43 protein-coding genes, 2 rRNA genes and 1 pseudogene are annotated in these 53,037 nt (G+C 66.5%); 15 read left to right on the top strand and 31 right to left on the bottom strand.

The window, feature by feature from the left end; translation table 11 throughout:
- Nucleotides 1–423: 423 nt before the first annotated feature.
- The 5 genes from HWX31_RS34480 to HWX31_RS34460 all read right to left on the bottom strand — a co-directional run bounded on the left by HWX31_RS34480 (nucleotide 424) and on the right by HWX31_RS34460 (nucleotide 6,027).
- Complete coding sequence (locus HWX31_RS34480; protein ID WP_045564256.1) at nucleotides 424–972, bottom strand: hypothetical protein; 549 nt, start codon at nucleotides 970–972, stop codon at nucleotides 424–426.
- A 296-nt stretch (nucleotides 973–1,268) separates the two neighbouring features.
- Nucleotides 1,269–2,720 carry an MFS transporter gene (locus tag HWX31_RS34475; protein WP_174965012.1) on the bottom strand — a complete coding sequence of 484 codons (1,452 nt, stop codon included), beginning with the start codon at nucleotides 2,718–2,720 and terminating at the stop codon, nucleotides 1,269–1,271.
- Nucleotides 2,721–2,811: 91 nt separating this feature from the next.
- Nucleotides 2,812–3,831, bottom strand: a complete 1,020-nt coding sequence (locus tag HWX31_RS34470; protein ID WP_059610962.1) for a cyclase family protein — start codon at nucleotides 3,829–3,831, stop codon at nucleotides 2,812–2,814.
- Nucleotides 3,832–3,904: 73 nt separating this feature from the next.
- Nucleotides 3,905–5,185: a CaiB/BaiF CoA transferase family protein gene (locus tag HWX31_RS34465; protein WP_174965013.1), complete on the bottom strand. Its 1,281-nt coding sequence runs from the start codon at nucleotides 5,183–5,185 to the stop codon at nucleotides 3,905–3,907.
- Nucleotides 5,186–5,262: 77 nt separating this feature from the next.
- A complete protein-coding gene (locus tag HWX31_RS34460; protein ID WP_059612380.1) occupies nucleotides 5,263–6,027 on the bottom strand; it encodes an IclR family transcriptional regulator in 765 nt (254 codons plus the stop codon).
- A gap of 244 nt (nucleotides 6,028–6,271) precedes the next feature.
- Between HWX31_RS34460 and HWX31_RS34455 the strand changes: the two genes are divergently transcribed.
- From HWX31_RS34455 to HWX31_RS34445, 3 genes are all read left to right on the top strand, one after another.
- Complete coding sequence (locus HWX31_RS34455; protein WP_174965014.1) at nucleotides 6,272–7,174, top strand: HpcH/HpaI aldolase/citrate lyase family protein; 903 nt, start codon at nucleotides 6,272–6,274, stop codon at nucleotides 7,172–7,174.
- 204 nt (nucleotides 7,175–7,378) lie between these two features.
- A complete protein-coding gene (locus HWX31_RS34450; protein WP_174965015.1) occupies nucleotides 7,379–8,461 on the top strand; it encodes a porin in 1,083 nt (360 codons plus the stop codon).
- A 45-nt stretch (nucleotides 8,462–8,506) separates the two neighbouring features.
- A complete protein-coding gene (locus HWX31_RS34445) occupies nucleotides 8,507–9,979 on the top strand; it encodes an MmgE/PrpD family protein (protein ID WP_174965016.1) in 1,473 nt (490 codons plus the stop codon).
- Between the two features lie 28 nt (nucleotides 9,980–10,007).
- Here the strand turns inward: HWX31_RS34445 and HWX31_RS34440 are convergent, their stop codons facing one another.
- The 10 genes from HWX31_RS34440 to HWX31_RS34395 all read right to left on the bottom strand — a co-directional run bounded on the left by HWX31_RS34440 (nucleotide 10,008) and on the right by HWX31_RS34395 (nucleotide 21,771).
- Nucleotides 10,008–10,937, bottom strand: a complete 930-nt coding sequence (locus HWX31_RS34440; protein ID WP_174965017.1) for a LysR family transcriptional regulator — start codon at nucleotides 10,935–10,937, stop codon at nucleotides 10,008–10,010.
- Between the two features lie 287 nt (nucleotides 10,938–11,224).
- The gene (locus tag HWX31_RS34435) at nucleotides 11,225–12,244 is read right to left on the bottom strand and encodes a cyclase family protein (RefSeq protein WP_174965018.1); all 1,020 of its coding nucleotides are present in this window, start codon (nucleotides 12,242–12,244) and stop codon (nucleotides 11,225–11,227) included.
- On the bottom strand, nucleotides 12,241–13,731 hold the full coding sequence (locus tag HWX31_RS34430) for an MmgE/PrpD family protein (protein ID WP_174965019.1): 1,491 nt from the start codon (nucleotides 13,729–13,731) through the stop codon (nucleotides 12,241–12,243). Before HWX31_RS34430 ends, HWX31_RS34435 begins: the two co-directional genes overlap by 4 nt.
- Nucleotides 13,728–14,600, bottom strand: a complete 873-nt coding sequence (locus tag HWX31_RS34425; protein ID WP_174965020.1) for an HpcH/HpaI aldolase/citrate lyase family protein — start codon at nucleotides 14,598–14,600, stop codon at nucleotides 13,728–13,730. Before HWX31_RS34425 ends, HWX31_RS34430 begins: the two co-directional genes overlap by 4 nt.
- The gene (locus HWX31_RS34420) at nucleotides 14,597–15,847 is read right to left on the bottom strand and encodes a CaiB/BaiF CoA transferase family protein (RefSeq protein WP_174965021.1); all 1,251 of its coding nucleotides are present in this window, start codon (nucleotides 15,845–15,847) and stop codon (nucleotides 14,597–14,599) included. Before HWX31_RS34420 ends, HWX31_RS34425 begins: the two co-directional genes overlap by 4 nt.
- Nucleotides 15,848–15,937: 90 nt before the next feature.
- A complete protein-coding gene (locus HWX31_RS34415) occupies nucleotides 15,938–17,101 on the bottom strand; it encodes a quinone oxidoreductase family protein (RefSeq protein WP_174965022.1) in 1,164 nt (387 codons plus the stop codon).
- Nucleotides 17,102–17,159: 58 nt separating this feature from the next.
- The gene (locus tag HWX31_RS34410) at nucleotides 17,160–17,747 is read right to left on the bottom strand and encodes a hydrolase (RefSeq protein WP_076477328.1); all 588 of its coding nucleotides are present in this window, start codon (nucleotides 17,745–17,747) and stop codon (nucleotides 17,160–17,162) included.
- 9 nt (nucleotides 17,748–17,756) lie between these two features.
- Nucleotides 17,757–19,259 (bottom strand): MFS transporter, encoded by a 1,503-nt coding sequence (locus tag HWX31_RS34405; RefSeq protein WP_174965023.1) that lies wholly within the window; start codon nucleotides 19,257–19,259, stop codon nucleotides 17,757–17,759.
- Nucleotides 19,260–19,638: 379 nt separating this feature from the next.
- Nucleotides 19,639–20,859 carry a threonine--tRNA ligase gene (gene thrS, locus HWX31_RS34400; RefSeq protein ID WP_174965024.1) on the bottom strand — a complete coding sequence of 407 codons (1,221 nt, stop codon included), beginning with the start codon at nucleotides 20,857–20,859 and terminating at the stop codon, nucleotides 19,639–19,641.
- A gap of 231 nt (nucleotides 20,860–21,090) precedes the next feature.
- A complete protein-coding gene (locus HWX31_RS34395) occupies nucleotides 21,091–21,771 on the bottom strand; it encodes a hypothetical protein (protein WP_174965025.1) in 681 nt (226 codons plus the stop codon).
- Nucleotides 21,772–21,995: 224 nt separating this feature from the next.
- On the opposite strand from HWX31_RS34395, the gene HWX31_RS34390 reads away from it, so the two are divergent.
- From HWX31_RS34390 to HWX31_RS34370, 5 genes and pseudogenes are all read left to right on the top strand, one after another.
- Nucleotides 21,996–22,685 (top strand): response regulator, encoded by a 690-nt coding sequence (locus HWX31_RS34390; RefSeq protein WP_174965026.1) that lies wholly within the window; start codon nucleotides 21,996–21,998, stop codon nucleotides 22,683–22,685.
- A complete protein-coding gene (locus HWX31_RS34385) occupies nucleotides 22,682–23,755 on the top strand; it encodes an ATP-binding protein (protein ID WP_174965027.1) in 1,074 nt (357 codons plus the stop codon). The genes HWX31_RS34390 and HWX31_RS34385 overlap by 4 nt, the downstream gene beginning before the upstream one ends.
- Nucleotides 23,756–23,811: 56 nt before the next feature.
- Nucleotides 23,812–23,973, top strand: a pseudogene (locus HWX31_RS34380) (lipoprotein-releasing system transmembrane subunit LolC); the annotation flags it as partial.
- Between the two features lie 159 nt (nucleotides 23,974–24,132).
- Nucleotides 24,133–24,459 carry a thioredoxin family protein gene (locus HWX31_RS34375; RefSeq protein WP_174965028.1) on the top strand — a complete coding sequence of 109 codons (327 nt, stop codon included), beginning with the start codon at nucleotides 24,133–24,135 and terminating at the stop codon, nucleotides 24,457–24,459.
- Between the two features lie 21 nt (nucleotides 24,460–24,480).
- Nucleotides 24,481–24,900 (top strand): secondary thiamine-phosphate synthase enzyme YjbQ, encoded by a 420-nt coding sequence (locus tag HWX31_RS34370; RefSeq protein WP_174965029.1) that lies wholly within the window; start codon nucleotides 24,481–24,483, stop codon nucleotides 24,898–24,900.
- A 68-nt stretch (nucleotides 24,901–24,968) separates the two neighbouring features.
- Here the strand turns inward: HWX31_RS34370 and HWX31_RS34365 are convergent, their stop codons facing one another.
- From HWX31_RS34365 to HWX31_RS34335, 7 genes are all read right to left on the bottom strand, one after another.
- Nucleotides 24,969–26,171 (bottom strand): hypothetical protein, encoded by a 1,203-nt coding sequence (locus HWX31_RS34365; protein WP_174965030.1) that lies wholly within the window; start codon nucleotides 26,169–26,171, stop codon nucleotides 24,969–24,971.
- Between the two features lie 161 nt (nucleotides 26,172–26,332).
- The gene (locus HWX31_RS34360) at nucleotides 26,333–28,228 is read right to left on the bottom strand and encodes a G1 family glutamic endopeptidase (RefSeq protein ID WP_174965031.1); all 1,896 of its coding nucleotides are present in this window, start codon (nucleotides 28,226–28,228) and stop codon (nucleotides 26,333–26,335) included.
- 58 nt (nucleotides 28,229–28,286) lie between these two features.
- Nucleotides 28,287–30,014 (bottom strand): S53 family peptidase, encoded by a 1,728-nt coding sequence (locus HWX31_RS34355; RefSeq protein ID WP_174965032.1) that lies wholly within the window; start codon nucleotides 30,012–30,014, stop codon nucleotides 28,287–28,289.
- Between the two features lie 88 nt (nucleotides 30,015–30,102).
- Entirely contained in the window at nucleotides 30,103–31,164 is a 1,062-nt protein-coding gene (locus HWX31_RS34350) for an extracellular catalytic domain type 2 short-chain-length polyhydroxyalkanoate depolymerase (RefSeq protein ID WP_232427175.1), read from the bottom strand.
- A 621-nt stretch (nucleotides 31,165–31,785) separates the two neighbouring features.
- Nucleotides 31,786–33,231 carry a DEAD/DEAH box helicase gene (locus HWX31_RS34345; RefSeq protein ID WP_174965033.1) on the bottom strand — a complete coding sequence of 482 codons (1,446 nt, stop codon included), beginning with the start codon at nucleotides 33,229–33,231 and terminating at the stop codon, nucleotides 31,786–31,788.
- A gap of 181 nt (nucleotides 33,232–33,412) precedes the next feature.
- Nucleotides 33,413–33,934, bottom strand: a complete 522-nt coding sequence (locus HWX31_RS34340) for a hypothetical protein (RefSeq protein ID WP_174965034.1) — start codon at nucleotides 33,932–33,934, stop codon at nucleotides 33,413–33,415.
- An 87-nt stretch (nucleotides 33,935–34,021) separates the two neighbouring features.
- Nucleotides 34,022–34,735: a hypothetical protein gene (locus tag HWX31_RS34335; protein WP_174965035.1), complete on the bottom strand. Its 714-nt coding sequence runs from the start codon at nucleotides 34,733–34,735 to the stop codon at nucleotides 34,022–34,024.
- A gap of 362 nt (nucleotides 34,736–35,097) precedes the next feature.
- Between HWX31_RS34335 and trpS the strand changes: the two genes are divergently transcribed.
- Nucleotides 35,098–36,114 (top strand): tryptophan--tRNA ligase, encoded by a 1,017-nt coding sequence (gene trpS, locus HWX31_RS34330; protein WP_174965036.1) that lies wholly within the window; start codon nucleotides 35,098–35,100, stop codon nucleotides 36,112–36,114.
- A gap of 46 nt (nucleotides 36,115–36,160) precedes the next feature.
- Here the strand turns inward: trpS and HWX31_RS34325 are convergent, their stop codons facing one another.
- The 6 genes from HWX31_RS34325 to HWX31_RS34300 all read right to left on the bottom strand — a co-directional run bounded on the left by HWX31_RS34325 (nucleotide 36,161) and on the right by HWX31_RS34300 (nucleotide 43,587).
- A complete protein-coding gene (locus tag HWX31_RS34325) occupies nucleotides 36,161–37,279 on the bottom strand; it encodes an alpha/beta fold hydrolase (RefSeq protein ID WP_174965037.1) in 1,119 nt (372 codons plus the stop codon).
- Nucleotides 37,280–37,331: 52 nt separating this feature from the next.
- Entirely contained in the window at nucleotides 37,332–38,363 is a 1,032-nt protein-coding gene (locus tag HWX31_RS34320; RefSeq protein WP_174965038.1) for an AraC family transcriptional regulator, read from the bottom strand.
- An 89-nt stretch (nucleotides 38,364–38,452) separates the two neighbouring features.
- Entirely contained in the window at nucleotides 38,453–39,649 is a 1,197-nt protein-coding gene (locus HWX31_RS34315; protein WP_174965039.1) for a porin, read from the bottom strand.
- 131 nt (nucleotides 39,650–39,780) lie between these two features.
- A complete protein-coding gene (locus HWX31_RS34310; protein WP_174965040.1) occupies nucleotides 39,781–40,977 on the bottom strand; it encodes an MFS transporter in 1,197 nt (398 codons plus the stop codon).
- Nucleotides 40,978–41,033: 56 nt separating this feature from the next.
- Nucleotides 41,034–42,320, bottom strand: a complete 1,287-nt coding sequence (locus HWX31_RS34305) for a D-arabinono-1,4-lactone oxidase (protein ID WP_174965041.1) — start codon at nucleotides 42,318–42,320, stop codon at nucleotides 41,034–41,036.
- Nucleotides 42,321–42,360: 40 nt separating this feature from the next.
- On the bottom strand, nucleotides 42,361–43,587 hold the full coding sequence (locus tag HWX31_RS34300; RefSeq protein WP_174965042.1) for an amino acid deaminase/aldolase: 1,227 nt from the start codon (nucleotides 43,585–43,587) through the stop codon (nucleotides 42,361–42,363).
- Between the two features lie 429 nt (nucleotides 43,588–44,016).
- Between HWX31_RS34300 and plcR the strand changes: the two genes are divergently transcribed.
- The 5 genes from plcR to HWX31_RS34275 all read left to right on the top strand — a co-directional run bounded on the left by plcR (nucleotide 44,017) and on the right by HWX31_RS34275 (nucleotide 51,290).
- Nucleotides 44,017–44,736 carry a phospholipase C accessory protein PlcR gene (gene plcR / locus HWX31_RS34295; RefSeq protein WP_174965049.1) on the top strand — a complete coding sequence of 240 codons (720 nt, stop codon included), beginning with the start codon at nucleotides 44,017–44,019 and terminating at the stop codon, nucleotides 44,734–44,736.
- Between the two features lie 66 nt (nucleotides 44,737–44,802).
- A complete protein-coding gene (locus HWX31_RS34290; RefSeq protein ID WP_174965043.1) occupies nucleotides 44,803–46,179 on the top strand; it encodes a pectin acetylesterase-family hydrolase in 1,377 nt (458 codons plus the stop codon).
- A gap of 121 nt (nucleotides 46,180–46,300) precedes the next feature.
- Nucleotides 46,301–48,460: a glycoside hydrolase family 15 protein gene (locus HWX31_RS34285; protein ID WP_174965044.1), complete on the top strand. Its 2,160-nt coding sequence runs from the start codon at nucleotides 46,301–46,303 to the stop codon at nucleotides 48,458–48,460.
- A 264-nt stretch (nucleotides 48,461–48,724) separates the two neighbouring features.
- Entirely contained in the window at nucleotides 48,725–49,015 is a 291-nt protein-coding gene (locus HWX31_RS34280; RefSeq protein WP_174965045.1) for a hypothetical protein, read from the top strand.
- A gap of 574 nt (nucleotides 49,016–49,589) precedes the next feature.
- Nucleotides 49,590–51,290 carry a M4 family metallopeptidase gene (locus tag HWX31_RS34275; protein ID WP_174965046.1) on the top strand — a complete coding sequence of 567 codons (1,701 nt, stop codon included), beginning with the start codon at nucleotides 49,590–49,592 and terminating at the stop codon, nucleotides 51,288–51,290.
- Between the two features lie 59 nt (nucleotides 51,291–51,349).
- Here HWX31_RS34275 and HWX31_RS34270 read toward each other — a convergent pair whose 3' ends face one another.
- Nucleotides 51,350–51,757 carry a PucR family transcriptional regulator gene (locus HWX31_RS34270; RefSeq protein WP_244143927.1) on the bottom strand — a complete coding sequence of 136 codons (408 nt, stop codon included), beginning with the start codon at nucleotides 51,755–51,757 and terminating at the stop codon, nucleotides 51,350–51,352.
- On the opposite strand from HWX31_RS34270, the gene HWX31_RS34265 reads away from it, so the two are divergent.
- Nucleotides 51,756–52,556, top strand: coding sequence for a response regulator transcription factor (locus HWX31_RS34265; protein WP_244143926.1), 801 nt, complete (start codon nucleotides 51,756–51,758; stop codon nucleotides 52,554–52,556). The genes HWX31_RS34270 and HWX31_RS34265 overlap by 2 nt on opposite strands.
- A 120-nt stretch (nucleotides 52,557–52,676) precedes the next feature.
- Here the strand turns inward: HWX31_RS34265 and rrf are convergent.
- Both rrf and HWX31_RS34255 read right to left on the bottom strand, forming a co-directional pair.
- A 5S ribosomal RNA gene (rrf, locus tag HWX31_RS34260) occupies nucleotides 52,677–52,789 on the bottom strand.
- 155 nt (nucleotides 52,790–52,944) lie between these two features.
- Nucleotides 52,945–53,037, bottom strand: a 23S ribosomal RNA gene (locus HWX31_RS34255); the annotation flags it as partial.

The raw sequence follows: 53,037 nt of genomic DNA, 5'->3' as shown, positions 1-53,037 counted from the left end.
TCTCAGCATTCGATTTTTTTGCGGAAGCTGAATGGATAACGGATGGCCGAACGCACGTCCAGCAAACGGCAACGGTCCGCAACAATGTTCGTGAACGAACTCGCGTGGGACCGCGAAAACCTGCGGCGGTTGTTTAGTACAAGCGCCTTTCTTGTACCTGGAAGCGCGTACAGAAAGAACCGTCTGTCGTTTGCGCAAGCAACTGGCGAACTTCGATGAGAAAAGGAGTTCGGAGAGGTCGAGGTTATGGAAGCTCGACCACATTCGGCAGCCGAAAGGCATCCTGAATTTCGTACGTGAAGCGCCGTCGCTTCCGATGCGCGATGCGCACTACACGCATTCACGCCCCAACGCACCTCTCACAAAGCAAAACGGCCCGGCCCTGCATCGAAGCAGAACCGGGCCGTGTCGAGCCGAAGCCGATTACTGCGCGGTGCCCTGCGCCGAAACCGAGCCCTTCACACCGACCGATGCGCCGCCTTGCGCCGCGGTCGCCGCGCTGTCGAGCGCTTCGCCGGCCTTCGCCTTCGCGTTGCCCGCGACGTCGCCCGCCGTCGTCATCGCGCCTTCCGCATGATGCTTCGCCGAGCCCGCGACATGCTTCACGTGCGCCTTCGCCGAATGCGCGGCCGACGTGGCGGCGTCCTTCGCCGAGCCGGCTGCCGAACCCACTGCGTGGGTCGCGCCGCCGACCGCGCCTTTGACCGTATCGCCGGCCGCTTCGCCGACGCCGCCGACGGTCTTGCCGACGCCGTTGAGCGCGCCGCCGACGAGGTTGCCCGCGCCCGAACCCGCTGCGTTCGCGCCGGCGCCTGCCTGCGCGTTCGCGCCGACGCCGAGCACCGGCGTCTGCACCTGCAGGCCGGCACCAGCCGAACCCTGCGCGCCCGTCTGGGCCGTCTGTGCGAAAGCAGCCGAGGTAGCCATTGCCGTCAGCGCAGCGCCGAGCAGAACCGTACGAAGCTTGTTCATGTTTCTTCTCCCCAAGGACATCGTTGATGCGGCCGCATACGTGCGGACCGTCACGTTCCTCGCCGCACCATGCGGCAGGTGGGAGCTACTGTAGCGGGCCTCGACGGCGCTGCGAGCGGATTTCGCCAACCTGTTACTCACGTTGCAAATGCTAACGAATGGCTCACAGTGTTTAACAGTCGTCAGGTTCATGCCGCCGGTCGCACGCGCTGGCAGCGAGTCCACGGCCGGCCGCTGAATCCTGTCGCGAGACTGCGCGGGCACCCGAGACGAACGGCCCGCGCAGCCTCCACCACTCACGACCGCCGCGTCGGCAGCACGTCCAGCCGCGCATCCTCGGCCTCGCCCGCCGCCGCATCCGTGCCGCCGTCCGAAATCTCGTCGAGCGCCCGGTTGTTGGTCCGCGGCCCGAACGCGCCGATCGACAGCATCACGATCAGCATGCTGCCGCCGATCAGCACGAACACCGCGGACACCCCGGCGCGTTCGAGCAGCAGCGCGACGATGAAACTGCTCGCGATTCCCGTCAGGCGGCCGATCGAATGCACGAAGCCGAGCGCGCGCCCGCGGATCTCGGTCGGAAACACTTCCGATTGATACGCCGTGCCGTTGCTCGCGAGCACCGTGTTGGACAACGTGACGAGCAGGCCGAACGCGATCACGAACGGCGCCTGCGCCGACATCGCGAACGCGGTGCCGAACAACGCGACACCGAACGCCGACGCGACGATCAGCCATTTGCGCTCGATCCGGTCGGCGAGCAGGCCGGCGACGAACGGCGACACCGGATACGCGAACGCGATCACGAACGCATACCAGAGGCTCTTCGTGACGCTCGCGCCCTGCGCGGCGAGCAGCGTCGGCAGCCACTGGCTGAAGCCGAAGAAGCCGATGCTCAGGAATGCATTGAATGCGATCAGCATCGTCGTACGGCCGCGATGCCGCGCATCCCACATCGACGGCGCGCGCTGCGCGGGTTGCGCCGCGACGGTCGGCAGCCGGACCGCCGGAAGCGGCCGGCCGGATTCCCGCTCGACCGCCTGTTCGAGCCGCTGCAGCACGGCTTCGGCCTCGGCCTCGCGGCCGGTGCGGGCGAGCCAGCGCGGCGACTCCGGCAAGCGCGACTGCAGCCACCAGACGACGACCGCGCCGCTGCCGCCGAGCAGCACGACCCAGCGCCACCCTGAAATGCCGAGCGGATCGCGCGGCACCCACAGCCACGACACGAGCGCGAGCACCGGCATCGCGAGATAGCCGACCGCGAAGCACACGGCGAACGCGCGGCCGCGCACCGCCTTCGGCACCAGCTCGGTCAGGAACGCGCCGATCGTGATCAGCTCCGCGCCGATGCCGCAGCCCGCGATGAAGCGGCACACGAGTATGCCGAGCGCATGCGTCTGCAAGCACATCGCAAGGCTCGCCGCCGTATAGAGCAGCAGCGCGCCGGTAAACAGCGCGCGCCGCCCGAAGCGGTCCGCGAGGCGCGACACGAACATCTCGCCGACGAACAGCCCGGCGAACGTCGCCGCGCCGAGCGCGCCCTGGTCCGACATGCCGAGCACGCCGTGCGAGCCCGCGTGAAAGATGCCGTCGCGGATCAGCCCCGGCGGCAGGTAGGTCATCTGGAACAGGTCGTAGACCTCGAAAAACCCGCCGACGCTCAGGAACAGCACGAGCATCCAGATGCTGGCCGTCGCGGGCAGGCGGTCGATGCGCGCGGCAATCGACGCCGCATGGGAATGGGACATGGCGACTCCTCGATGATCCGCCCGCGCGGCCTGCGCGAAGCGGCGAAGCGGCAGACCCGGCGCCGGCGCGGGGTGCGCGCGGCGCCGGCGTTCATACGGTGGCGACCGGATTGACCGGCGACCCGACGAGCCCGCGCAGATGCAGCGGCGGCGCGGTCAGCAGGAAGCGGTTGCGCCGGTGCGCGCGCAGCCAGTCGGCGAGCGGCGTCAGGTGCCACAGCTCGCCGAGATGAATGCCGAGCTTGAACAGGCACAGCTCGTGCAGCGGCATCAGCGCGCCGGGCCGCTCGCGCGCCCGCGCATCGCGCGGGCGCTCCTCGACCGCGTGATTGTCCGCCGCGAGCGCGGCGAGCCCCGATGCGTCGATCCATTCGAGCAGGCGCGGATCGTCGCCGTCGAGCACGCAGCATACGTCCGGCGCGCCGGGCTCGCCGCGCGCGTCGGCGTCGAGCAGGCGATCGGCGAAGCCCGTATGCACGCACACGATGTCGCCGCGCTCGACGATCACGTCGTCCGCGCGCAGCACCGCCATCCATTCCGCGTAACCGATCTTGCGCCGCTCGTCGCCGAAGTGGCGGCGCAGGTCGACCAGCACGCCGCGCCCCTGCACGCCGGTTTGCGCCATCACCTCGATGCCGAGCGCGCGCGCGCCGCCGCGCGGCGCGCCCGCTTCGGGCACCTGGATGTGCTCGTCCATCCGGTAGCCGTTGTAGAACACGCGGGCCCGCTCGCCGTCGCCCGCCGGATCGAACAGCGAGCCGACGTGCGACAGCGCGTCCCATTGCGTCGAGAACTGCGAGTGCATGCAGAACGAATCGTCGCAGACCACGTCGGTTGCGTTGGCAACCTGTTCGTCCGCCCGATAGCCGAAGTACGGCCGGTCGCCGAGCAGCGCCGGCATGATCGCCGGCGGCCGGCGCCGCGCGTTCAGCCCGCCGCCGCGCGGCACGTCGAGCGGCAGGCTCAGCGAGAACACGCGGCCTTCGCGCACCTCCGCGACGCCGCGCAGCACCGCGTCGGCCGTCAGCCAGTTCAAGCGCCCTTTCTGATCGTCCGGGCCGAAATCCCCCCAGTTCGAGCCGGGCGGCCGATGGGTCCAGCGTGGCTTCATGGTGTCTCCTCCATGCAATGTCCAGGACACGGCGGCCGTCCTTCGCGGCCGCGTCGCAGGTCGCGCGTCGCGCCTACCGCGCGCGGATCACGCCCAGCCCGGCGAGCCGCTCGTATTCGCGCTCGCCGAGCAGCGGCAGCAGGATCTCGCGATTGTTCTCGCCGAGCGCGGGCGCCGGCCGGCGGAACGTGCCGGGCGTGGCCGACAGGCGCGGCGTGATGTTGTGCATCGGCAGGCTGCCGACGTCGTCGTCCGGCAGCTCGACGAGCGCCTCGCGCTCGATCACGTAGTGATCCTGAACGATCTGCGCAATGTCCTGGATCGGCCCGACCGTCACGCCCGCATCCTCGAAGAACGCGAGATTGGCGTCGAGATCGCGTGCGGCGATGAATTCGCCGACGATCGCATCGAGCGCCTCCGCGTGCTGCACGCGCTGCACGTTGGTCGCGTAGCGCGGATCGTCGATCAGGTCCGCGCGGCCGATCGCGCGGAACAGCCGCTCGGCCATCGCCTGCGTCGAGCTCGACAGGCACAGCCACTTGCCGTCGCGGGTGCGATACGCGTTGCGCGGCGCGGTGTTCGACGAGCGGCTGCCGGTGCGCGCCTTGATCTCGCCGGTCATCACGTAGTTCGCGGCGGCCGGGCCGAGGATGGACAGCAGCGGCTCGAACAGCGACACGTCGATCACCTGCCCCGCCGCGCCGTGCGCGTCGCGCGCATGCAGCGCGACCAGCACGGCGATCGCGCCGGACAGCCCGGCCGTCATGTCGCCGAGGAACATCGGCGGCAGCACCGGCTCGCGATCGGCGAAGCCGTTGATCGCCGCGAACCCCGCATACCCTTCCGCGAGCGTGCCGAAGCCCGGCTTGTGGCGGTACGGCCCCGTCTGCCCCCAGCCGGAGATCCGCGCGATCACCAGCTCCGGCCGGATCGCGAGCAGGTCGTCCGGGCCGAGCCCCATCTTCTCGGCGACGCCGGGCTTGAAGCTCTCGACGAACACGTCCGCGTCGCGCACCAGCCGGCGGACGATGTCGATCCCCTCGGGCGCGCGCAGGTCGACGCATACGCTGCGCTTGTTGCGCCCGTATACCTTCCAGTTCGTGCTGATCCCGCCCGCGCCCACCGCGCGCAGCGTATCGCCACGCTCGTTCTCGACCTTCACGACGTCCGCGCCGAAATCGGCGAGCTGCACGCTCAGCATGTTGCCCGCCATCAGGCGCGACAGGTCGACGACGCGCACGCCCGCGAGCGGCCCCTGCGCGCCGGCGTCGAACGGTTTCGGATGGATCGGGCCGGTGGACGCGCGACGGCGCGCGCCGGCCGCGTGAGCGGCCTGCGGGTCGGGAACGAACATGCTTGTCTCCTGGTTGGTGTGTGTGCGTCGTTCGATCGGAAATGCGGGGAAAGCGCGCGCTCGGCCGCGCGCCGGCGCTACTCGAGCAGCGCGCCGAGCTGGTCGGCCGCGCGGAACGCCGCGCCCGCGGCGGGCAGATCGCCGCCCAGCGCATGCGTCAGCTCGGCGGCGGCCGCCTGCACGCGCGGCAGGTAGTCGGCCAATACCTTCTTGTTGAAGCGATAGCGCGGCACGCCGAGCGAGATCGCGCCGCTCAGCACGCGGCCGACGCCGAACGCCGGGCACGCGATCGCCGCGCTTTCCGGGTCGCGCTCGGCGATCGACACCGCGTAGCCCTGCTCGGCCGCCTTCTCGTAGTCGCCGCCGCGCGTGCCGCTGAACGCGAGCAGCACGCGCCCGGCCGCGCCGACGTCGAGCGGGAAGCGGTCGCCCTCGCGCAGGTGCGTGCGCACCGAGCGCTGCGCCTGGATGCGGAACAGGCACACGCGCTGGTCGCCTTCGCGCACGTAGAACGCGGCCGTCTCGCCGGTTTCCGCCGACAGCTTCGACAGGATCGGCATCACGTACTCTCGCAGCTGGAACGACTCGCGATACATCATCCCGAGCTGGAACACGGCCGGCCCCAGCACGTAGCGCCCGTCCGGCAGGCGCTTGATGAAGCGGAACTGCTCGAGCGATTCGAACATCCGCAACAGCGTGCTCATGTTGAGCCCCGTCTCCTCGCTGACCTGCGCGAGCATCAGCCCGCCGGGCGCGTTGCCGAACGCCAGCAGCGCGGTCAGCGCGCGGTTGACCGCGGCCACGCCGCCCTCTGCCGGATTACCTGTCTCCACCTTGCTCATGTCCACCTCGTGCGATGCCGGGCGATACGTGCCACGTCGATGCCGCGTTGCGGCGGCCGGCATCTGAAAAAATGAAAGTCACTTTCATTATACGCAGAACATCGATGACATCAACATGAATCCGCGCAGCTTCGTTTGTTCATCATCCTGCAATGTTCCTTGATACTAGGCGTTAACGATAATCTTGACGAATGCGGTCATCCATCACAAAAATGAAAGTGACTTTCATTTTTTGAGATCACTGATGAATCCGTCGTCCCAACCCGTCTGGCGCTCGCTGCTGTACGTCCCCGCCCACGTCCCCCGTTTCGTCGCGTCGGCCGCCGCGAGCGACGCCGATGCGCTGATCCTCGATCTCGAGGACAGCGTCCCGCCCGCGTGCAAGGCGGCCGCCCGCGACGGGCTGGCCGACGCCGTGCCGACGCTGCGCGCGCAGGACCGCGACGTGCTGGTGCGCGCCAACGGCCCGCTCGACCTGCTGGTGCCCGACCTGCGCGCGGCCGTCCGCGCCGGCGTGGACGGCGTCGTGCTGCCGAAGGTGCGCGGCGGCTCGCACGTCGAGGCGATCGACGAGCTGCTGGCCGCGCTCGAAGAGGAAGCGGGCGCGCCGCCCGGCCGCACGCGGATCGTCGCGATCGTCGAAACGCCGCGCGCGTTCCAGGCGATGGACCGGATCGCGCAGGCGTCGCCGCGCGTCGTCGCGATGATGCTGGGCGGCGGCGACTTCGCGCTGAACTGCGAAAGCGGCGCGAGCGCCGACGTGCTGCGCGTGCCGAAGCAGCTGCTGATCATCGCCGCGCGCGCCGCCGGCATCCTGCCGCTCGGCCTCATCAGCGGCCTCGACGAACTGCGCGATCTCGACGCGTTCGAGCGCATCGCGCGCGCGTCCGCGGAGCTCGGCTACGCGGGCGCGACCTGCATCCATCCGCTGCAGGTCGGCGCGCTCAATCGCGCATTCCGGCCCGACGACGACGCGGTGCGCGACGCGAACGCGGTGCTGGCCGCCTACGACGACGCGCGCGCGAACGGGCGCGGCGCGCTGCGCGTCGACGGCAGGATGGTCGACGCGCCCGGCGTCGCCCGCGCGAAGCGTGTGCTCGCGCGTCACGCGGCCGTGCAGGCGCGCGCCGACGGCGCGCCCCGGTGATGCGCGCGCCGCCCTGCATCGCTGCGTTTCGTACCTGCGCATGTACCTGCGCAAGCGCACGTCGCGCGGTGCACGCGTGCGTCCCGCCGCGACGCCGCCCGTTCGCCGTCCGGCTCGGATAGCGTCGCCCCGCAGCACCGCCGCGCCGCTCGACCGGCGCGGCGCAGCAATCAAACAAATAACGACCCACGAAGGAGACAAGCCATGGGCAAGCGGATGTCCGCACTGTGCGGACTGGGCCTCGTATCGGCCGGCGCCTGCGCGCAGAGCACGATCACGCTGTACGGCGTGGCCGACATCTATACGGAATTCCTCACCCACCAGGCCGCGCCCGGCGACAAGTCGTCGGCATCGCTCGTGCGGATGGCGTCGGGCGGCAAGAGCGGCTCGCGCTGGGGCCTGAAGGGCGTCGAAGAACTCGGCGGCGGCTGGCAGGCCGCGTTCCGGCTCGAAAGCGGCATCAACCTGAACAACGGCACCGGCACCGGCGCGGGCGGCTTCGACCGCTCCGCGTGGGTCGGGCTGCAGCACGAGCGCTGGGGCGCGCTGCGGCTCGGCCACCAGTACTCGACGCTGTTCGACATCATGGAGCACTATTCGCCGACGGGCGCGTACTCGACGCTGTACGAGCCGGCCGGCGCGATCATCGGCCCCAACTTCCGCGAGAACAACGTCGCCAAGTACCTCGCGAAGATCGGCGCGCTGACGCTCGAAACGCACTATTCGTTCGGCGGCACGCCCGGCGCGTTCCAGTCGAACGCCGCGTACGGCGCCGGCTTCGACTATGCCGGCGGCGTCTTCTCGCTCGCCGCCGCGTTCGACAACGTCAACACGCCGCAGCCGGGCGGCTTCGCGCATTTCCGCCGCTACGCCGCCGCCGCGATCGTGTCCATCGACCGCGCGCAGCTGCTGGCCGGCGTCACGCACGGCCAGAGCGGCGTCGCCGCGCCGTCGGTCGTGACGCGCTACACGTTCTGGTGGGCCGGCGTGCGCTACGCGATCACCCCTTACCTGCAGGCGATCGGCGCGTTCTATTACGAGGACATCCGCGCACAGAACCCGCCGAACGCACAGACGAGCGCGCCGCACCCGGCCAACCCGCAGCAGGTCACGCTGCAGCTGAACTACTTCCTGTCGAAGACCGTCACGCTGTACCTCGCGGGCGGCTACGCGCGCCGCGCCGCGCTCGATTTCGACAACTACAACTACAACTTCCTCCATTACACGCTGGCCGCCGACCGCGCCAGCAGCGCGGGCGCCGCACTCGGCCTGCGCAAGCTGTTCTGAGCCCGCCTCTCTCCCAGTTTCAGGAACCTTCGGAGTCTTCGCACCATGAACCGCCGCCACTTCCTTTCCACGCTGACCGGCACGGCGCTCGCGCTGCCGCTCGCCCGCGCCCGCGCCGGCTCACTGCCGGCGGCCGCCGGCGCCACTACCGGCCGCCCCGACCTCGCGCAACAGCTCGCCGACTACGCGGCCGGGCTGCAGTATCGCGACCTCGACGCCGCGACGATCGAAACGATCAAGGCGCACCTGATCGACGCGCTCGGCTGCGCGATCGCCGCGCACGACGAAGGTCCCGTGCGGATCGCGCGCGACGCGGCGCTCGCGTCGCCGGGCGGCGTGTCGACGATCGTCGGCACGAACCAGCGCACGAGCCCCGATCTCGCCGCGTTCGCGACCGGCACCGCGCTGCGCTACTACGATTTCAACGACGCGTACGCCGGCAAGGAGACCGGCCATCCGAGCGACAACATGTCCGCATGCCTCGCCGTCGCCGAAGCGCAGCACGCGAGCGGCCGCGACCTGATCCTGTCGATCGCGATCGCGTACGAGATCGCGTGCCGGCTGATGGACGCCGCCGCGATCAGCCCGCGCGGCTGGGACCACACGTGCTACAGCCTGCCCGCCGTCGCGCTCGCCGCCGGCAAGCTGATGCGCATGCCCGCGCCGCAGCTGGTGCAGGCGGTGAACCTGTCGATCAACAGCCATCTCGCGCTGAACCAGACCCGCGTGCAGCAGCTGTCGAACTGGAAGGCGCTCGCCGATGCGGACGCGGCGCGCAACGCGGTGTTCTCGACGCAGCTCGCGCGCGCCGGGCTGACCGGCCCCGCGCCGATCTTCGAAGGCATGGCGGGATTCTTTCCGCAGGTGTCCGGGCCGTTCGCCGTCGACACGCGCGAATTCGGCGGGCGCGGCGGCGCGTTCCGGATCGGCAAGTGCTTCGTGAAGTTCTATCCCGCGCAAGGGCTCACGCAGACCGCGATTCCGGCCGCGCTCGACGTCGCCGCGCAGATCGGCGACCTGAGCCGCATCCGGCGCATCGAGGTCCACACGACCGAGGTCGGCTATGTGACGGCCGGCCGCGATCGCGAAAAATGGGCGCCGTCGACCCACGAGACCGCCGATCACAGCCTGCCGTACATCGTCGCGCGCGCGATGCTCGACGGCGACATCACGACCGAGAGCTACCGGCACGACGCGCTGCACGATCCGGCGCTGCGCGCGCTGATCGAACGGGTCACGGTGCGCGAGGACCCGGCGCTGACCGCCCGCTATCCGGCGCAGGCGCCGAACCGGGTGACGGCCGTGTGCGAAGACGGCACGACCTGCACGAAGCAGGTGGACGACCTGCCCGGCTCGCCGACGCGGCCGATGCGGCGCGACGACTACGAGGCGAAGTTCACGAAGAACTGCCGGCGGCACTGGAGCCCGACGCAGATCCGCGCCGCGCTCGATTACCTGTGGCGGCTCGACGAGCAGCCCGACGTCGCGACGCTGCCGCCGCTGCTCGTCGTCGGCTGACCCGCGTGAACGGACCAGGGTCCGCACGCTAGGCCTCCGCCGCGACGCCCTGCCGCTCGAGCGCTTCCGCGACCTCGACGATGCGGCCGCGCAGCCACGCGTGCGCGTTGCTGCCGTCGTAGCGGCGGTGCCAGTACAGCGACCACGCGACGGGCTCCATCGCGAGCGGCAGCTCGCGGATCACGAGCCGCGCATCGTCGAGGCTCACCGCATGCCGCTCCGACATGATCACCGCGTACGGCAGCGCATCCAGCATGTTCGGCACGACGAGCCAGTGCGGCACGTTGAGCGCGATGTGCCGCGTGCAGTTCATGTTCGCGAGCAGGTTGTCGATCAGGCTGTGGTCGACCGGGTTGATCGTCACGTTGAGGAAGTCGAGCGCGAGGAACCGTTCGAGCGTCAGCGGCTTGCCCGCGTCCGGATGGCTGCGGCTCATCACGCAGACCATCCGGTCATGAAACACGGTTTGCGACGACAGCGTGCCCGAATGTTCGAGGCCCGCGCTGATCGCCATGTCGAGCAGCCCCGATTCGAGCGCGTCGGCGGTCTTGCCGGCGCTCATGTGCACGACGTCCATGCCGATATTCGGGCCGGTCAGGCGCATGCAGCGCAGCAGGGCCGGCAGTAAAAGCAGCTCGGTGAGATCCGACATGCGCATCGTAAAATGGCGCTCGGACGTAAAAGGATTGAATTGATAATCCGATTCAAATAATTCCTCGATTTGTTGCATGATCTGTCGAATCGGCATGGCCAGCGCCTGCGCGCGCGGCGTCAATTCCATGCCGACCGCGGTGCGCGCCAGGATCTCGTCCTTGAACACGAACCGCAGGCGCGCCAGCGCGTTGCTGACCGCCGGCTGCGTGAGGCCGACCTTCTGGCCGGCCCGCGTGACCTGCTTCTCCGTCAGCAGCGCATCGAGTATGACCAGCAGGTTCAGATCGATCGAACGTAGATTCATGTTTGCGACCATCCACTAAACAGGTTAATCACCGCCTCCGATTACGATATTTCGCAATTGGAGCAATCCCCTGATATTTAGTGCAATGCACAAGAATAGTCCAATCTTGACGCGTCTATATTTTTTAGATAACGGCCGATATTAGTTATGTTTTTAAATTAAATCGCCATTTTCGCGTCGATTCTTCCGGATACCGAGCCAATCGATAATTGCATTCACGCTTTGCGCAAGCCTGTCGCGCTGCAAAAAAATGCGGGCGGCCACCGCCACAGCCGCCGCCCGCAGGGTCAAACCGTCGCGACGGGATTCGCCGGCGCGCCGACCAGGCCACGGATATGCAACGGCGGCGCGGTCAGCAGAAACCGGTTCCGGTGGTGCGCATGCAGCCAGTTCGCGAGCGGCGTCAGGTGCCACAGCTCGCCGAGGTGAATGCCGAGCTTGAACAGGCACAGCTCGTGCAGCGGCATCAGTGCGCCGGGTCGCGCGAGCGGCTGCGCATGCTGCGGACGCTCCTCGATCGCATGGTTGTCGGCCACGAGCGCGGCCAGCCCCGATTCGTCGATCCACTGCAGCAGCCGCGCATCGCCGCTGTCCAGCACGCACGCGCTCGCGACCGTCGCCGGCGATCCGCCGCCGTCGTTCAGCAGCAGATCCGCGAAGCCCGTGTGTATGCAGACGATGTCGCCGCGCTCGACCTGCACGCGGTCCGCGTCCATCACCTGCATCAGCTGCGCGAAGCCGACCTTCGTGCGCGCGTCGCCGAAGTGACGCCGCAGGTCGATCAGCACGCCGCGCCCCTGCACGCCCGTCTGCGCCATCACCTCGATGCCGAGCGCGCGCGCGCCGCCCGTCGCGTCGCCCTCCTGCGGCACCTGCAGATGCTCGCCCATCCGGAAACCGTTGTAGAACACGATTTCCGGCACGCCGTCGTCGTCCGCGTCGAACAGGCCGCCCACGTGCGACAGGCCGTCCCATTGCGTCGAGAACTGCGAGTGCATGCAGAACGCATCGTCGCAGACCACATCGGTTGCGTTCGCAACCTGTTCGTCCGCGCGATAGCCGAAGTACGGCTTGCCGCCCAGCAGCGCCGGCATGACCGCCGGCGGCCGCCGCCGCGCGTTCAGCCCGCCGCCGCGCGGCACGTCGAGCGGCAGGCTCAGCGAGAACGACAGCCCTTCCCGCACCTCGGCTGCGCCCTGCCGCACCTTGTCCGGCGTCAGCCAGTTCAGCCGCCCCTTCTGATCGTCGGGGCCGAAATCGCCCCAGTTCGAGCCGGGCGGCCGCTTTTTCCAGCGGGGTGCATTCAAGATCCGTGTCCTCCTTCCGTGCCCGACGTCAGCGCCGCGAGCGCATCGAGCGACGCGTCGTCGGCGAGCGCCTGCACCGCGTCGCGCAGCGCGAGCGCGCGCGCCATGCCGAGCGCCGAGCTCGCCGCCAGCACGAATTTCGCGGCGAGCTCCTGTTCGGTCAGCGGCCGCGAATTCGTGCCCTTGCTCGACTCGATCCGCGCCTCGCGCACCTGCCCGTCGCGCAGCTCGACGCGCAGCACGGCCGGCAGGAAATTCGGAAAGCGCGCGTCGCACCACGGATCGGCCACGCAGCGCACCTTCGCGGCCAGCGCGCGCCGTGCGGGGTCCTGCGCGAGCGCATCGTCGAAATCGTCGAACCAGACGCCGAGCCCGCCGCCGCCGAGCAGCGCCGCCGCGACCGTGTACGGCCCCGAGAACGCCGCCGCATAGCCGTTCGGCGGATTCGCCTTCAGCTCCGCCGGCTCGCCGATCGTGCGCAGCGTCGACGTCGCGACCCGCAGCTCGGCCGACACCACGTCGTCCGCCGTCACGCCTTCCGCCTTCAGCTGCAGCGCCGCGTCGATGCCCGGATGCGTGAAGTGGTTGCACGGATACGGCTTGAAGATGATCCGGCTCGTCTCCCATTCGTCGCCCAGGTCGCGCAGCACCGCGTCGACGTCGGCGAGGTCGCCGCACCACGCGTGGAAGAAGCCGAAGCGGCCTTCGAGCGCGGTCGGCGGCGCGGTCACGCCCGCGCCCGCCAGTTCCGCCGCGCTCACGCCCGCGTGCGCCGCCCAGCCGCAGTGGACCCGCTTCACCGAGCCGCCGGTGCGGTTCGCTTCGAGCAGGCCCGCGCCCATGCTCGCGGCAATGCCGAGCGCCGCCGCGATCTGCTCGGCGTCGAGCCCGAGCAGCATCGCCGCGGCCGCCGCCGCGCCGACCGTGCCGCAGATCGACGTCGCGTGCTGGCCGCGCTCGAAGAACACCGAATTGCCGAGCCGTTCGTTGTACGCGGCGACGCCGAGGCGAATGCACACCTCGGTGCCGACCGTGATCGCATCGAGCAGCGCCGCGCCCGCCGCGCCGCTCGCCTGCGCGGCGGCAATCGCGGCCGGAATCACGGACGCGCTCGGATGCAGCACCGACAGCATGTGCGAATCGTCGAAGTCCATCGCATGCGCGAGCGTGCCGTTGACGAGCGCGGCGCTCGCGGCCGGCAGCCGGTCGGGCGCGCCGATCACGCTCGCCGGGCCGGTGCCGGCCCAGCGCCGTGCGACCTGCAGCACCGACTGCGCGACCGGTTCGTCGTGCGCGATCAGGCTGTTGCCGACCACGTCGAGCACGCGCGCGGCGGCCTCGACGCGCAGCCGGCGATCCAGCCCTTCGGCGCGCACCGCCGCCGCGAAGCGGCCGAGCGCGCCGACGATGCCGTCGGGCGGCGCGGGCCGGTGCGTCGTGGTCGCGGCCGCGGCCGCCGGAGCAGAAAGCGTCTCGGGTGTGCTCATGCCAGTGCTCCACTGAGTCGAAGATTGTTCGCGAGCGCGAGCGTCACGCGCGCGTTGGCGATCAGCGGCGGCGCGACCACGCGGCCGTCCGGCAGCACGAACACCGACGACGCCGAGTCCTTGCCCGCCGCCGCCTCGACCGCCTCGAGCACGCGTTCGGCCGCGCGAATTTCGTCCCCCGACGGCGTGAACACCTCGTTGATCACCGGAAGCTGCGACGGATGGATCGCGAAGCGGCCGAGAAAGCCCATCGATTTCGCGCGCAGCGTCGATTCCTTCAGGCCGTCGAGATCGGGCAGCGTGTGATAGACGGTCTGGATCGGCCCGGTCAGCCCGGCCGCGCGGGACACCACGACGCAGCGCGCGCGGCACACCTCGAGCGTGAAGTTGTCGACGCCGATCTGCAGGTCCGCGCGCAGGTCGCTCTCGCCGAGCCCGATCCGCTCGAGCCGCGGCGACGCGGTCGCGAGCTGATAAGCCGTCTCGACGCCGTACGCCGATTCGATCAGGATCTGGATGCCCGCGTCGCAGCCGAGCGCGTCGAGCCAGCCCGCGACCTCCTGGATCTGCTGCGGCAGGTCGCATTTCGGCAGGCGCAGCGCCTGCAGCGCGGGCTGCGCGATCGCGTCGACGTCGTCGCGGCACCACGGGCTGCCGAGCGGGTTGATCCGCACGTACGTCGGCTTCGGCGGACCTTCCGCGAGAATCGCGGCGGCCGCCTGGCGTGCCTCGGCCTTGTGGCTGGCCGGCACGGCATCCTCGAGGTCGAGCACGATGGCATCGGCTTCGCTTGCATACGCCTTCTCCACCACCTGCGCCTTGTGCGCGGGCACGTATAGGTAACTGCGGTAAGTTGCGCTGGTTTTCATAGAATGCCCCGTTCGGTCAAATCGGCGATCTCGCGCCGCTCCAGTCCCAATGCGCCGAATACTTCGTCGTTGTGCGTGCCGCGCGCCGGTCCCCCCCAGCGAATCGCGCCGGGCGTGTCGGACAGCCGGAACGGCACGTTGTGCGTGCGGAACGCGCCGAGTTCCGCGTCGGGCACCGACACGACCGAGCCGAGCGCCGCGTACTGCGGATCGCGCAGCACGTCGGCGACGTCGTAGATCGGCGCGACCGCCGCCTGCGCGCGCTCGAACTCGGCGATCACCTCGTCGCGCGTGCGCTGCCCGATCCAGCCGCCGACCGCCGCATCCAGCTCGTCCGCATGCTTCGCGCGCTCCGCGCCGTTCGCGAACCACGGTTCGTCGATCAGGTCCGCGCGGCCGACGAGGCGCATCACGCGCTCCGCGATGCTGTGCGCCGACGTAGACAGCGCGACCCACTTGGCGTCCGACGTGCGGTACACGCCGCGCGGCGAATTGTTCGGCGAACGGTTGCCGGTGCGCTCGGGCACCCGGCCCGTCTGGTCGTAGCTCGCGACCTGCGCGCCCATCGCGGCGAGCATCGTCTCGATGATCGCGAGATCGACGACCTGGCCGCGCCCGGTGCGCTCGCGCGCCTTCAGCGCAGTCATGATCGCGAACGCGGCGGTCAGCCCCGCGACCGTGTCGGCGAGCGGGAACGACGGCAGCAGCGGCGGCCCGTCCGCCTCGCCGGTGATCGACGCGAGCCCGCTCATCGCCTCGGCCAGCGTGCCGAAGCCGGGGCGGCTCGCATACGGGCCGAACTGGCCGAAGCCCGTCACCCGCACGAGCACGAGCCGCGGGTTGATCGCGGACAGCACGTCGTAGCCGAGCCCCCAGCGTTCGAGCGTGCCGGGCCGGAAATTCTCGACGACCACGTCCGCCTGCGCCGCCAGCTCGCGAAAGATCCGCTGGCCGTCGTCCGTGCCGAGATTCAGCGTGACCGCCCGCTTGTTGCGCGCGAGCACCTTCCACCACAGCGGCACGTCGTCGCGGCGCGCGCCGTACTTGCGCGCCGGATCGCCGTCCGGATGCTCGACCTTGATCACGTCGGCGCCGTAGTCCGCGAGCATCGTCGCCGCGAGCGGGCCCGCGAACAGCGTCGCGGCGTCGATCACGCGAATGCCGTCGAGCGGCGCCGGTTTGGAGGCGTCCGACGCCGCGCCGGCGTCGACGTCCTCGATATCCACAGAGGCCATGCCGTTCTCCATTCAGATGGATTGCACGGCGCGCCGCGCACCGACATCATCTGCATGACTAATCATCATGCGGCGATGCGGGCGCGGCGCGCGACCTGCCGATCAGACGGCGTTGATCCGGTAGATCGGGAAATACGTCTGGATCTTCCCGTTCAGGTAGTCGGACGCGAGCTTCGGCACCTCGTCGAAATCGAAGATCTCGGTCGGCTCCTGCCCGATCCAGCCGCTCGTTTCCTGGAAATCGCGGATCGTGATGCTGTCGTCGTAGCGCCACGCATGCGTGTGGATGTGCAGGCGGCGGTTGATGCATTCCGTCGCGCGCAGGTTCCACAGGCGCATCCCGGTCTTCCAGCCGACCGTCGCGATGATGCCGGTGCGGCCGACCACGCGCATCGTCGCGCGATACAGCGCGCCGCCGAGGTTGTCGAGGAAGATCGCGACGCCGCGGCCGCCGCTCAGTTCCGCGATCGTCTCCGCGAACGCGCGCTCCGACTCGCGATAGCTCGCCTGGTACTCCGGATCGGTCTTGTAGCGCTCGTCGTCATACGCGAGATTCGGGAACTTGCGGCGATCGACCGGCGTGATGCCGAGCTTCGCGAGCTCCTCGAGGCGCCGGTCGTTGCTCGCCGTCATCGCGACGCGAAAGCCCTCGCGCTTCGCGAGCTGCAGCTCGGCGAGCGTCGTGCCGCCGCCCCAGCCGAACACCAGGTAGTCGGCCGGATCGACGTCCGGCAGCTGCGAGCGCCAGCACGCCGACGCCACCTTCCAGTTGTCCCACGCGGTGAAGTAGCGGCCGTACGTCGCCCATTGCAGCAGCGAATGACGGCTGTCCGTCGGCACCGCCACGAGGTTGTCGGCGCGCATCTTGGTCCGCTGCGCCATCACGCCGATCGTGCCCGGCGCGTCGTACGCGTAGACGAGCTCGGCGAACCCGTATTCGTCGCGCTTGCCGAACGGCATCACCATGCAGATCTCGCCTTCCTTCAGCGTCTTCACGCCGCTGCCGCGCTCGACGATGCGCACCAGCGCACCATTGCCGAGCACGATCTTGTCCTCGCGGCGCTGCCGGCAGATGTCGACCGGGTTGCGCGACAGCGCGTGGTCGAGGTTCGCTTCCCACGATCCGTACAGCGGCTCGACCAGCACCTCGCCGGCTTCCAGATCGGAGAATTCGAAGGTTTCGCGACGCAGCTCGCCCGCCACGGGCGCCTGCTTCCTGCTCGGTTCCGGTCCTGCGTAGAGAACCCATGCATCGGTCTTGATCATCGTCATGCCTCGGTAAATGACTCCGTATGAATGGTGCACACCGAACACGCCGCTTCGTTCAGCGCGAAACCACCTGCTCCAGTGCCGCCTCCACGTCGGCCGTCGCGGCGACCTGCCCGAGCTTCGGGAAGATCTGCGTCAGCGCGAAGGTCTGCGCGTCGGCGGACGACGTGCTGACTGCGTCGCTGACGACGACGACGTTGTAGTTGTTCTCGTATGCCTGGCGCGCCGTCGATTCGACGCCGATGTTGGTCGCGATCCCGGTCAGCACGATGTCCGTGATGCCGCGCCGGCGCAGCTGCACGTCAAGGTCGGTGCCGGTGAACGCGCCCCACTGGTGCTTCGTCACGACGATGTCGGACGGCCCCACGCCGAGCGCCGGCGCGAACGCGCTCCATTCGGGGTCGAGATTCGGCGGCGCCGACGGCGCATCCGTCTTGACCTTCAGCGCAACGCCGCCGTCCGGCTGATAGCTCGTGTGCACGTAGATGACGGGAAGCTGCAGCGCGCGGAACGCGGTCGCGAGCTCGACCGTCTTCGCCACGACCTGCGCGCCGGTGTAGGGCACGACCGGCAGCGACACGATGCCGTTCTGCAGATCGATGGCGACCAGGGCGACCGTGCGATTGAGCGTCGGAATGGACATGTAAAAACCTCACTTCTGTTGGGGGATGGAAGAAGCGGCGGCATCCAGGTGCCGGCTCGACGCTGCGTTGAGCAGCAGCAGCACGCTGATGACCGCCAGGACGATGGCCAGCTCGCGCAGGCCGCGATCGCTCGCCGGATGGCCGAGCGCCAGCCCGACGAGCGCAAACGACAGGCTGCCGCCGACATACTGCGCGGTGCGGTACAGCCCCGAGGCCGTGCCGATCCGGTCATGCGGCGCGCTCTGGTAGAGCGCCGACTGGTTGCCGAGATTGTTGAAGCCGTTCGGCACGCCGAACACGATCGACAGCAGCACGATCGACCAGACCGGCATCGCGCTGGTGAGCAGACTCATCACGACGCTGCCGACGCACAGCATCGCGGAGCCTATGATCAGCACCGGCCGCGAACCGTGACGGTGCGCGATGCGGGTCGCGAGCATCGTCGCCACCGTGCCGACCCCGGCCACCGGCAGCATCACGAGGCCGGCGTCGGCGGCGGACAGGCGCTTGGCCTCCTGCAGCCACATCGGCAGCGCATAGAAAATCGCGTAGAACACCGCGTAGGTGCCGACGCAGCGCAGGTACGTGCTCGTGAGCGCACGGTTGTCGCTCAGCATGCGGATGTCGATCAGCGGCGTCGCCGCCAGCCGCTCGCGCCGGACCAGCGCCGGGCACAGGACCAGCGTCGCGACGAGCAGCAGCCAGTCGGGCGCGCGCGACACCGATTGCAGGAACAGCAGCAGGCTCGTGAGCGTCAGGACGAACAGCGCGACGCCCGGCAGGTCCAGCTCCTTCAGCGTGCCGCGCAGCGTGCGGCGTTGCTGCGCACCGCGCGGGACGACGTCGGCCGGAATCCACAGCCACGCCAGCACGAAGGCCAGCAGCACGATCGGCACGTTGATCCAGAAGATCGCGCGCCAGCCCGCGAACTGCACGAGCGCGCCGCCGAGCGGCGGCCCGAACGCGACGGCCACCTGCGCCGCGACCGAGATCGCGCCGAGGCCGCCCGTCGGCGTCGCGCCGTTCGCGTGCCGCAGCGACCACGTGCGGATCATCGCCATGCCGGCCGGATACGCGGCGGACGTGCCGATGCCGAGCGCGACGCGCGACGCGATCAGCCACCCGAGCGACGGCGCGAACGGCGCGAGCGCGGACGCGATCAGTACGATCGCGAGGCCGATGCAGAAGATCCGCTTCGCGCCGAAGCGATCGGCGAGCCGCCCCATCGTCGGCTGGCCGACGGCCGTCGCGAGATAGAGGCCCGACACGAGCCACATCGTGTCGATGCGTTCATGCGCCGCGCCCTGCGGCGCGAACGCCTGCTGGATGCTGACGAGTGCGACCGCGATCATCGACGAGTTCAGCGCGTTGAGCAGCGTGCCGAGCACGATCGGGCCCACCAGCCTGGCCGGCAGGCGCAGGCCCGCCGCGCGCGCATTGCCGCCGCCTGCCGGCGCGCCGCCGGGGGTCGAGGGTGTTGCTTGCGCAGGTCGATCGGAAGTCGTTTTCATGGCGTCGTCGAGTGGTGAATTCGCATCGCTCGATCAAATTCGAACGTGCGTTCACCTTACCGTTGCGATCGCCGTGAATGAAATGGATTGTTGCGATGCACACATTCGTCGCTTGAATGCAGATCGTGAGCGACGCAGTGGGGGCGGATACGCTTTGGCGCATCGGGCGGCATCGCGAAGCGCCGCGCCGGCCTTGCCTGTCGGACGGACGCGGCGAAACGCGGAGCGTCGCGCGCGCAACGTTCGGCATGCCGCGCGCGCGGTCGCCGCAGGCGCCGGATGACGGTTTTATGCGGCGGTGCGATGCGAAATCAGAGGGCGGGCTCTAGCCACGCCGAAACCGCTCATGCACCGGTCGTATGACGGCCGGAAGGCGACATCAGGCGTGCATGCGAAGCGGGCTCGAACGCGACGGCGCGCATACCTGCTTTTCCAGATACGCGAGTGCGTCACCGATCGACAACGCATGCTGTTCGCCGTTTCTCAACCTCAGCGACACCGCGCCGGATTGCGCTTCCTTCGGTCCCGCTATCGCGAAGATCGGCGCGGCCAGCTCGCGCGCGTCGAAGATCTTGCGCGGCAGGCGCTCCGGGCGAAAGTCGCGCAATACGCGGCAGCCGATCGTTTCGAACGCGAGCGCCGCGCCGTCCGCAAACGGACGTTCTTCGTCGCCGATGTTGGCCACGACGATCTGGTCGGGAGCCAGCCACGTCGGCAGCCATCCTTCATAGTGCTCGAGCAGGATGCCGATGAATCGCTCGAGGCTGCCGAGGACCGCATGATGCAGCATGACAGGCGTCGCCTTCGCGCCGCTCTCCGACGCATACGTTGCGCCGAGCCGCTCCGGCAGCACGAAATCGAGCTGGATCGTGCCGCACTGCCACTTCCGTCCCTGGCGGTCGAGCAGATGGAATTCGAGCTTGGGCCCGTAAAACGCGCCTTCTCCCTGCTGTATCTCGAAGTGCAGTCCGGCCGAGCGCGCGGCAAGCGCCAGCATCGATTCGGAGCGGTCCCAGAGCGCGTCGTCGCCGGCGCGAACCGACGGCCTCGTCGACAACGCGACGTCGAAGCGGTCGAACCCGAAATCCGCGTAGATCGTCTTCAGCAGACGGCAGAACCGTGCGACCTCGGCTTCGACCTGATCCTCCATGCAGAGCACGTGGGCATCGTCCTGCGTGAACGCCCGGGCGCGCATCAGGCCGTGCAGCGAACCGGACGGCTCGGCCCGGTGAACCGCGCCGAATTCCGAATATCGGACGGGCAGGTCGCGATACGAGCGCGACCCTCGCTTGAATACCTGCACATGGCAGGGGCAACTCATCGGCTTGAGGCAGAACGGCTGCCCGTCGCTGTCGAGCGAGAACATGTTCCTGCCGAACTTCTCCCAATGGCCGCTTTGCTCCCAGAGCGCGCGCGACGCGATTTGCGGCGTGCGCACTTCCGCGAACCCGGCCTGCCTCATCCGTTCGCGAATATATTCCTCGACCACGCGATAAAGCGCCATTCCGCGCGGATGCCAGAAAACGGCGCCGGGACTTTCATCCTGCTGGTGAAACAAATCGAGCTTGTTGCCGAGCACGCGGTGATCGAAAGCATCCATCATGTTCTCCATTCACGTTGAGGCCGACGAAAACGGAGCATGAAAAAAGCCCCGTCGTCTCCGGCGGGGCTTTGGGGTGATCCGACGCATCGATCTACGACACGCGACCTCCTCCACGCCCGCCATATGCGGTCGCGGTGGTGGTGGTCGTAGTCGTGACGAAAAATGCGTTCATGCGAGCAATCTAGCGACGCGATTAGCCGTTGTCAACAAGCTGCAGCTTCTTCGGATTCAGGGCGTGCGCCCGATCTCGTCGATGTCCGGCGTGAACCGAAGCACCGTGTATTCCAGCACCGATACGTTCGACCCGCCGGCCGGGCCTTGAACGACGATCGCATGGACCGCGCCTTTCCGGTCGAATTTCAGCGCCCTTCCGGTTGCATCGTTGCGCAGCGCGTCGAGCTCTTCGATGCGCGCCACCGCGAGTTTGCGCACCGCACCGCAGACATAGACCGGGAGAAACGCCAAAGCGATGAACATCGAGAACGCATCCTTGATCGTCGTGTCGAGCAGCATGTGGCTGGACAGCGCGAGCGACACCGACGTCGCATGGACGAAGATCGCCATCACGGTCGCGCCGGCGCCGAGCGACGAGAAGCGTTCGGCGGCCTGCTTCGTGCGCGCTCTCATCACTGCTCGCGTCGTGGGCGACGCCACGAGAATTTCGCGCTTCGCGCCGTAATAGCCGGCCACGCCAAGGAACAGCGTCACGACGGCGCTCAGCAGGAGCGCCCAGCCGATCTGCTCGAACAGGATGAGCACGAACAGCAGCACGAAAATGCCGGCCAGCGGATACAGCAGGAGCCTGAAATCATAGCCGTCCTCGCCGTGCCCACGGACCCACCGTTTCACCAGTGTGTTTTCCCAGAACCGGCTCTCTTCGTGCAGCGAGATCTCCTGACTATTCGACAATTTTTCACCTGTGGGGGCCGGCGCCGATCATCGCCCGCAATGGTGTAGCGATCGTGCAGCCAGTGTGAACATTCGATGGAGACGTTGGCATTTCCGCGAATTTTCGCGTCGAATCAGCCGGCAGTATTGAGAGAAAATGGAGATTCCATGGCTGACATTGTTTCGAGCCCGACGCCACGCCAACATTGCATCACACTCCTGTTACGCGAAACGCCGCTGAACCGATGAATGCGCTGATACTGATTGCTGAAGACGAGCCGGAAATTGCGGAAATCCTCGACGCATACCTGACCCGCGAGGGATTTCGCACCTACCGGGTCGGCAACGGGCAAGCCGCACTCGACGTGCAGCCTCTGCTGAAGCCCGACCTGATCCTGCTCGACATCAAGATGCCGGAGAAGGACGGCTGGGAGGTGCTCATCGAGCTGCGCCGCCGCGGCAATACGCCGGTCGTCATCATCACGGCGCTCGATCAGGACATCGACCGGCTTCAGGGCTTGCGCATCGGCGCGGACGACTATATCGCGAAGCCGTTCAATCCCGTCGAGGTGGTCGCCCGCATCCGGGCGGTGTTGCGGCGCTCCGGCACGTCCCTGCAAGGGGGCGTGATGCGGGTCGGCAACCTCGAGGTCGACACCGAAAGCTATCTGGCCAGGGTCCGGTCGGACTCCGGCGAAACCCAGGTGTCGCTGACGCTGACCGAGTTCCGGCTGCTCGCCCACATGGCGAGATCGCCCAACCGCGTCTTCACGCGCAGCGAGCTGGTCGACGCGTGCCTCGCCGGCAGCGGCGCGCTGGAGCGCACCGTCGACAGCCACATCAGCCGGCTGCGCAAGAAGCTCGAATGCGCCGGCGCGCCCGGCATGCCCGAGGTGATGCGCGGCGTCGGCTACCGGCTGCAGAGAATCCAGTGAACACGCGCAGCAAGCTGAGCCGGCAGATCGTGCTGTCGATGGGGCTGGTCTCGGTCGCCACGACGCTGATCATCTTTGTCGGCCTGTTCGTCATCTACGGGTTGCTGTTCACCTTTTCGCCGCCCGCGCAGGAGCGCATCATCGATATGCTCATCCCGCATGCGGCCGATTACCTGATCTTCGCGATCCTGCTGCTGACGGGACTGATCGCCGCGGTCGTGATGGCGACCCGGCTGGCCCGGCGCATTCTCAAGCCGCTCAACTCGCTTGCGGAAAGCGCGCGCAGCATCGCCGCCGGCGACCTGGCCGCCCGGGCGAATCCCGGCGACCGCTCGCTCGGCGAGACCGCGCTACTGGTCGACGACTTCAACGCGATGGCGATCCGGCTGCAGGGCATGACCTCCGAGATGACGGCGTGGAACGCGGCGATCGTCCATGAACTGCGCACCCCGCTCACGATCCTCAGGGGCCGGCTGCAAGGCCTGCGGGACAAGGTGTTCGAGCCGGACGAATCGCTGTTCCGCGGCCTGCTGAATCAGGTCGAAGGCTTGTCCCGGCTCGTCGACGACCTGCACATCGTCACGCTGCAGGACATCGGTCGGCTGGACATGAACATCCAGCCGACCGACATCGCGCTCGAAGTCCAGAGCGCCGTCGATTCCGTCAGCGACGCGCTGCACGACGCCGGCTTTGCCGTCGAAATGGCGACCACCGCGATCGTCGCGCAATGCGACGGCGCGCGCATCCGGCAGGCGCTGCTCGCGCTGCTCGACAACGCGCGCCGCTATGCGGTGCCCGGCAAGCTTCGCATCGAGATGACGGTCCAGGGGTCGAGCGTCGTGCTTCGCGTAGAAGACGAAGGCCCCGGCCTCAGCCCCGAATTCGCGCGGCATGCGTTCGAGCCCTTTACGCGCGCGGACGTGTCGCGTTCCCGCAAATTCGGCGGCTCCGGCCTCGGCCTGTCCGTCGTCCGCGCGATCGCCCAGGCGCACCACGGCCAAGCGCGGTATGTCACGTCGCGCGCCGGCGGGTCCATCTTCGAGCTGGACATTCCGCGTCGCAAATCGTGACCTCGATGTTCGTATAACGTGCTGCCCTTGACGAACCGCTCTTCGGAGGAAAGCACTTGAAACTCCCGTACGAATGGCAGATCGGGTTGCGGTACACCCGCGTCGGCAAGCGCACGATCGGCACGACAGGCAACGGCTTCATTTCGTTCATCGCCGTCGCGTCGATGTCGGGCATCGCGCTCGGCGTGGCCGCGCTGACGTTCCTGCTCTCGGCGCTCGCGACGCTCTATCCGAGCTGGCGCAGCGCGCGGGTCTGGCCGGCCGACGCGTTGCGCTACGAGTGAGCGCCGCCTCTACGCCGCCCACGCCCTTTTCCGCTACAGTAAGTGCACGGGCCGCGAACGCGGCCGCACTTTCTTCAAGCACACGGAGTCGCGATGCATTCTCCTCAAGCCTATAGCGCCGACGCACCGACCCGCGCGGAAGTCGATGCGCTCGCGGGCGTGACCGTCATCGAGTTCGGCGCCAACTGGTGCGGGATCTGCCAGGGTGCGCAGCCCGCGATTCGCGATTCGCTTTCGGCGCACCCCGCGGTTCGGCACCTGAAAATCGAAGACGGTCCCGGCCGTCCGCTCGGGCGCTCCTTTGGAATCAAGCTCTGGCCGACGCTGGTGTTCCTGCGCAACGGCGTCGAGGTCGCGCGCGTCGTTCGCCCCGTCGATGCGCGGCAGATCGAAACCGACGGCTTCGCCGCGCTGGCCTGAGCACATCGGCATGCCACGATCATGAAACAGGCGATTCAACACGTTATCGTCGACGCGCGCGGGCGCGGCCTCATCGAGTTCACGTCGCAGGTACGCGCGTTCGTCGACCAGCAGTCGATCCGCACGGGCCTGCTCACCGTGTACTGCCGGCATACGTCCGCTTCACTGCTGATCCAGGAGAATGCGGACCCGTCGGTGCAGCGCGATCTGGAACGCTACTTCGCGGCGCTCGTGCCCGAGGACAGTTCGCGCTACGAGCACGACACCGAAGGCCTCGACGACATGCCCGCGCATTTGCGCACGGCGCTCACGCAGGTGCAGTTGTCGATTCCGGTGGAGCATGGACGGATGGTGCTCGGGACGTGGCAGGGGATTTACCTGTTCGAGCATCGGCGTGCCGCGCATCAGCGGGATATCGTGCTGCATTTGATCGGGGAGTGAGGCTGTAGTGTGCGCGCGGCGTCGCCGAGGTGCGACGCCGCGATGTCGCGAACGACGGAAGCGCCGGGTTATTCCTGCGCCACCCCGGGTCGTTCCGTGCGCCTGAACGCAAACACGTGATTGATGACCTGGTCGATTTTGCTGAAGAATGTTTCGGCGCCGTAGCCCGCCGCGAATGCAATTGCCGATGCGGACAAACTCAGGCCAAAACTGGTGCTGACATGCATCACGGCGGTGGACGGGTCGAAGAACAGTCCAACTGTCACGCCGGCGATCAGCCCCAGGGGCAGACGCACCATGGTGAGAATTCTATCCCTTGGCGCCAGCACACCGTCCTTGACCTTTTCGTGAATGCCTCGAACCGAAGCCGCGAAGGAGCCGATCACGGCGAATAGAATCGGGAGGATGTAATTCGAAAAAGTCGAGACGACTATCGCAACGGAGCGCGCATCTTCCTGCCTTCCCTCCAGCGTGGGCACCTCGAATATGAACCTGATCGGCCAAAATGCCCAACTGTCACCGTACATGGAAACGCCTTTGATCGCCTTGTTGTAGCGAGCGGCAATGTACGAATACTCATCGCACAGCTCCACGACCTGGTAGGTTTCGTTCTTCAGATTATTTCCATTGCAATGCTCCTCGATCAATTTCGAGGGCATCGTTGCGCCGGCGTTCAGGGCAAATTGCTTTGCGAGCGTCGAATAAAGCGCGTTTATCGACTCCATGTGCGCCGCCCTTTCCTGCTCGAAACGCGATACCACCTGAGCGCCGTAAGAGACAATCGACAGAAGAATTGCGGCAACCACCGTAATCACGGAGGCCCACCAGCTCATTTGATCCTTGAGGCGACGAAAGCGCCGAGCGTGAGTGACCAGTCCCGGGAAGGCATCTTTCGCAACCCTTATCCTGGAATAGCGCGTCACACTTGGATCCGTCGTAAATGGCCCCGGCAGAATTTTTTCATCCTCTACGAACATGTACGTGTAAGCGATGGTCATGCCGCTCGCGGGCCGGACCAGGTGATTCAATTGGCATTTTGTCTTGAGCAGGAATTCCACATTCTCGTCAGTGAGCGGGCCCGGCCGAATGGCGAGCCCCCATATTTTTTTAATTAATTCCTGGACTCCACTTTCTTTTTTTGCATCGCAAAGCAACTTGTCCGATCTGCCCGCAAGACCGTCGAGAAGCAGCAATATCTCCTTGATTTCACAGTCAAAGAACTCGCTCAGCTCCTTATCCACCACTTCACTCTTGTCTCGAAAATCATTCATTTGAGCTCTCCTCACACCCCGATTTCCAGAGGAATTTCTCCTGGAAATATGCCCCGCTCGCCCGCTCCTGCGATGAGTGCCTCACAACCGGTTCCGGCCGTGGCCAGCCGCGACCGGTTGCGAGCGTCTTGCAGGTGGCGGGAACTGCCGCCACCGCGCTTTCACCCGGTAAACGTCACGGTAACCGTCGCATCCCCAAGCGTGGTCGACGTCAGCGACACCGGCGGGTTCTGCGAGCTATCCACGATCGTCCAGGAGTCGCCGTTCTGCGGGTTGCCCACCGTGCGTCCGTCGGCGCCGCATGCCAGCGCGGTCGTGAACTGCACCGGTGTGAAGCTCGGCAGCGCCGCGGTGGGCAGCCCCCCGTCCGGCGCCTCCATGATCCATTCGGCGCTGTTGCCGTCGAACGTGGCGCCGGGTGGCGGCACGATGGTCAGCGAGAAGTGCTCGCCGGTCGTGTCGTTGGCGAACGAGAGATGTCCCGCGGTCCCGTTGTTGATGTACTGAACCGAGCAGAATACGGTGTCGCCCGGACTGACCGGGAAGTTAGGAATGTTGACCTGGTAAATGTACGGCGGCACGTCGAAACCGGTCACATCCACTCGTGCCACGTTGAGATTGTCATTGCCGTCGCCTTTCCACGCGTAGAAGAGGCTGCCGTCGTGCTCGGCGATCGCCGGCGCGTCGGAGCTCGTTTCGGGCGAGATCATCTTGCCGCCGAAGCTCTGGCCATCGTCCGCGGAGACCATCAGGTTCAGATTGTCGTTGCCGTCGCCCCGCCAGCCGAGAAACAGATAACCGTTCATGCCGGCAATCGTCGGGTTGAGCGGGCTCGTGTCGCCCAGCGTGATCTTGTTCGAAAAGCCGGTTGGCACGCCGGTGGACTCGTCGATGTCCACGATCGCGACGTTGAGGCTGTCGTTGCCGTCGCCCTTCCACGAGATGAACAACTCGCCGTCGCTGACGCCGAGCGCGGGCGCAACCGGGCTCGTCTCGTTCGAGACGTACTTGTTGCCGAACGTGGCGCCGCCATCGGTGGAGACCATCACATTGAGGTTGTCGTTGCCATCGCCTTTCCAGGCCAGATAGACGGCGCCATTGAGCAGCGCAAGGGCCGGCCGTACCGGGCTCGTATCGCCGAGAATCGCCTTGTTGACGATGCCGGTTGGCGCGCCCTCCGGATCGAGCGCCACCGTTGCGACATTGAGGTTGTCGTTGCCGCTGCCCTTCCACGCGACGAGGAGCGTAGTGCCGTCCGATGCCAGCGCAGGCGCGTCGTCGCTGGATTCCGGCGAAATCACCTTGTTGCCGAAACTTGCGCCGCCGTCGCTGGATACCATCACGTTCAGGTTGTCGTTGCCGTCGCCCTTCCACGCGAGATACAGATTCCCGTTGCACGACGCGAGCGATGGGCTGACCGGGCTCGTGTCACCGAGAATCACCTTGTTGTTGCTGATACCGTCGATCGTGCCGCTCAGCTGGCCCGGTGCGAACCACTCGAACCACGCGACGTAAGAAGCGTTGCCGCCCGCGTCGACGCGCTGCTCCACCCCCGCCTGCAGCACATCGTTGGAGTTGTAGGCGCCGTCCAGACCGATCCACGACGACGAGTTCCAGCCGCCCTCCGTCCCTTGAGCCTCGGTGGGCTCGCTGACGGTGGGAACGGTCCAGAAGCCAATGCACGAGACCCAGTTGCCCTGAATGGTGCCGCCACTCCAGTTGCCGGAGGTAAAGGCGGCCTCGGTCTGCTGCAGCGGTTTGCGGACATGCGTTTTGCCGCGCTGCGGGCGCAGCACGGGCATGATGCGCTTGTCGGGTTCCCAGCGTCGCGAGAACGCACGCGCCCACGCCGCGCGTGCTTGCGGATCACCGTCGGAGCCCGGGCGCGCCCACAACAGCGCGTGCCGGACCAGATCGTTCGGACTCGCCGTGTTCGGGTCGAACTCGGCGACAGGCTCGCGCGACGTGTACACGCCGTGAAGACTGGTGGGCACCACGTCGAAGGGCAGCCGCCGCCGGAATGGAACGTGGCGCTGAATGCCGTTGTTGCGATTCATGATCGATGTCTCCTGAAAAGATACAGGCCGAGCGCTTCGGCATGAACGGACAGGCAGGTCAGTCACCACCTCGCGCAGGCGGCGCTGCCTGGGCTTCCTGCGCGACCTGCGCTACTTGCACGGGCTGCACAGCCGGTGCTGCCCGTGCAGCCAGCGCGGCCTGCAGAGCCTGGCCATCGAGGCTCCCCAACCCCGTGCAAGCGTCCCAGCGCGGCGCCACCGGGTAGCCTTTCACATTGCCGAAGTCGTTGTTTACCGGGCCGGGCGCGCCGCCAATTGCACGAAATGCCGATGCCGGAAGGCCGTACAGGATGGTGTTGAGATATCCAGCGGGAAAGCCATTGTTCGCGTTGATCCGTGCGACAAGACCCGCGTAGAGCGGTGCGACGGCGCTCGTTCCACCGACCGGTTGCGGTTGCTGACCGTCGATCACTTGCAAGTAGCCGCTGTTTTCGCTTGCGTTCCCGGCGATATCAGGCACGCCCCGGCCGGCCTGCCCGGTACCCACTCGCTTGGGAAGCGCAACTTCTGACTGGTAGGACGGAACCGGAAATCGCGCACTCACCCCGCCCCCCGTCGCACCCTGTCCAGCCGCGCCGACGTCGTTCCAGACCCATTCGTCAAAGGCGCCGCCATTCACATTGCCGATGGTCGTGCCGCCACAAGCGGTCACCCAGGGGTCGCTTCCCGGATAGCTGGTTTGCGCCTGGGTCGCGCTTGCGACCTGGGCTCCCGTGTCGCCCGACGACACGAGCACGGTGATCCTGTTTGTGCTGGCGTCCTCGAACAGCATCGTGAACTGCTGCCATTCGCTGTCCGAAAAGCTCGGCTCGCCAAGGTCGTCGGGTCCCCATCCGTAGCTGATGGACACGATACTGGGCGTTGGCTCGCCTGCCTTGGGATGAATCATCATCTGCAACGCGTGAATCATGTTCTGGGTCTGAGCCCCGGCGAAATAGACCGCAATCGTCGCCTTTGGTGCGATCGCGCCTGCCACGGTAACGTCGAGGCCGGTTTCTCCGTCGGATTGTCCGGAGTTTTGCGTCCCGTCAACCGCGACGTCGATGATATGAGGGACGGGAAGACCGCCGAGTGCCGCCATGGTCGCAGCGATGTCGGAGGGCGCATAGCCTGCCGGCCCCTCCGATGTCTCCATCTCGTACAGGCCGATGGTCTGCCCCGCCCCGTCGCCCGACGGGAAATTGTAGAGAGTCGCGACCTGAGCGGGCGTCAAAGGCCGGGTGTTGGGAGGATCCATGCTTGCTCGTTTGCGGGCGGCCGACGCAGTCGAAAAATGCTTCGCATGAACCTTGCGGTTCGTCAGGCCCATAACCGCCTCCACATAGTCCGCAATGCTCGCCGGCACGCTCACGGCACCATCGTGACTGCGATAGGCACCCCGCGGGTATTGATAATCGTTGAGCTGGACGTTGAAGGCTTTGTTCACTGTCGCGACCGTCCCTCGCACGATCACGGACCGCCGCGCCGCATCCGCGTCCACGATGCTGAGTCCCTCGGCGGAGGCAAAGGCTTTGACCGCATCGAGCTCCTTCGGGTCGGCTCCATGGTGGAGGGCGAATGCGTCTCGGGCAGGCCGTACCGATCCCTTGCCATCAATGGCGCCCCCCGCCGCCCCGGCGGCCGACTGGGCATCGCCCGGCCTTCGCCGAAGCAGCAACGTGACGGTCAGCTCATGCGCACTATCCGTTGGCTTCAGTTTCGTATAACCCGTAGGGTGAGGATGCTCGCTGCCCTTTATGAGGCGATATGCTGCGGAGGTGGCCATCACGACCTCTCAAAGTAAGTACACCTATTTAAGAATTCGACCGACATGGCGCAAACCATGCGTTGCCCCCATCGGCCGGGCGGGAGACTCAATGTGTACCGCTCGTGATCCTGTCGATCATCGCCTTGACGGCGCTCATCTGATTGCCCGCCTTGGTGGCGTAGTGCGGATCATCGTAAGCAAACCAGTCCCAGCAACCATTGGGATTCGTCGTGGTCTCCGGGTCGCCGTCACCTACGTAGAGCTGCGGGTAAAGCACGATGATGTTGTTCGTATCGGCCCACGCGTTGTAGCCGGTATTCCTGACGAACGTGGTGCCGAACGGGGCGCCGCCGCCCGAATAGGCGGGGTACTGCAAGCAACCATGAAACACGACATGCAATCGGCATCGCTGGCCGTTCGCACAATTGGCGGGTACGAAGACCCATCCCGTATCGGCCATGCTGTGCTGGCGGGGGTTGCCGATAAACTCACTCTGGTCGAATTCGATGAAGCGCCGATCGTCGAGCGAGCCGGCATTTCTGGGATTCAAGGAACCGTAAATCCAGTTGAGCAACTGGCCCGCCGCATCGAACCGGCAGTCGTTGATGTACGGATTACCCTTGAAATTACAGGCATTTCCGAACGAGTCCGTCGGCATCGCATGCTCGGCCGGCACGTTCTTGACCAACCTGATGTTCGATGCGTCGACGAAGTGCCGATAGTAGGTCTGCAGATCGTTCATCACGGACGGGCGGACGACCGAGTCTTGAGTGCCCGAGAACATCCAGATCTTCTGGCTGCTCAAGTTCGAAGTCGGATCGATCGCCTGATTGCGCGCATTCGCATCCGTTATCCGGATCAAGGTCGGGACGTCGGTGGGCATCAGCGCGTTCATGCAGGCAATCATCGCTGTCGACAGGCTTCCCTGCGCACAATCGTAAGGCCCGCCGGCAATAATTCCGGCCCCCTTCAGAATCGACGAGAAGGCAACGTCGAACTGGACTGCCATGAATCCGCCGGAAGACAGGCCGGAAACCGACGTCTGTTTTATATCGACGTTGAATGCAGGAAGCTTGGCAATCTGCGCATTCGATGATGCCGATTGGACCAATGCCGCCGTCAGGCCGACGATGCATAACGCTACGCGAATGGCAACGCGATACGACATGTTCCGCTCCTTGGATTAGCTGCCATCCCACGCAGGGGTGGCGCAGACCAGCGTAACAATGCTCAATACGTCCCAGACTGTCGGGTGCCTGTGCAGGCAGGTTGCACAGGCAATGATCGCGCGCAATTGCATAGGCGCGGCGGCACGTAAGAGCGTCGCTTGAAGCGAAAGCTGTGTCGCACGAATAGGAACTGTTGATTTCAGTTCGTAATTTTTATCGATCGGATTTTTGTTCCGATCGGGTTGTTGCGATGAAGACTAGTTGCTGCATTTAACCGCTGCAGCCAGCACTTTCCCGAATAAACCGCCGGCGGTTTCTGGCATTTGTTTTGCAGTTGCCCAAATGGATTCAAGGCAGTCTATCTCGCCGACCACAGCTGCCGCCTGGCTCGACTCGACTTGCAGACATCAGGCCCGCCCATTGGACGGGAAATTGCCGTCAAACCGACCAGCGGCAAGAACCATCCATTAAGCGATTCGATAAAGCGGCGGTTCGCCGGCCACCCGATTTTGTGGAATGGTCGCGCCAATTGTTTCGGACCGACCATCGCGACCACCTGCCGTCGAGCCCCCTGAGCGCACCCCCTTCGACCTTGATTCCGATCGCCCCCTCCCGCGGCGTCAGGGCTGACGTTTGCCACGGCCACCAGCGGGTTTGCCGGCCGGCTTACGTGAACCCGCAGCCGGCTTGCCGGCGGGTTTGCTGCGTGGCTTTTGCACGCTGAACGGGTTACCGCCGGACAAACTTGTGCCTTTACCTGCCGCTACCGCGCGCTGCGCCGCAGGCTTGCGTTTGTTTTCGCCACCTTGCGGGCGCGGTTTCTTGCTGAGCGCCTGCGTGGCGCCCGGCGCAGCTTGCGGCACTTTGGGCTTCTTGGGCTTTTTGGGTTTCTTGATGAGCTGGCCCGTTGCGCTGGTTTGCGGCACGCGGTGTTCGGCTTCAAAACCCGGCTCTTCTTCACGGGGCAGCGTTTGCCGGATCAGCGCTTCAATCGCTGCCAGTTGCGGCGCTTCGTCGGCACACACAAGGGACACCGCCACGCCGCTGGCGCCCGCGCGGCCGGTACGGCCGATACGGTGCACATAGTCTTGCGCCACGATCGGCAGATCAACGTTGATCACCAGCGGCAGGTCGTCGATATCCAGCCCGCGCGCAGCCACATCGGTGGCTACCAGCATCTGTACTTCGCCCGTCTTGAAGCGCTCCAGCGCACGCAGGCGCGCGGGTTGCGGTTTGTCGCCGTGGATCGTGTCGACCGCATAGCCCGCTTCATCCAGCATGGCCGCCAGGTAATCCACGCCTTTGCGGGTTTTGACGAACACCAGCGCGTGCTGCCAGTTGTTCTCGGCCACAAGGTGCATGAACAGCTCAGGCTTGTTCCTTTTATCCACCGGCACCACCCACTGCTTGATCTTGCTGGCCGTGGCGTTGGGCGGGCTGACGCTGATCTTGACCGGGTCGCGCAGAATGCCCGCCGCCATCGCGCGGATATCATCGGAGAACGTGGCGGAGAACAGCAGAGTCTGGCGCTGAGCGGGCAACGCGGCAAAGACGGCGTCGAGTTCGCGTGCAAAGCCCAGATCCAGCATGCGGTCGGCTTCGTCCAGCACCAGCGTTTGCACTTGATCAAACTGCACTGCGTTCTGGCGATTGAGATCCAGCAAACGGCCCGGCGTGGCAACGAGCACATCCACGCCCTTGCGCAACTTCATCATCTGCGGGTTGATGCTCACACCGCCGTAGGCGGCCAGGAATCGCAAGTCGAGGCCTTTGCCGTAAGCGATAAAGCTCTGCAGCACTTGTTCAGCCAGTTCGCGCGTGGGCACCAGCACCAGAACACGCGCGCGGTTGCTGGACACCGCCGGGCCGTGTTGCACCAGCCGTTGCAACAGCGGAAGCGCAAAACCCGCCGTTTTGCCGGTGCCGGTCTGTGCCCCAGCCATGACGTCCTTGCCGCTGAGCACGGCAGGAATCGCCTTGGCCTGCACCGGCGTAGGTGTCTGGTAATTGAGATCCTGCACATTGCGCAGCAAGGGATCGATCAGGCCAAGCGAGGCAAAAGACATGGACGTATTCCGGGCTAAAACCGCAATTCTAGCGGTTACCGCGCTGATTGCACCGCGCACCCCGCATCGCCACCCACTGTCCGAATTAAGGCCGGGGAAAAGTCGCGACGGCACGAACAGGAATGCTTATTTCCAATGCGTCGACTCCCAATCCGCTTACTCGTCGGATCATGGCGTTCACCTAACATGCCGTGCCGCCCTCGACACGCAGAGTTTGGGTCGCGCCCCCGTGGGTGATCGTCAGGAAACCGGTTTGCTGGGTCGAATCGGCTTGCTCGTTCGTAACGCCATTCTTGAGAGTCTCGATCACCCGAGTGGTGCGCGAAGTATCTTCGAACACATGGGTGTACCGGAGTACTTTCCCGGCGCTCGACTCATCCACCTTGCTTGCGGTCAAATGTACCCGGATGAGCGTGCCATCAATCCGAATGAAGCCGGTTCCTTCGGTATCCGAGCTACTATCGCGGAAGACGGCCCCGGCCGACTCCGGCGCCCCCACACGCGTCAATTCGGTCGTGCAGCCATTGAGCTCATTTTCACCGTCGTCGAGCGAAAGCGTATCGACTGAAAAGGTACGAGGCGACGGGGGTGTCGATGACTCAGGCTGCGCCGTTCCAGCGTGATAAGTGGCGGCATGAGATGGCGTTGCCGAATGATCGTTGCAGGCCGTGAGCGAGCTCGCTGCGCCGCACAGCATCAGCAAGAGCGGGATGATTCTTTTTATTGGCATGGATGGATGGGCTGAATTTCCGAAACTTGAGATATTCAGGATTCCGTTATCTCATCAAACTCAAGTAGCGTCCGCAGCCGTCATCGGTGGCGGATATGCGGAAGGCGACAGGTTTCGAAGCACCATGCGATCAAGCTCGGCTCGCGCATGCGCAATTTTCGCGTCGGCTGCAACGATTCTCTTTTGGCGGCGATAACGCGCCATGAGAACCGAACCGATTATCACGAGACCGAAGACGACATTCGAAACGGCAGGCGTATTGTCTGCCAGTTGACCGGCCACGGTACCTACGATCGCGCCGACAAGCACGCCGAACGCAGCAGCCAGGATGCCATCGATGATCCAGTTCTTCGAAGGGTAGTTGAGCCGGGCGACATTGAGTGCGACGACGGCATCGACCATGCCGTCCACCTTGCCCTGTACGGTATCAAGCTGCCCCTCGATGACCTCCATCAGGTGGTTGGCACGCTCCTTGTCCGATTTGGCGAGCGTTCCGGCGTTGGAATAGGTCAGCAGGATGCCTTCCATTTCTCTCCACATGGCGTCCAGATCGCTTGAAACCAGACCTTCTTCCCGAAGATAGTTCCACCCGGTATCGGCATCGTTGAGGTCGACGTATGTGCCGTACGATGCACAGCATTCGAAAACTGCAAATGCCCGGCGCAGCGCAAGTCCAGTGGTGAAATTGTCATTGGCTCGCGACCGCTGGCTTTTCGCCATGTCGATCGTCGAGTTGCTTGATGATTCGCTGCATTTTCCGAATCCGAATCCCATGCGCGTCCTTCGTTTTTTTGGAGGTCGGGATTCAACATGTTGAGATTTCCCGACCGGCCGATTTTACGACAATTACATCCGCACGTCGGCTTCGCCGCCTTCAGCTTCCAAACCTGCCAAGCCCGTTTTTCACGATTCAAATCCTGCTCGCGGACAGGCCGAAGCATTCCCCGCATCGCCGCGCTATACTCCCCCTCATGGATACGAACCCGACCACGCCGAACCTGCATCGTTGGTGGCACGCCTGAACCCGGCGGCCCGTTTCCCCACGCATATCGCAAACGTGATGCCGCCAGTCCTGGCGGCATTTTCGTTTCAGCGCGCTGATGGCTGGTGGCATCAAAACCATGAGGCTCCAGTCCATGACACACGCAAACCGCCCCACGATCCTGACCGGCGACCGCACCACCGGCCCGCTTCACCTCGGCCACTACATCGGCTCCCTGCGCGCCCGCGTCCGGCTTCAGCATGAAGCACGGCAGTTCCTGCTCCTCGCGGACACCCAGGCGTTGACCGACAACGTCGGCCGGCATCAGAAAGTGACCGGGAACGTCGTCGAAGTCGCGCTCGACTATCTTGCGGTGGGCATCGACCCGACGAAGTCGACCATCGTCATCCAGTCGCAAGTGCCTGAACTGGCGGAGCTGTCGCAGTACCTGCTCAACCTCGTGACGGTCGCGCGCCTCGAGCGCAACCCCACGATCAAGGAGGAAATCCGCCTGCGCGGGTTCGAGCGCGACATTCCGGCGGGCTTCCTGACCTATCCGGTCAGTCAGGCGGCCGATATCACGGCGTTCAAGGCAACGCACGTGCCGGTGGGCGACGACCAGCTGCCGATGATCGAGCAAACCAACGAGCTGGTGCGCCGCTTCAACAACACCGTCGACCGTCCGGTACTGGTCGAATGCGAAGCGTTGCTGTCACCGGTCACGCGCTTGCCCGGCATCGACGGCAAAGCCAAGATGAGCAAATCCCTCGGGAACGCGATCGCGTTGGGCGCCACGCCGGACGAAATCACGAAGGCGGTCAACGGCATGTACACGGACCCGTACCATTTGCGCGTCAGCGACCCGGGCAAGGTGGAAGGCAACGTCGTGTTCGCATTTCTCGATGCGTTCGAGCCGGACACGCAGAAGGTGGACGAGCTCAAGTCCCGCTATCGCCAAGGCGGACTGGGCGACAGCGTGGTCAAGCGCGTGCTGAACGAGCGGCTCCAGTCGCTGATTGAACCGATTCGCGCGCGCCGTCGCGAACTGGAGAATGACCGGGCCGAGGTGCTGGCGATCCTGCGTCAGGGCACGATGCGTGCGCGGGAAGTGGCCGGCGCGACGCTGTCCGAGGTCAAGCGCGGGCTGGGTTTGACCTACTTCCAGAGTTGATCTGATCGAGGGGAATGAGCACGCGCTGCCGCCAGCGTCGCCGGGCTCAATTCCCCTGCATGCGCGCGGGCAAGACCCATTGCGCGGCAGTCAGTGCGAAGCGATTCCACGCATCACGCCCATGCAGCGTCGCGCGCAACCACGCGATCATTCCCGGAACCACACGAATTGATGCTTCCGCCGCGCAATGCCCCAACCCTTGAAGCAGCCATACCTGCGCGGACGGGTAAGCATCGAAGCATTGCACGTCTTCACGCGGAATGTACGGGTCTTGGCTCCCGTTCACGGCCAACAACGGCGCGCATTCCGCATGGTCGAGCAAACCTTGATGCTTTAGCGAGAACATCCTCAGAAGCTGCGCTGCGCCGGCGATATCCGGAAGCGCAGGCAGGCGCGCCGCGTTCGCGACGATTCCGGTCATGCCGTTCGGCAAGCGCGATACGACGCTCGCATCCCGCTCGACTGCGCCGATCGGTCCGCCCCAGTTGACGGCGGCGTCCACCTCGCCAAGCAGCGCCAGCTTGGCCGCCCAATGCCCTCCGAAGCTCACGCCGAGCATCGCCTTCCTTCGTCGTCCGCCGAACTCGGAAAGTACCGAGCGATATACCTGATGACTGTCCGGTTGCAAAGGAACGTTCGTCTCGCCGGTGCCGGGCATGTCCATCGCGACCACGGTGAATCGGCCAAACACGGCGAGCGCCAACGCCAGGCGATGCAGCTCCATTTTTCCGGTATCGACACCGCCCGTGACGCAGACGACCGGACAATCGCCGCGCCGTTTCGGACGATAGACATGCACCGGAAATCGCACCCGGCCATGATCGCCGTGGCTGACTTCAATACGCTCGAACCCGACGGGAAAGCCGGCCGACGCACGCGTGAAGCATTCCACCTGATCGCGAAGCGCCGCTTGCCTGAGCGGTGTGCACGCCACCGGAAACCGCGCGGCGCCATACAACATCGACGCCAGCAGCCAACGCTTCCCGGCACGCGCCACCGCCGCTTCGCGAGACCATTCATAGGCCCAGCCGCCCGGGCCTTCCTGCCAATTGTCGGTTACGCGCCGCTCGACGCGTTGGATCACGGAAGACGGAATACCCCACCCGGCGAACTGCAACCGCCGTTCATCGAACAAATCGCGGGGATCAAGCGGGAACACGAACATGGCGTGGCTCAAGGGTCCGGAGCAGCGATTGTCGGCGATCTCGCCGGCGTCGTCATCCGTCGCGCTTGATCCCGTCCGCCCCCTCCCTTGGCCCATGCCCGGTCCACCGCTTGAACGCGCGCCGGAAGTTGTGCGAATCGCTGTAGCCGACCTCGTGCGCGACATCCTCGATCGACAGCCGTGGATTATTGAGCAGCTTGAACGCGCGCTTCTTGCGGATCGTGTCGATCACGATCTGATAGGACACGCCCTGATCGGCCAGACGCCGCCGCAACGTGCGCTCGCTCATGCACAGCTGCGCGGCGATCGCGGAAAGCGCGGGCGCGCACCGCAAGTCGCGTCGCACGATCCGCTCGATCGATTCGAGGAAGTCGGTGCCTTCGGGCTCGGCCGGCAGCGCCGTCTGCAGGAATTCGAGCGCCTGGCGATGGGCCAGCGGATCGTGGGTCGCGATCGCCCGATCGCCCCAGGCGGCATCGAATGCGAACAGGTTGTGCGCCTGCTCGAACCGGACCGGGCACTGGAACACGCGCATATAGTGCACCGCATAGTCGGGCCGCGGGTAGCTGAGATCGACGGCCTTGGGCTGGAACGCGCTGCCGGCAAGCGAGCGCCCGATCTTCAGGAAACTGCCGAACGCTTCCTCGACGAGGAACGCCTCGATGTCGGACTCGAGGAAGGTATTGATTGCGCAGATCGACAGCGTCCGCGCGTCCGCCGTCATGTCGAAATGCATCAGCGGACCGGTGTGCCGCTGCAGCCGCATGCCCACTGCGATCGCATCCTTGACGGTGGGGCTCGTCAGCATCGCATAGCCGACCAGTCCGATCGACGCGATCGTCTCGCTCATGCCGAGCTCGAGGCCGAGCGCGCGCGCCGGCGCCATCTCGAGCGCGCGCCGGATCATCGCGCCCGCCTGGCGCAACGAGATCCGGCACGACGGGTTGGAGAGGTCCGCGACATCGAAGCCGAGCCCGAGGCACAGCCGGGTGGGATCGATGCCCAGTTCCCTGCTCGTCTCCGCCAGGCACCGCAGCAAATGAGCCGGCAGATTCGCCGTCGTATAGCGGGCTGTCTCGTCCATGGATGCTCCATGTCTTTTTTCCACGGATTGTACATGTCCCGCCCGGCCAGGGCGCCTCCGCCGCCTCGGCCACCACCCGCCGGCTCCGCTCAGAAGTAATGGCGCAGGCCGACCGTCGCGCCGAGCTGCGTGGTGCTGGTGCTCGGCGCCTGTCCGTTGACGCCCACGAGCTGCGCGCCGATCAGGCCGCCGCGGTAGATCGCGTAATCGACTTCCGCATAGAGCATGTCGCGCTTCGACAGGCTGTAGCCGGCGATCACCTGGAACTGCCGCGCGCGGCCGTCGAAGTCGGCCGTGTAGCCGGATTGCGTGGTCCACCACGCGTTGACGGCCGCGGTCAGCGCCGGCGTGATCCGGTAGGACAGCCCGGCAAGCACCATCTTGCGCCGGCGGAATCCGCCGGGCAGGTTCGGATCGGCCACCTGCGCGGGCGAGATGATGCCGAGCCCCGCGAGATCGGACGGGCTGAACGGGCCGTTCGCGAACGACGTGAAGTCGTTGTCGCGCGCATTCTCGATGTAGCCGGCGTTGACGGTCGCATCGCCGAACGTCAGCGACCCGCCGCCCGAGTAGATGTCGAACTTTGCGTGGGTCACGTCGTCCCAGCTGCGCATGAACGACGCGCCGAGCGTGAACGGCCCCTTGTCCGGCGCATACGCAACCGCCGCGCCGAGCTGGCTGCCGAGCACGCCGCCGCCCGCGCGCCCGCCCGGCGCGTATTGCGCGAGCAGGTAGAAGCCGCCGAGCTGCGCGCCGTACTGGATCATGTTGCTGGTGCGGGCAGCCGCCAGCATCGTCTGTTCCGGCTTGAACAGGTTGAAGTACGGGTCCTGCTGGCCTGCCCACAGATTCGATCCGTAGGAGAGCGACACACTTTCGAACGCGACGTTGTACTGGCGGCCGAGCGTCAGCTGGCCGAGCGTCGACGACGTCAGCCCCACATACGCAACCTGGAAGAAGTTGACCGAGCCGGCCGGCACGATGCTGCCGCTGTTCGGCCCGAAGTGGCTTTCCACGTTGAACTGCGCCGACAGGCCGGCGCCGAGGTCCTCATTGCCCTTGAGGCCCCAGTAGCTTTCGGTCAGGCCGCCGCCGTCCGCCATCGAGACCTTGCGGCCCGTCGACGCCGGCGTGCCGTCGGGCGCGTAGGACACGCCGTGCGTCTCGTAGCGGATGCCCGCGTCGAGCGCGCCGTAGAGCGTGATGCTGCTTTGCGCGTGCGCCGCGGCGCACGCCAGGACCATCATCGCGCAGCACGCTGCGCGAAGGCTTTCGTGACGATTCATGCTGCGCTCCGAACGGAAGACGAGGCCGGCGATATCGGGCCGTCGCGGACGAATGTAGGAAGCCAAATTTGCGCGGAACAAGGCTGCGGCGGCCATTTTCGTGGTGCGTCGCGGCCAGTGCGGCGCGCGGTTCAGCGCGACGGATGACCGACGCCGCCGTGCGCGCCCGCAGGCGGCGCGCGGCGCAGCGCGAGCCGGACGAACGGCGCGGCGGCCAGCACGGCCGCGCCCAGCACGTGCGCGACGCGCGCGCCGCCGTAGCGCTCGAGCAGCGCGCCGGACAGCGCGGTGCCGATGCCCGCCGCGAAGAACGTGACCACCAGCGTGCGCGCGACGAGCGAGCCGTCCGGATCGACGTCGGACAGCATGCCGGTGAGGAACGGCACGATGACGAAGAACGCGCTGTTCAGCAGCAGCTGGCTCAGGAAGTACGCGCCGCCGCCCGTCGAGCCGAAGAACCATTCGATCGACGCGATCACCGCGAGCTGCGCGACCCAGATGATCGCGACGCGATGCCGGCGGCTGCCCGGATGCGCGGGGATCGCCGCGCCGACGAAGCCGAGCAGCGACGACACCGACAGCAGCACGCCGATTGTCGGCGGCGACAGCCCGGCGCGCGCACCGACGAACCCGGCGATCGCCCACTGCGACGCCTGCACGCCGTAGACCAGCGCCGTCACGACCCAGATCGCGACGATCGGGCGCCAGGGCAAACTGCCGTCGCGCGTCCGCGCGTGGGCCGGCTGCGCCGCGAACGCGTCGATCCCGCGGATCGCCGGCGCGAGCACGGCCAGCGCGCCCGCCAGCAGCGCGAAGATCCAGCGCCCGAGCCACGCGGCCGGCAGCGCCGACACGAGCACGAGGATGCCGCCGTTGATGCCGCCCGCGAGCAGGTTGATTTGCCCCCAGAGGCGCTCCGTCGACGCGCGCTGCGATACGCCGGAAGCGACGACGACGAACAGCATGCCCTCGAACAGGCCCGTCAGCCCGCGCGCCGCGCCGGCCGACACGATGCCGGGTGCGACGGCGCTGAGCGCCTGGCCTGCGATCGCACCGAGCGCGCCCGCCAGCGTGAACGGGCGAGCTGCGCGCGCGATCCGGCGCGGCAGCAGCGCGCAGCTGATCGCGATACCGAGGATCTCGACGCTGACGAGCGCGGTCGCGGCGCCGTCGTCGAGCCGGAACCGCGTCATCACCGCAGCGACGAGAAACGGCGACAGGATCAGGCCGTTGGTCGCCGCCGCGAACGCGAGCGCGAGGCGGACGACCGCGCCGCCCGACGGATCGGGCCGCGACCGGCCGGCGGAATCGAAAGCACTTGATCTCATCTGCTCTCCTGATAAAAAAGCCCGATCCATCGCGAGCGGCGCAAACGCACCGCCCGCTATACACCGAACAGATCGCGCAAGTACGGGGTCAGGAATCGCCCTTGCGGATCCATGCGCTCGCGCAGCGCGAGGAAGTCGTCCCAGCGCGGATAGCACGCCGCGAGATCGGCGGCGCCCAGCGAATGCACCTTGCCCCAGTGCGGCCGCCCGCCGTGGTTCAGGCAGATCGCCTGCACGCCCGCGAAGTACGCGTCGAACGGCATGCCGCGATACTGGTGCACCGAGATGCGCACGCTGTCGCGGCCGTAGTCGGGGCTCAGCCAGATGTCGTCGCCGCGCACCCAGCGGTATTCGAGCGGGAACATCAGCGGGAAGGTCTTGCGGGAGATGAACGCGCGGATTTCCCGCAGCGTGTCGGCGCCGCGCTCGGCGGGCACCGCCCATTCCATTTCGTTGAAACGGACCCGGCGCACCGTCGACAGCATCGCGTGACTCGCGTTCACCCGCCGGCCGGCCGAGACCGTCGACGCGCACAGCCGGCTCAGCGCCGGACACAGCGCCGGCACGCGCCGCCCGAGCCCGCACAACGCGCCGAATACCGTGTTCTCGACGAACGCTTCGGCGGCGCGGCCGGCCCGGTGCGCGGCGTCGATCGCCTCGTGGGTCACGTCCCACGCCTTCGTCAGCACGGTGTCCGTATGCGGAAACCAGTAGAACTCGAACGAGCGGTGCCGGTCGATCAGCGCGTCCGCCTGCGCCAGGCAATCATCGACGTGCATCGCGCCGCGCTCGAGGCGCAGCCGGAACGACGGCACGAGGCGCAGGCCGATCTCGGTCAGCACGCCGAGCACGCCGAGCCCGATCCGGCCGCCGGCGAACAGGTCGGGATGCGTGTCGGCCGACGCGCGGATTTCCGAGCCGTCCGCGCGCATGAACGCGAGGCTCTCGATCTGCGTCGACAGGTTGCCGAGCGTGATGCCGGTGCCGTGCGTGCCGGTGCTGGTCGCGCCGGCGATCGACTGCACGTTGATGTCGCCGAGATTCTCCATCGCGAGACCGTGCTCGGCGAGCGCGGGGCCGAGCGTCCATAGCCGCGTGCCCGCGTGCACCCGCGCAACGCGCCGCGCCGGGTCGACGTCGATCACGCCCTGCATCCGGTCGAGCGACAGGATCACGTCGTCGGTCTGCACCAGCGGCGCAAACGAATGGCCGGCGCCCGCCGCCCGCACGGTTGCGCCGGACGCTGCCGCGTCGCGCAACACGGCAGCCAGCGCATCGCGCGTCGCGGGTGTCGAGACGGTGGCCTTAGGACTGCGTACGTATCCGGACCAGTTGCGCCACATGAAGGTTTCCTCGTTGATTGCGTGTTATCGGAAATGCCGCCTAGAAAAAGCTCTTGCCTTCTCCCCGGTAGGTGAGCGCCTCGCCGGCCACGCGGCCGTCGCGAATCAGCAGCAGCGTGTTGAAGCGCTCACACAGCTCGCCCGCCTTCGCGTGCCGGAACAGGATCGGCTCGCCGATCGCGGGGGCGACGCCGGCCGGAACGCGCACGGGGGTCTGCACCTCGCCCGCGCCTTCGTTGCCGATCAGCGTGCAGCCGGCCGGCAGCCACGGTTGCGGCAAGCGGCTGCGGCCGGCCGGGCCGGACGCGACGTAGCCGCCGCCCGAGCACGTGACGATGCCGGGCTGCGGAATGCGGGCGACCGGCAGTGCGAAGCCGGCGGCGGGCTGCACGCGGAACGCGGCGTAATGGTCGAACAGCGCGGGCGCGTAGAGGCCGGAGCCGGCCGCCAGCTCGGTGACCGACGGATCGCCGCGCGTGCTTTCGAAGCTGCCGGTGCCGCCGCCGTTGACGAAGCGCAGCGCATGGCCGGCCGCCGCGAGCGCCTCGACGACCGCCTGCCGGCGCGCGTTGATCTCCCGCGTGGAGCGTCGCTTCAGGTAGCGCAGCAGCGCGTTGCGCGCTGCGCTGCCCGGCACCGCATCCGACACGCCGGCAATCTGCCCCTCGTAGCCCATCAGGCCGGCCAGCCGCACACCCTGCCGCCGGGCGATGTCGTGCGCGAGCGCAACGGTGCCGGCGACGTCGCGCACCGGCGACCGGTACATGCCGAAATACAGCCCCGGAAAGCTCGACGACATGTCGAGATCGATCGCAAGCGCAAACACGACGCCTTCGGCGCGCGCGAACCGGTCGATGCGTTCGACCTGCGCGGCGTCGTCGACCATCAGTGTGATCGCACGATGCCGCCGCAGCTGTGCGGCGACCGCGCGCAGATCCGCGGGCTCGACCGTCGGATACGCGACGACGATGTCATCGAACCCGTCGTCCGCGAGCCACGCCGCCTCAGCGGCCGAATAGCACAGCAAGCCGCGCATGAACGGGCCGGCGGCCAGCACCGTGCGAATCAGCTCGCGCGACCGCACCGACTTGGTCGCGAGGCGGATCGGCAAGCCGCCCGCCCGGCGCTTCAGGTCCTCGAGATTGGCCTCGACGTGGTCGAGGTCGACGAACGCCGCCGGCAGTGCGCGGCCCGCGAGCGCATCGCGGTAGTACGGATAATCGTGCGCGGCGGGTAATGCCCGGCGCGGCGTGTCAGCACGGCTCATCGACCTGGCTCGGATAATGGGAAGGCACTCGGCACATCGACCGTCGATGCGCGCGGGAAATCAGCATAGGGCCAACCGCGACGCGGCCCAAGCGCGCAGCGGGTCGTTCGATGGGTCCGATCCGGCCAATCGCATCGCGCGTATGACCGCACGACCGGCCGTCCGCATGCGGCTGGACCGTCGCTTGCTTGGCACGGCGACGCACGTGAACCGCCGGGCCGCGTCGCGCGCCGCACGGGCATGGCGCGCGTTGCCGCGCCGCAGCGCGAGCGACGCGCGGCGCGTTCGCGCAGATCGAATCGGCGTGCCCGGCCGGCGTCCGTCTAGTGGATGGGTTCTAGCGCCGCTTTTGACGACCAGCGGGTTTCGACCTAGAACCCAGTCGCGACGCCCCCGACGGAGAGCGGCATGAAACCCCAGCGAAACGGCGTGAACAAGAACCGGACATTCTGGCGATGCGCTTGCGCGGTTGCAGCAATCGCCGCCGCCGTTGCAATTTGGCGATACGAGTCGCCGACCCAGGCGGCGGCCGCGTCGCCCGCAACCTCGGGCGCGGCCGCGAACGCAGTGCAGGCCGCATCGATCGACACACTCGCCCCGACCACGAACGCGATCGCGCCCGGGCCGGCGGAACGCCGGCTCGATCTCGACGCGCTGCGCCGCAGCGTCGCGAGCCGTCCGGATGCGGACGCGGAGCTGCAGCGCATCGTCGCGTTCGCCCGCTTTCGCGACGAAATCGCGGCGTACGGCAACGGCCGCGACCGCCTGCCGCCGGCAGAACGCGCGGCACTGGCCCGCCGGATCCTCGACGAACTGCCCGAGCACGTCGCACGCAACGAGATCGTGCCGGTGCAGGCGGAAGCGCTCAGCGTCGCGCTGCTGACCGACGCGAACGCCGACCCCGCGACGCGCGGCGCGGCCATCCAGTCGATGCGCCAGCAATGGGATGCGTATGCGCGGCAGACCGTCGGCCCGTCGCCGGCGCAGGATCCGCGTTACCAGGACTACGCGCGACAGAGCCGCGACATCGTCCGGCAAGTGCAGGCGAGCGTGCCCGATCCCGTCCAGCAACAGGCCGTCATCGCACAGCGCCTGCAGGCGCTGCGCGTCGAGCTGTTCGACGGCGCTTCATCGTCCGGCGCGCACTGAACGCCGGACGCCCGACGCCGCGCCGGAACGCGGCGACCACGTCGCATTCATCGAAATGGAGGGGGCATGTTCACAGCGAACCATCTGCGCGGGCTCGCGCTCGCGGGCCTGCTGGGCTGCGCGGCGCTCAACGGCCAGGCGGCCGACACGACGACGCCGGATCCATCGATTCCCTATTATTCGTGGTACGAAGTGACGTTGCCGGAAAGCAGCGGCGCATCGTGCGGCAACGGCACGCCGATGCGCTTCTACATCAACCGCGCGCAGTCGGACAACCTGCTGTACATGATGCAGCCGGGCGGCGCGTGCTGGAACTACGGCACCTGCACGCAGACGGCGACCGGCGCGGAGGCCGGCCTCGGCAGCTTCAATCCGGACGGCATCCCGCACAACTACATGAACGGCACCGCGAACCAGACGCTGGTGTCGTCGTTCCTGTCGCCGCTGATGACGCGGATGGACCTCGCGCATATTCTCGTCGGCGAGCCGAAGGTGGAGACGCAGGAGTGGACGCAGGTGTTCGTGCCGTACTGCACCGGCGACATCCACATGGGCAGCGCGGTGCGCAACTACACGTCGCCGACGGGCGACTGGCGACTCCAGCATTTCAGCGGCCTGAAGAACGTCCAGGCCGTCGCGCAATGGCTCGTCGCGCACGGCTTCGGCAAGCCGGGCCGGCTGCTGGTGTACGGCACGAGCGCGGGCGGCTACGGCACGCTGGGCAACTACGCGACGCTTCGCAGCACGCTGCAGCCGCAGCAGAACAGCTCGCTGCTCAACGACGCCGGCACGGTGTTCAATACCCCGTTCAACGCCGACCCGGCGACCTCTCCGTCAGTGGGCCTGTACAGCAGGGTGCGCGACGAATGGGGGATGACGGGTCCGGACGGGCTGATCACGGTGAACAGCCGGCTGACCCGCAACTTCGATCCCGGCAATCTCGGCAGCGCGTACGCGGCGTTGGCGGCGACCTTCCCGCATGACCGCTTCGGCTATTCGACCTATCAGCGCGACAAGATCGAGGCGGCCTACCATTACCGCGCATTCGTGCCGGCGGTGATCGCGGCGCCCGACGACGCGACCAAGGACGCGCTGTCGCTCGCGATGTTCGACCAGGAGCTCGCGCGGCTGAAGGACACGCTGGATCCGTTGCCGAATTTCGGCTACTTCATGCCGTGGGCGCGCAACGACTTCATCCAGAATCACCAGGTCACGGTGGTCAGCTTTACGGGATCGGTGATACGCGAGAACGGCATCGACGCGGACGTCGGGGCCTTCGTCGCCGACCTGCTCAACCAGAAGGACCCGGCCGACGCGCCGGTGATGAAGGCGTTCCGCACCCAGCAATGGTCGGATTTCACGCTATCGACGTTTCTCGCGTGGATCGACAGCCTGTTCAACCTGACCGGCGAGGCCGGGGCGATATCGGGGCACCGCGCCTGACGAGCGCGTCATGGAAAAAACGCAGTGACGGGATGGACGAGCTCCGCTAGCGTGTCACCACGCCAATCAAAACGGCACGCGACGACGCAGTGTGACAACGTCGTCCGGAGGGGGCGAGCTCATGCATTCCAGGCATCCCGTTACCGCGTCGTCAACCGCACTCGCAGGCTCCCCTGCCGCGCAAGCCCACGGCGTCGCGCCCGGCGCGCCGGGCGCGGCAGGCGGCTGGAATCCGGCGAACAAGCACGGCTTCGGCACCTCGGCGACGCTTGAAAGCAAGGTCTGGTTCACGCTCGGAAGCGCCGGCCTCGACGAGATCTATTACCCGCGTCTCGACACGCCGAGCGTGCGCGACCTGCGGTTCGTGGTCTCGGACGGCGAGACCTTCGCGGAACGCGTCGCCGATCATGCGACGCACGAGACGACGCTGATCGACGCGGACGGCCTCACCTACCGTCAGGTCGACGTCGACAACGCCGGCCGCTACTGGTTGACGACGACGTACGTAACAGACCCGGCGCGTCCGGTGGTGCTCGTCGACGTCACGTTCGAATCGCTCGACGGACGGCCCTATCAGGTCTACGTGCTGCTGACCCCCGCCCCCGGCAATGCGCTGACGAACACGACGGGCGACACGAACGGCACGACGCTGACCGCGCACAACGGCAACGTCGCGACCGCGTTCGCGTCGAATCCGCCCTTTACCCGCCTGTCGAACGGCTTTGCCGGCGCCAGCGACGGCTGGCAGGACATCGGCCGGCACTTTCGCATGACCTGGACCTATGCGTGCGCGCCGCGAGGCAATGTCGTGCAGACCGGCCAGACGCCGCTCGACGGCGTGGCACGCACGCACGCCACGCTCGCGATCGGGTTCGGCGTCGACACCGCGCGGGCGGCCAGCGACGCGCAGTGCACGCTGGCCGACGGTTTCGCGTCGACGGCCGGCCGGTATGCCGAAGGCTGGCATCGCTACCTGCAGACGCTCGAGCCGGCGCCGGCGAGCGCGGCCGCTCACCGCCGCCTGTACGACGCGGCCGTGATGATCCTTGCCGCCCATGAAGACAAGACCTGGCGCGGCGCGTTCGTCGCGTCGCCGTCGATGCCCTGGGCGTTCGGCGCCGCGCCCGACGATCCGTCCGGACCATACCATCTCGTCTGGGCGCGGGACCTCTACCAGATTGCGACCGCGCTGATCGCCGCGGGCGACCGCCGCGCCGCCGAGCGCGCGCTGGACTGGCTGTTCGTGACGCAGCAGAAAGCCGACGGCACGTTCCCGCAGAACTCGCAGGTCGACGGCACGCCCTGCTGGCGCGGGCTGCAGATGGACGAAGTGTCGTTTCCGATCGTGCTGGCCTGGCAGTTGCGGCGCTTCGACGCGCCGACGTACCGGAATCACGTCAGGAAGGCAGCCGATTTCATCGTCGCGACGGGGCCGTACACGCCGGCGGAGCGCTGGGAGAATCAGGGCGGCTATTCGCCGGCGGCCATCGCGGCCCAGATCGCCGGCCTCGTCGCCGCAGCGGATATCGCGCGCCGCAACGGCGATGCGGCGTCGGCCGCCACCTATGCGGCCACGGCGGACGCGTGGCAGCGCAACGTGGAATCATGGACGGCGACCCGCACGGGCCCGTACTCGCGCTCGCCGTACTACCTGCGGCTGACCAAGGACCGGCATCCCGATGCCGCCACGGCGTACGCGATCGGCGACAGCGGTCCGGACGGCATCGACCAGCGCGCAGTGGTCGACCCGAGCTTCCTCGATCTCGTCAGGCTGGGCGTGAAGCCGGCCGACGATCCGGTGATCCTGAACAGTCTCGCGGTGATCGACGCGCAACTGGGCGTGGCCACGCCGAACGGCATGTTCTGGCATCGCTACACCTTCGACGGCTATGGCGAGCAGCGCGACGGCGGCGCGTGGCGCATGGACCTTCCTGCCGGCAGTCGATTGACGATCGGGCGCGCGTGGCCAATCTTCGCGGGCGAGCACGGCGAGTACGAGCTGGCCGCGAACCGGCCCGATCTCGCGCGGTCGCGCCTCGACGCGATGGCGGCAAGCGCGAACGACGGGCTGATGCTGCCGGAGCAGGTCTGGGATCGGCAGGCGCCGTCGGGGCAGCCCGGTTTCGCCGCGGGAACCGGCACGACGTCGGCGACGCCGCTCGCGTGGACCGCGGCCCAGTTCGTGCGCCTTGCGTGGTCGATCGACTGCGGCGCGCCCGTGGCGATGCCGTCCATCGTCGCGAGCCGGTATACCGGCCGGCGCAACGGGGACGACGACTGACCGCTCGGCAGCGGCCCGAATGTTCCGGGTCGTTTAAGATCACGAATCAATTTCGCGCTTTGATCAGCTTCGGCGTACGAGCATTACCGCAATTGCATCGCTTCAAAAAGCGCCTACCCAATAGAACTGTCAGGAGACGGCGAGCTTTCTAATTCCTAGAATTTGATTCGGGCGAGCCAACCATCCGATCACCAACACCACAAGAGCAAAGCTCGACCACGGCATCCTTTTCCTCATTCACCCGTTGATCAAAGGAATATCGCCATGTCTACCAATCAATTCGACGAAATCCGCGCACGCGCGAAGGCCGCAGGAGGGCTGGTACAGGTCAAGTCCATTCAAGTCGCGTATACGTTTTCCGGAAGCAATGGGCCGGAGTTCTTTCAATTCTTGTTCAATAGCGACAACGGCAGTGCGCTTGTCAACGTCAAGCCCTCCGATACCGCGTTGCTGACTCAAATCGGCAACGCGATTGCCGTGCTCGCGCAGAAGCAGACCGTCCAGGCGCTGGTGGAAGATGACCAGCTCAGGTTCCTCGTCACGTTTCCGGCGTAACAGCTAGCCGGGCCGCTTCCCGGCCGACAGCCTACCGGCCTTGCCCGCGCCCGGCGCGGGCTCTCGTGTGTCTCAGCGGATACTGCCTCGGTATTCGCCTCTGGCGACCATCGCATCATGCGGCGGTCGCCTTTTTTATGCGCGCCATCGCGCGCCGCACCGTTTCATCCCGCCAAACGATGCGGCGCTTCGCATACCGGCCTGTAGGCCGGACTTCCGCCGCTCATCCGAAAGCGCAAGCAGCCTGACTCGACGCGCGTGCCTCATGGGCCGGCTGAATATTCAGATTGACGCCGTCAATAATCCATTTGAATAACCAATGAATCAAAACGTGGCGGCCATCATGCATGCCGCGGATTTCGCTCAACCCGAGCCGCACAGGATCATTTCACATTTCTCACCAATTCCTGACTCGATGCATGCCGACACAATCAAAAGTTAATTTATTTGCAATTATCTTGTAAATATTAATTTCACCTCCTAGCATGGCTTTGCAGTTCACCGTACCTCTCTTGCTTAGTGGTTGCATTCAATAAACTTTCAATAATTACGCATTCATTATCTGGAGGATTACATGAAGAAACTGTCTTGCTTGCTGTCGGTCGCCGCGATTTCCCTTGCCAGCTTCAGCGCATTCGCGCAAGCCGGCGACCAGCAGGCCACAGTCGACCGGGCGCTGCAATTGATCCAGCAGAACCCGTCCAGCTTCAACCTGGCCGCCGGCAGTGCCGCGCGCACGCTCAAGTTCGGGAAGGCGAACGTGCCGACGGAAGGCGATCAGTTCCAGGTGCGTGACGTGATCGTCGACCCCGACGGCACCGAGCACGTGCGCTTCGATCGCTTCTACTCGGGCCTGCGCGTGATTGGCGGCGACGTCGTCGTCCATTCGAGCCGGGGGCAACTGAAGCAGGCGAGCGTGACCCAGTCCGTGCCGATCGATCTTGCCGGCAAGGTCGGCAAGGTCGGCGACCGCTTCGTGGTGCGCAACGCGCCCGACGTGGGTGCGGCCGTGGCCCGGCGTGCCGCGTCCACGCGCTTCGGCGCGCAGGCGCACCGCGTCGAAGGGCCGGAGCTCGTCGTGTTCGCGCGCGACACCGCACCGACGCTGGCCTATGCGGTGCGTGTGTACGGCAAGGCGACCGACGCGCACACCGAAGCCGTGCTCTACTACGTCGACGCGCGCACGGGCAACGTCCTGGACGCGCAGGACCTGATCATGACCGCCGCCTCCGCCGCCACCGGCACCGGTCGTTCGCTGTACTACGGCAACCTGTCGCTGACGACCGATCAGATCGGCATGAACTCGTACCAGATGGTCGATCCGACCCGCGGCGGCGGCTCGGTCTACGACGGCCGCGGCCTGTCCTCGGACGACGTCGCACAGTCCACCGACCTGCCGATCTTCACCAGCAGCACGAACGTATGGGGCAACAACACGACCACCGACCGGCAGACCGTCGCGGCCGACATCGATTATGGTCTCGCACTCACTTGGGACTACTACAGGTCTGCGCACAACCGCGACGGCATCTTCAACGACGGCCAGGGCGTGAAGAGCTTCGCCCACGTGGTGTTCAACACCGGCAGCGGCACGACCGGCGCGAACGCGGCCTGGCTGGGAGACACGCGCATGATGGTGTACGGCGACGGCGAACCGGGCACCCGCCTGCCGAACCCTGTCGTGTCGATCGACGTGGCCGGGCACGAGATGAGCCACGGCGTGACCCAGGCCACCGCCGGCCTGAACTATTCGGGCGACGCGGGCGGCCTCAACGAATCGACGTCCGACATCTTCGGCACGCTCGTCAAGTACTACGCGAACAATCCGAACGATCCGGGCAACTACGTGATCGGCGCGCGCGTGATCAACGGTGGCCTGCGCAAGATGTACAAGCAGGATCTCGACGGCCGGTCGTACAGCTGCTATCCGTCCGGCGGCTTCTCGTGGTGGAATCCGCGCCATGATCCGCACTACTCGTCGGGCGTCGGCAACCGCTTCTTCTACCTGCTGTCGGAAGGCCCGGTGGTGCCGGCGACCGACACGGGGCTGTCGAGGAGCCAGCTGGTCTGCAACGGCGACACCAGCTTCAGCGGGCTCGGCCGCGACAAGGCCGGCAAGATCTGGTACCGGACGCTGACGGTGTACCTGACCGCCGGCTCCAGCTACCCGAACGCGCGGCGTGCATCGATCCAGGCGGCGAACGACCTGTACGGCGTGAATTCGGTTGAGAGCGCAACGGTCGCGCGCGCATGGAGCGCTGCCGGCGTGAACTGACGGCAGTACGCGCGTGCGTCAGCGGCCTGACGCACGCGCGGTCGAATTTCCATGCGTGCTCACCGGCTCCGCTCGCCGGTCCCTTGAAGCTTCAACGCGATTTCCAGCTTCGCGATCCACGCAGCGTGATCGAGCTTGGCGCCCAGGATGTTTTCGATCCGCTCGAGACGGTGATCCAGCGTGTTCGGATGAACGCCGAGCGCAGCGGCGGTCACTTTCCGGCGCTGCATATTGGCAAAGAAGGTTTCGAGCGTCAGTATCAGGTCCTGTTCGCCGGACAATTCCTGCGTCAGCGACAGCAGGTAATCGAGCGCACTGCCATGGCTGCGAATGCACTCGGCGACGACGATGTCCGAGAACCGGTGCAACTGGCCGTCGCCGCCACGATGCTTGCCGAGATCCAGCGCGCGGATCGCCTCGTCGGCCGACGTCGCCCATCCTTTCGCCCCGGAGCCCGACAGCCCCATGCCGATCGCGCCGATGCCGCCCGCGCCGCCGAGCAGTGCCGTCATGCATGCGTCGACGCGCCGGTCGCTCGAGCGCGCCAGGGAAACCGCTGCCGGGCTGGCGGCACTCATGCCCGAGCAGCCTCCGGCGCCGATGGGCAGTTTCCTCGAGACATGGGCAAGCTGGTGCGAGGTGCAGGCGCGGCTCGACATCGCAACGGGCCGATCCGATCGGGCCGCCGAACGGCTCGACGAGCTGAAGCGCACGTTCACCCGGGCCGGGATGAAATACCTCGAGGCACGGACGTCGCTGTTGCGCGCACTGGCGCTCGAGCAGGCGAACGCGCACGAAGCAGCGTCCGCGGCCCTCGAAGACGCGCTGCGCTATGCGCAGTCGAACGGCATGATCAGCAGTTTCGTCGACGAAGGCGAGCCGTCGCTGCGCCTGCTGACGAGATGGACTCGCGACACGCCCGATCGCGCGGGTATCCAGCGAGCCTTCGTCGACCGGCTACTCGCCGCGTTCGACCCGCGGCGGGGGCAGGCGGGCGACGACGATCCGCGCGCGGCCCGGCATCTTCTCAGCCCGCGTGAGATCGAGATCCTCAACCACATCGCCCATGGCCTGTCGAACAAGGAAATCGGCCGGGCGCTGCGCGTCGCGCCCGAGACCATCAAGTGGCATTTGAAGAACATTTTCGAGAAACTCAAGGTCGGGTCGCGGTTCGAGGCGGTCCAGAGCGGGCTGGGCGTGACGCCGATCGAGCGCGGCGATGCCAAGGAATCCGATACGGTTTCGTCTCAGTCTCGCTCGACGTAAAGTCTACGCGCGATGCGCGATTTAAATCGCCATCGCGCTTTCGAAGGGGAGGGGGAATGTTTCCGACGCTGGAAATGCAAAAACCCCCGCCTGATGGGCGGGGGTTTCTGGCTAAGGGGAGCCTGACGATTACCTACTTTCACACGGGAATCCGCACTATCATCGGCGTAGAGTCGTTTCACGGTCCTGTTCGGGATGGGAAGGGGTGGGACCGACTCGCTATGGTCATCAGGCAAAGAGGGTTGCTCTGCTGGCTTGGCCAACAGAACCAATCTGGGAAGAAGCAGTAATTCAGGTTGTGTGTATCACACACGAGAATCCAACTTGTCGCTTTGGATCGCGGCCAGTGCTTTCGCACTGGCGCCGATCTACAAGGCAGACTTGTTATAGGATCAAGCCTTACGGGCAATTAGTATCAGTTAGCTGAACGCATTACTGCGCTTACACACCTGACCTATCAACGTCCTGGTCTCGAACGACC

Source organism: Burkholderia ubonensis (assembly GCF_902833085.1).
Classification (GTDB): Bacteria; Pseudomonadota; Gammaproteobacteria; order Burkholderiales; family Burkholderiaceae; genus Burkholderia; species Burkholderia ubonensis.
This window is presented reverse-complemented; position numbering and strand designations above follow the sequence as displayed.

What these genes read in the sequence shown, in the direction of transcription:
- HWX31_RS34480 (WP_045564256.1), bottom strand. Translation starts at nt 972, where the DNA reads ATGAACAAGCTTCGTACGGTTCTGCTCGGCGCTGCGCTGACGGCAATG.
- HWX31_RS34475 (WP_174965012.1), bottom strand. Translation starts at nt 2,720, where the DNA reads ATGTCCCATTCCCATGCGGCGTCGATTGCCGCGCGCATCGACCGCCTG.
- HWX31_RS34470 (WP_059610962.1), bottom strand. Translation starts at nt 3,831, where the DNA reads ATGAAGCCACGCTGGACCCATCGGCCGCCCGGCTCGAACTGGGGGGAT.
- HWX31_RS34465 (WP_174965013.1), bottom strand. Translation starts at nt 5,185, where the DNA reads ATGTTCGTTCCCGACCCGCAGGCCGCTCACGCGGCCGGCGCGCGCCGT.
- HWX31_RS34460 (WP_059612380.1), bottom strand. Translation starts at nt 6,027, where the DNA reads ATGAGCAAGGTGGAGACAGGTAATCCGGCAGAGGGCGGCGTGGCCGCG.
- HWX31_RS34455 (WP_174965014.1), top strand. Translation starts at nt 6,272, where the DNA reads ATGAATCCGTCGTCCCAACCCGTCTGGCGCTCGCTGCTGTACGTCCCC.
- HWX31_RS34450 (WP_174965015.1), top strand. Translation starts at nt 7,379, where the DNA reads ATGGGCAAGCGGATGTCCGCACTGTGCGGACTGGGCCTCGTATCGGCC.
- HWX31_RS34445 (WP_174965016.1), top strand. Translation starts at nt 8,507, where the DNA reads ATGAACCGCCGCCACTTCCTTTCCACGCTGACCGGCACGGCGCTCGCG.
- HWX31_RS34440 (WP_174965017.1), bottom strand. Translation starts at nt 10,937, where the DNA reads ATGAATCTACGTTCGATCGATCTGAACCTGCTGGTCATACTCGATGCG.
- HWX31_RS34430 (WP_174965019.1), bottom strand. Translation starts at nt 13,731, where the DNA reads ATGAGCACACCCGAGACGCTTTCTGCTCCGGCGGCCGCGGCCGCGACC.
- HWX31_RS34425 (WP_174965020.1), bottom strand. Translation starts at nt 14,600, where the DNA reads ATGAAAACCAGCGCAACTTACCGCAGTTACCTATACGTGCCCGCGCAC.
- HWX31_RS34420 (WP_174965021.1), bottom strand. Translation starts at nt 15,847, where the DNA reads ATGGAGAACGGCATGGCCTCTGTGGATATCGAGGACGTCGACGCCGGC.
- HWX31_RS34415 (WP_174965022.1), bottom strand. Translation starts at nt 17,101, where the DNA reads ATGATCAAGACCGATGCATGGGTTCTCTACGCAGGACCGGAACCGAGC.
- HWX31_RS34410 (WP_076477328.1), bottom strand. Translation starts at nt 17,747, where the DNA reads ATGTCCATTCCGACGCTCAATCGCACGGTCGCCCTGGTCGCCATCGAT.
- HWX31_RS34405 (WP_174965023.1), bottom strand. Translation starts at nt 19,259, where the DNA reads ATGAAAACGACTTCCGATCGACCTGCGCAAGCAACACCCTCGACCCCC.
- thrS (WP_174965024.1), bottom strand. Translation starts at nt 20,859, where the DNA reads ATGGATGCTTTCGATCACCGCGTGCTCGGCAACAAGCTCGATTTGTTT.
- HWX31_RS34390 (WP_174965026.1), top strand. Translation starts at nt 21,996, where the DNA reads ATGAATGCGCTGATACTGATTGCTGAAGACGAGCCGGAAATTGCGGAA.
- HWX31_RS34375 (WP_174965028.1), top strand. Translation starts at nt 24,133, where the DNA reads ATGCATTCTCCTCAAGCCTATAGCGCCGACGCACCGACCCGCGCGGAA.
- HWX31_RS34370 (WP_174965029.1), top strand. Translation starts at nt 24,481, where the DNA reads ATGAAACAGGCGATTCAACACGTTATCGTCGACGCGCGCGGGCGCGGC.
- HWX31_RS34365 (WP_174965030.1), bottom strand. Translation starts at nt 26,171, where the DNA reads ATGAATGATTTTCGAGACAAGAGTGAAGTGGTGGATAAGGAGCTGAGC.
- HWX31_RS34360 (WP_174965031.1), bottom strand. Translation starts at nt 28,228, where the DNA reads ATGAATCGCAACAACGGCATTCAGCGCCACGTTCCATTCCGGCGGCGG.
- HWX31_RS34355 (WP_174965032.1), bottom strand. Translation starts at nt 30,014, where the DNA reads ATGGCCACCTCCGCAGCATATCGCCTCATAAAGGGCAGCGAGCATCCT.
- HWX31_RS34350 (WP_232427175.1), bottom strand. Translation starts at nt 31,164, where the DNA reads ATGTCGTATCGCGTTGCCATTCGCGTAGCGTTATGCATCGTCGGCCTG.
- HWX31_RS34345 (WP_174965033.1), bottom strand. Translation starts at nt 33,231, where the DNA reads ATGTCTTTTGCCTCGCTTGGCCTGATCGATCCCTTGCTGCGCAATGTG.
- HWX31_RS34335 (WP_174965035.1), bottom strand. Translation starts at nt 34,735, where the DNA reads ATGGGATTCGGATTCGGAAAATGCAGCGAATCATCAAGCAACTCGACG.
- trpS (WP_174965036.1), top strand. Translation starts at nt 35,098, where the DNA reads ATGACACACGCAAACCGCCCCACGATCCTGACCGGCGACCGCACCACC.
- HWX31_RS34325 (WP_174965037.1), bottom strand. Translation starts at nt 37,279, where the DNA reads ATGTTCGTGTTCCCGCTTGATCCCCGCGATTTGTTCGATGAACGGCGG.
- HWX31_RS34320 (WP_174965038.1), bottom strand. Translation starts at nt 38,363, where the DNA reads ATGGACGAGACAGCCCGCTATACGACGGCGAATCTGCCGGCTCATTTG.
- HWX31_RS34315 (WP_174965039.1), bottom strand. Translation starts at nt 39,649, where the DNA reads ATGAATCGTCACGAAAGCCTTCGCGCAGCGTGCTGCGCGATGATGGTC.
- HWX31_RS34310 (WP_174965040.1), bottom strand. Translation starts at nt 40,977, where the DNA reads ATGAGATCAAGTGCTTTCGATTCCGCCGGCCGGTCGCGGCCCGATCCG.
- HWX31_RS34305 (WP_174965041.1), bottom strand. Translation starts at nt 42,320, where the DNA reads ATGTGGCGCAACTGGTCCGGATACGTACGCAGTCCTAAGGCCACCGTC.
- HWX31_RS34300 (WP_174965042.1), bottom strand. Translation starts at nt 43,587, where the DNA reads ATGAGCCGTGCTGACACGCCGCGCCGGGCATTACCCGCCGCGCACGAT.
- HWX31_RS34290 (WP_174965043.1), top strand. Translation starts at nt 44,803, where the DNA reads ATGTTCACAGCGAACCATCTGCGCGGGCTCGCGCTCGCGGGCCTGCTG.
- HWX31_RS34285 (WP_174965044.1), top strand. Translation starts at nt 46,301, where the DNA reads ATGCATTCCAGGCATCCCGTTACCGCGTCGTCAACCGCACTCGCAGGC.
- HWX31_RS34280 (WP_174965045.1), top strand. Translation starts at nt 48,725, where the DNA reads ATGTCTACCAATCAATTCGACGAAATCCGCGCACGCGCGAAGGCCGCA.
- HWX31_RS34275 (WP_174965046.1), top strand. Translation starts at nt 49,590, where the DNA reads ATGAAGAAACTGTCTTGCTTGCTGTCGGTCGCCGCGATTTCCCTTGCC.
- HWX31_RS34265 (WP_244143926.1), top strand. Translation starts at nt 51,756, where the DNA reads ATGCCGATCGCGCCGATGCCGCCCGCGCCGCCGAGCAGTGCCGTCATG.
- HWX31_RS34270 (WP_244143927.1), bottom strand. Translation starts at nt 51,757, where the DNA reads ATGGGGCTGTCGGGCTCCGGGGCGAAAGGATGGGCGACGTCGGCCGAC.